The 57,671-nt window shown below is 43.8% G+C and carries 55 protein-coding genes (1 of these 55 running past the window's edge); 33 read left to right on the top strand and 22 right to left on the bottom strand.

Features of this window, described 5'->3' with window-relative positions:
• Positions 1-60, bottom strand: partial view of a site-specific tyrosine recombinase XerD gene (xerD, locus tag CEX98_RS09880; RefSeq protein ID WP_172439748.1) — the beginning only. Its footprint begins 834 nt before the window's first position; the window shows 60 of its 894 coding nt (coding positions 1-60); the start codon lies at positions 58-60; the stop codon falls past the left edge of the window.
• Between the two features lie 110 nt (positions 61-170).
• Between xerD and fldB the strand changes: the two genes are divergently transcribed.
• Positions 171-695, top strand: a complete 525-nt coding sequence (fldB, locus tag CEX98_RS09875) for a flavodoxin FldB (RefSeq protein WP_099641901.1) — start codon at positions 171-173, stop codon at positions 693-695.
• A 46-nt stretch (positions 696-741) separates the two neighbouring features.
• Here the strand turns inward: fldB and CEX98_RS09870 are convergent, their stop codons facing one another.
• Together CEX98_RS09870 and CEX98_RS09865 are read right to left on the bottom strand one after the other, a co-directional pair.
• Positions 742-2,340: a hybrid sensor histidine kinase/response regulator gene (locus CEX98_RS09870; protein WP_099641900.1), complete on the bottom strand. Its 1,599-nt coding sequence runs from the start codon at positions 2,338-2,340 to the stop codon at positions 742-744.
• Positions 2,341-2,468: 128 nt separating this feature from the next.
• Positions 2,469-3,170, bottom strand: coding sequence for a tRNA1(Val) (adenine(37)-N6)-methyltransferase (locus CEX98_RS09865; RefSeq protein ID WP_099641899.1), 702 nt, complete (start codon positions 3,168-3,170; stop codon positions 2,469-2,471).
• A gap of 67 nt (positions 3,171-3,237) precedes the next feature.
• Here CEX98_RS09865 and srmB point away from each other — a divergent pair, with 67 nt between their 5' ends.
• A complete protein-coding gene (gene srmB / locus CEX98_RS09860) occupies positions 3,238-4,464 on the top strand; it encodes an ATP-dependent RNA helicase SrmB (RefSeq protein ID WP_099641898.1) in 1,227 nt (408 codons plus the stop codon).
• 342 nt (positions 4,465-4,806) lie between these two features.
• Here srmB and CEX98_RS09855 read toward each other — a convergent pair whose 3' ends face one another.
• The 7 genes from CEX98_RS09855 to CEX98_RS09820 all read right to left on the bottom strand — a co-directional run bounded on the left by CEX98_RS09855 (position 4,807) and on the right by CEX98_RS09820 (position 11,118).
• Positions 4,807-5,169 (bottom strand): cupin domain-containing protein, encoded by a 363-nt coding sequence (locus CEX98_RS09855; RefSeq protein ID WP_242441674.1) that lies wholly within the window; start codon positions 5,167-5,169, stop codon positions 4,807-4,809.
• A gap of 59 nt (positions 5,170-5,228) precedes the next feature.
• Positions 5,229-5,573, bottom strand: a complete 345-nt coding sequence (locus CEX98_RS09850; RefSeq protein ID WP_099641897.1) for a hypothetical protein — start codon at positions 5,571-5,573, stop codon at positions 5,229-5,231.
• 96 nt (positions 5,574-5,669) lie between these two features.
• The gene (locus CEX98_RS09845; RefSeq protein WP_099641896.1) at positions 5,670-6,314 is read right to left on the bottom strand and encodes a DJ-1/PfpI family protein; all 645 of its coding nucleotides are present in this window, start codon (positions 6,312-6,314) and stop codon (positions 5,670-5,672) included.
• Positions 6,315-7,105: 791 nt separating this feature from the next.
• On the bottom strand, positions 7,106-8,134 hold the full coding sequence (locus CEX98_RS09835) for a S66 family peptidase (RefSeq protein ID WP_099641894.1): 1,029 nt from the start codon (positions 8,132-8,134) through the stop codon (positions 7,106-7,108).
• A 71-nt stretch (positions 8,135-8,205) separates the two neighbouring features.
• Positions 8,206-9,411, bottom strand: a complete 1,206-nt coding sequence (locus CEX98_RS09830; protein WP_099641893.1) for an NAD(P)/FAD-dependent oxidoreductase — start codon at positions 9,409-9,411, stop codon at positions 8,206-8,208.
• Positions 9,398-10,804, bottom strand: coding sequence for an NAD(P)/FAD-dependent oxidoreductase (locus CEX98_RS09825; protein WP_099641892.1), 1,407 nt, complete (start codon positions 10,802-10,804; stop codon positions 9,398-9,400). The genes CEX98_RS09830 and CEX98_RS09825 overlap by 14 nt, the downstream gene beginning before the upstream one ends.
• A 2-nt stretch (positions 10,805-10,806) precedes the next feature.
• Positions 10,807-11,118 carry a 2Fe-2S iron-sulfur cluster-binding protein gene (locus CEX98_RS09820; RefSeq protein WP_099641891.1) on the bottom strand — a complete coding sequence of 104 codons (312 nt, stop codon included), beginning with the start codon at positions 11,116-11,118 and terminating at the stop codon, positions 10,807-10,809.
• A 388-nt stretch (positions 11,119-11,506) separates the two neighbouring features.
• On the opposite strand from CEX98_RS09820, the gene CEX98_RS09815 reads away from it, so the two are divergent.
• A complete protein-coding gene (locus tag CEX98_RS09815; protein WP_099641890.1) occupies positions 11,507-11,734 on the top strand; it encodes a helix-turn-helix domain-containing protein in 228 nt (75 codons plus the stop codon).
• Positions 11,735-11,989: 255 nt separating this feature from the next.
• On the opposite strand, the gene CEX98_RS09805 is transcribed toward CEX98_RS09815, so the two are convergent.
• Together CEX98_RS09805 and CEX98_RS09800 are read right to left on the bottom strand one after the other, a co-directional pair.
• Positions 11,990-12,736: an SDR family oxidoreductase gene (locus CEX98_RS09805; RefSeq protein WP_099641889.1), complete on the bottom strand. Its 747-nt coding sequence runs from the start codon at positions 12,734-12,736 to the stop codon at positions 11,990-11,992.
• Between the two features lie 22 nt (positions 12,737-12,758).
• Entirely contained in the window at positions 12,759-13,247 is a 489-nt protein-coding gene (locus CEX98_RS09800) for a winged helix-turn-helix transcriptional regulator (RefSeq protein ID WP_099641888.1), read from the bottom strand.
• Positions 13,248-13,655: 408 nt separating this feature from the next.
• On the opposite strand from CEX98_RS09800, the gene putA reads away from it, so the two are divergent.
• Entirely contained in the window at positions 13,656-17,459 is a 3,804-nt protein-coding gene (putA, locus tag CEX98_RS09795; RefSeq protein ID WP_099641887.1) for a bifunctional proline dehydrogenase/L-glutamate gamma-semialdehyde dehydrogenase PutA, read from the top strand.
• Positions 17,460-17,543: 84 nt separating this feature from the next.
• On the opposite strand, the gene CEX98_RS09790 is transcribed toward putA, so the two are convergent.
• Entirely contained in the window at positions 17,544-17,798 is a 255-nt protein-coding gene (locus CEX98_RS09790; RefSeq protein ID WP_099641886.1) for a helix-turn-helix domain-containing protein, read from the bottom strand.
• Between the two features lie 228 nt (positions 17,799-18,026).
• On the opposite strand from CEX98_RS09790, the gene CEX98_RS09785 reads away from it, so the two are divergent.
• From CEX98_RS09785 to CEX98_RS09775, 3 genes are all read left to right on the top strand, one after another.
• Positions 18,027-18,710 carry an XRE family transcriptional regulator gene (locus tag CEX98_RS09785; protein WP_099641885.1) on the top strand — a complete coding sequence of 228 codons (684 nt, stop codon included), beginning with the start codon at positions 18,027-18,029 and terminating at the stop codon, positions 18,708-18,710.
• An 11-nt stretch (positions 18,711-18,721) separates the two neighbouring features.
• Entirely contained in the window at positions 18,722-19,357 is a 636-nt protein-coding gene (locus tag CEX98_RS09780; RefSeq protein ID WP_099641884.1) for a LysE family translocator, read from the top strand.
• 108 nt (positions 19,358-19,465) lie between these two features.
• Positions 19,466-19,924: a methylglyoxal synthase gene (locus CEX98_RS09775; protein WP_099641883.1), complete on the top strand. Its 459-nt coding sequence runs from the start codon at positions 19,466-19,468 to the stop codon at positions 19,922-19,924.
• Positions 19,925-20,107: 183 nt separating this feature from the next.
• On the opposite strand, the gene yegD is transcribed toward CEX98_RS09775, so the two are convergent.
• The gene (gene yegD, locus CEX98_RS09770) at positions 20,108-21,466 is read right to left on the bottom strand and encodes a molecular chaperone (protein ID WP_099641882.1); all 1,359 of its coding nucleotides are present in this window, start codon (positions 21,464-21,466) and stop codon (positions 20,108-20,110) included.
• A gap of 97 nt (positions 21,467-21,563) precedes the next feature.
• Complete coding sequence (locus CEX98_RS09765) at positions 21,564-22,523, bottom strand: sensor domain-containing diguanylate cyclase (protein ID WP_099641881.1); 960 nt, start codon at positions 22,521-22,523, stop codon at positions 21,564-21,566.
• A gap of 255 nt (positions 22,524-22,778) precedes the next feature.
• Here CEX98_RS09765 and CEX98_RS09760 point away from each other — a divergent pair, with 255 nt between their 5' ends.
• The 9 genes from CEX98_RS09760 to CEX98_RS09715 all read left to right on the top strand — a co-directional run bounded on the left by CEX98_RS09760 (position 22,779) and on the right by CEX98_RS09715 (position 31,437).
• On the top strand, positions 22,779-23,561 hold the full coding sequence (locus tag CEX98_RS09760; RefSeq protein WP_099641880.1) for a sporulation protein: 783 nt from the start codon (positions 22,779-22,781) through the stop codon (positions 23,559-23,561).
• Between the two features lie 369 nt (positions 23,562-23,930).
• A complete protein-coding gene (locus tag CEX98_RS09755) occupies positions 23,931-24,869 on the top strand; it encodes a hypothetical protein (protein ID WP_099641879.1) in 939 nt (312 codons plus the stop codon).
• Positions 24,870-24,892: 23 nt separating this feature from the next.
• On the top strand, positions 24,893-25,792 hold the full coding sequence (locus tag CEX98_RS09750) for a DUF350 domain-containing protein (RefSeq protein ID WP_099641878.1): 900 nt from the start codon (positions 24,893-24,895) through the stop codon (positions 25,790-25,792).
• 3 nt (positions 25,793-25,795) lie between these two features.
• A complete protein-coding gene (locus CEX98_RS09745; protein ID WP_099641877.1) occupies positions 25,796-27,532 on the top strand; it encodes a polyamine aminopropyltransferase in 1,737 nt (578 codons plus the stop codon).
• An 81-nt stretch (positions 27,533-27,613) separates the two neighbouring features.
• Positions 27,614-28,027, top strand: coding sequence for a DUF2170 family protein (locus tag CEX98_RS09740; RefSeq protein ID WP_099641876.1), 414 nt, complete (start codon positions 27,614-27,616; stop codon positions 28,025-28,027).
• A 15-nt stretch (positions 28,028-28,042) separates the two neighbouring features.
• On the top strand, positions 28,043-28,732 hold the full coding sequence (locus CEX98_RS09735) for a PspA/IM30 family protein (RefSeq protein ID WP_099641875.1): 690 nt from the start codon (positions 28,043-28,045) through the stop codon (positions 28,730-28,732).
• 83 nt (positions 28,733-28,815) lie between these two features.
• Positions 28,816-29,454, top strand: coding sequence for a DUF4178 domain-containing protein (locus tag CEX98_RS09730; protein WP_099641874.1), 639 nt, complete (start codon positions 28,816-28,818; stop codon positions 29,452-29,454).
• Entirely contained in the window at positions 29,451-29,777 is a 327-nt protein-coding gene (locus CEX98_RS09725; RefSeq protein WP_099641873.1) for a hypothetical protein, read from the top strand. The genes CEX98_RS09730 and CEX98_RS09725 overlap by 4 nt, the downstream gene beginning before the upstream one ends.
• Before the next feature lie 475 nt (positions 29,778-30,252).
• A complete protein-coding gene (locus CEX98_RS09715) occupies positions 30,253-31,437 on the top strand; it encodes a cellulase family glycosylhydrolase (RefSeq protein ID WP_099641871.1) in 1,185 nt (394 codons plus the stop codon).
• 86 nt (positions 31,438-31,523) lie between these two features.
• Here CEX98_RS09715 and CEX98_RS09710 read toward each other — a convergent pair whose 3' ends face one another.
• From CEX98_RS09710 to CEX98_RS09695, 4 genes are all read right to left on the bottom strand, one after another.
• On the bottom strand, positions 31,524-32,003 hold the full coding sequence (locus CEX98_RS09710; protein ID WP_099641870.1) for an FKBP-type peptidyl-prolyl cis-trans isomerase: 480 nt from the start codon (positions 32,001-32,003) through the stop codon (positions 31,524-31,526).
• Positions 31,990-34,416 carry a Lon protease family protein gene (locus tag CEX98_RS09705; protein ID WP_099641869.1) on the bottom strand — a complete coding sequence of 809 codons (2,427 nt, stop codon included), beginning with the start codon at positions 34,414-34,416 and terminating at the stop codon, positions 31,990-31,992. The genes CEX98_RS09710 and CEX98_RS09705 overlap by 14 nt, the downstream gene beginning before the upstream one ends.
• A 71-nt stretch (positions 34,417-34,487) precedes the next feature.
• The gene (locus tag CEX98_RS09700) at positions 34,488-34,946 is read right to left on the bottom strand and encodes a zinc ribbon-containing protein (RefSeq protein WP_099641868.1); all 459 of its coding nucleotides are present in this window, start codon (positions 34,944-34,946) and stop codon (positions 34,488-34,490) included.
• Between the two features lie 105 nt (positions 34,947-35,051).
• Complete coding sequence (locus tag CEX98_RS09695) at positions 35,052-37,187, bottom strand: TonB-dependent receptor (RefSeq protein WP_099641867.1); 2,136 nt, start codon at positions 37,185-37,187, stop codon at positions 35,052-35,054.
• Between the two features lie 261 nt (positions 37,188-37,448).
• On the opposite strand from CEX98_RS09695, the gene leuS reads away from it, so the two are divergent.
• The 14 genes from leuS to CEX98_RS09625 all read left to right on the top strand — a co-directional run bounded on the left by leuS (position 37,449) and on the right by CEX98_RS09625 (position 51,432).
• Positions 37,449-40,037: a leucine--tRNA ligase gene (gene leuS, locus CEX98_RS09690; RefSeq protein ID WP_099641866.1), complete on the top strand. Its 2,589-nt coding sequence runs from the start codon at positions 37,449-37,451 to the stop codon at positions 40,035-40,037.
• Entirely contained in the window at positions 40,021-40,533 is a 513-nt protein-coding gene (gene lptE, locus CEX98_RS09685) for an LPS assembly lipoprotein LptE (RefSeq protein ID WP_099641865.1), read from the top strand. The genes leuS and lptE overlap by 17 nt, the downstream gene beginning before the upstream one ends.
• Positions 40,533-41,576 (top strand): DNA polymerase III subunit delta, encoded by a 1,044-nt coding sequence (gene holA, locus CEX98_RS09680; RefSeq protein ID WP_099641864.1) that lies wholly within the window; start codon positions 40,533-40,535, stop codon positions 41,574-41,576. Before lptE ends, holA begins: the two co-directional genes overlap by 1 nt.
• Positions 41,573-42,208 (top strand): nicotinate-nucleotide adenylyltransferase, encoded by a 636-nt coding sequence (gene nadD, locus CEX98_RS09675; protein WP_099641863.1) that lies wholly within the window; start codon positions 41,573-41,575, stop codon positions 42,206-42,208. Before holA ends, nadD begins: the two co-directional genes overlap by 4 nt.
• A gap of 52 nt (positions 42,209-42,260) precedes the next feature.
• A complete protein-coding gene (rsfS, locus tag CEX98_RS09670) occupies positions 42,261-42,578 on the top strand; it encodes a ribosome silencing factor (RefSeq protein ID WP_099641926.1) in 318 nt (105 codons plus the stop codon).
• Position 42,579: 1 nt separating this feature from the next.
• On the top strand, positions 42,580-43,050 hold the full coding sequence (rlmH, locus tag CEX98_RS09665) for a 23S rRNA (pseudouridine(1915)-N(3))-methyltransferase RlmH (protein ID WP_010372039.1): 471 nt from the start codon (positions 42,580-42,582) through the stop codon (positions 43,048-43,050).
• 2 nt (positions 43,051-43,052) lie between these two features.
• Positions 43,053-44,921, top strand: coding sequence for a penicillin-binding protein 2 (gene mrdA / locus CEX98_RS09660; protein WP_099641862.1), 1,869 nt, complete (start codon positions 43,053-43,055; stop codon positions 44,919-44,921).
• On the top strand, positions 44,918-46,024 hold the full coding sequence (gene rodA / locus CEX98_RS09655; protein WP_099641861.1) for a rod shape-determining protein RodA: 1,107 nt from the start codon (positions 44,918-44,920) through the stop codon (positions 46,022-46,024). The genes mrdA and rodA overlap by 4 nt, the downstream gene beginning before the upstream one ends.
• Complete coding sequence (locus CEX98_RS09650; protein WP_099641860.1) at positions 46,024-46,797, top strand: septal ring lytic transglycosylase RlpA family protein; 774 nt, start codon at positions 46,024-46,026, stop codon at positions 46,795-46,797. Before rodA ends, CEX98_RS09650 begins: the two co-directional genes overlap by 1 nt.
• 41 nt (positions 46,798-46,838) lie before the next feature.
• A complete protein-coding gene (locus CEX98_RS09645) occupies positions 46,839-48,002 on the top strand; it encodes a serine hydrolase (protein ID WP_099641859.1) in 1,164 nt (387 codons plus the stop codon).
• A gap of 164 nt (positions 48,003-48,166) precedes the next feature.
• Positions 48,167-48,445 (top strand): DUF493 family protein YbeD, encoded by a 279-nt coding sequence (gene ybeD / locus CEX98_RS09640; RefSeq protein ID WP_099641858.1) that lies wholly within the window; start codon positions 48,167-48,169, stop codon positions 48,443-48,445.
• Between the two features lie 19 nt (positions 48,446-48,464).
• Complete coding sequence (gene lipB / locus CEX98_RS09635; RefSeq protein ID WP_099641857.1) at positions 48,465-49,118, top strand: lipoyl(octanoyl) transferase LipB; 654 nt, start codon at positions 48,465-48,467, stop codon at positions 49,116-49,118.
• Entirely contained in the window at positions 49,115-50,080 is a 966-nt protein-coding gene (lipA, locus tag CEX98_RS09630; RefSeq protein WP_010372064.1) for a lipoyl synthase, read from the top strand. The genes lipB and lipA overlap by 4 nt, the downstream gene beginning before the upstream one ends.
• A gap of 149 nt (positions 50,081-50,229) precedes the next feature.
• The gene (locus CEX98_RS09625) at positions 50,230-51,432 is read left to right on the top strand and encodes an aromatic amino acid transport family protein (RefSeq protein ID WP_172439746.1); all 1,203 of its coding nucleotides are present in this window, start codon (positions 50,230-50,232) and stop codon (positions 51,430-51,432) included.
• Positions 51,433-51,454: 22 nt separating this feature from the next.
• On the opposite strand, the gene CEX98_RS09620 is transcribed toward CEX98_RS09625, so the two are convergent.
• The 3 genes from CEX98_RS09620 to pomA all read right to left on the bottom strand — a co-directional run bounded on the left by CEX98_RS09620 (position 51,455) and on the right by pomA (position 53,838).
• Positions 51,455-51,943: a hypothetical protein gene (locus CEX98_RS09620; protein WP_242441672.1), complete on the bottom strand. Its 489-nt coding sequence runs from the start codon at positions 51,941-51,943 to the stop codon at positions 51,455-51,457.
• 195 nt (positions 51,944-52,138) lie between these two features.
• Complete coding sequence (locus CEX98_RS09615; RefSeq protein ID WP_099641855.1) at positions 52,139-53,068, bottom strand: flagellar motor protein MotB; 930 nt, start codon at positions 53,066-53,068, stop codon at positions 52,139-52,141.
• A gap of 2 nt (positions 53,069-53,070) precedes the next feature.
• The gene (pomA, locus tag CEX98_RS09610; RefSeq protein WP_099641854.1) at positions 53,071-53,838 is read right to left on the bottom strand and encodes a flagellar motor protein PomA; all 768 of its coding nucleotides are present in this window, start codon (positions 53,836-53,838) and stop codon (positions 53,071-53,073) included.
• Positions 53,839-54,072: 234 nt separating this feature from the next.
• On the opposite strand from pomA, the gene xseB reads away from it, so the two are divergent.
• The 3 genes from xseB (at position 54,073) to dxs (ending at position 57,237) form a co-directional block, all read left to right on the top strand.
• A complete protein-coding gene (xseB, locus tag CEX98_RS09605) occupies positions 54,073-54,312 on the top strand; it encodes an exodeoxyribonuclease VII small subunit (RefSeq protein WP_099641853.1) in 240 nt (79 codons plus the stop codon).
• The gene (ispA, locus tag CEX98_RS09600; protein WP_099641852.1) at positions 54,312-55,211 is read left to right on the top strand and encodes a (2E,6E)-farnesyl diphosphate synthase; all 900 of its coding nucleotides are present in this window, start codon (positions 54,312-54,314) and stop codon (positions 55,209-55,211) included. The genes xseB and ispA overlap by 1 nt, the downstream gene beginning before the upstream one ends.
• A 163-nt stretch (positions 55,212-55,374) precedes the next feature.
• Positions 55,375-57,237 carry a 1-deoxy-D-xylulose-5-phosphate synthase gene (gene dxs / locus CEX98_RS09595; protein WP_099641851.1) on the top strand — a complete coding sequence of 621 codons (1,863 nt, stop codon included), beginning with the start codon at positions 55,375-55,377 and terminating at the stop codon, positions 57,235-57,237.
• The last annotated feature ends 434 nt before the right edge of the window (positions 57,238-57,671 follow it).

Below are 57,671 nucleotides of genomic sequence, written 5' to 3'. Positions count from 1 at the left end.
CAGTCCTTGCTCTAAAAAGAGCGCATCTAAGAAAAACTCGATTAACTGCGCATCAGACATGTTATGTGTGGCTGGTTGGTATTCGCTCACAGGCTACCTGTATTAATTATTAACGTCATGATGTAGACTTGCCCCCTATAATACCAGTCAAATTGAAAGTGATAAATACAATGCAAATTGGGTTATTTTACGGCTCGACTACCTGCTACACAGAAATGGCCGCAGAAAAGATTCAAGAAATTATCGGCAAAGATACCGTAACTTTATTCAATATTAAGGACGAGCCGTTAAAAAAAGCAGAGCAGTTTGACTTCCTAATTTTTGGTATCTCGACTTGGGATTTTGGCGAACTACAAGAGGATTGGGAATCTCACTGGGACGACATTGAAGCGATTAACTTAAACGGTAAAGTGATCGCGCTGTTTGGTATGGGTGACCAACAGGGATATGGTGAGTGGTTTCAAGATGCATTAGGCATGCTACACGAGAAAGTTGCGCCACAAGATGTCACCTTCATTGGCTACTGGCCAAACTCTGATGACTATGAGTTTGAAGCATCAAAGGCACTCACTGACGACCAGTCTCATTTTGTGGGTCTGGCATTGGACGAAGACAGCCAATACGACAAAAGCGACGAGCGTATTGCCACTTGGATTGAGCAAATAATGACGGAATATGTAACATTAGAGCAGTAGCAGCGTGTGAGTTGACGCTCAGCAAGTGTTAACTCACATCGCAATCTTAACTGTAAAATTGACTCAATGCGGTCTCAATTTGAGACAGTTTGTAGGGTTTATGGATCACATTATCAAACACCTCATTCTGTGCTTGGGTCAAAAAGATATCAGCTGTGATCGCAAGTATAGGCAACCTTGCGTTTTCTTGTTTAATCAACTGCGCCGCTTCTGTGCCATTCATCCCCGGCAAATTAACATCCATAAAAATCATATCAAAATGCGTTTCTTTTGCCGCCTCAAAGTAATCTTCTGCCGACTCAAAAACATCGTAGCTACAATTAAGCTTATCAAGTATTGCTGTGATCAATAACTGATTAAGCGGGTTATCTTCAATGACGCCAATGTGATGATAGAAAATCGCAATGTGCTCAGTTTTAGGTGGAGGAGTAACTTTTGACTCGCCATCAATTACACATGGAATAATAAACACAACTTCAGTTCCTTCCCCCTCTTGACTCGAAACACTGATCCGTCCATTCATTATTTCTATCAATGACTTAGTCACACACAAACTTAAACCCGCACCGAAGTTACTGCGCTCCTCAAACATACTAAAACGGTCAAACAAATTCGTTTGCTCTGTTGCTGAAAGTCCCCGGCCACTGTCTTTAATAATAAATTGAACCTCACTGCCGATCACAAACGCGCGCAGCATAACTTCTTGACCAGATTCACTGCTCTTTAGTGCAATATCTAATAAAGTATCAAGCACTCTAGCCAGCTTATTTTTGTCTAGATGTAACACTTGGCCTTGATGTGCCCCCGTAATAGAAGAAGATATCTTTATATTGCGCTGTTTTGCGTCTGTGGCGAATTTGGCAGTCGATTGTTTGAGTATCTCAGGTAAAGAACAAGGCGTTGGTTCGAACTGTACTTTGTCTCCTTCAATTAATTCCAGCTCTAAAACGGAATCAATTACGGAAAGTAACTTGCTGCCTCCCGCTTCAATATTTTGTAAGTAGCTTACCGTCGCATCAGAAAACCCGGCAGCCTCTTTCGAGTTAAGCACCACATCATTAAAACCAATTACTGCATTTAACTGGGTGTGTAGCTCATGGCTGATATCAGAGAGAAAACTGTCTTTAGAGTCATTGAGCAGTTTTAGTACATTGACCTCTCTTCTAAGCTCAAGCTGACGGATCACTTGTCTCCCAAGCGTCACCAAGGTTTTTCTTTGTAGGTCTGTGAGCTTTTTAGGTTTGTCACTGATGGCACAAATGGTGCCTACTTTATATCCACCAGAGCTGATAAGGGGGGCACCAGCATAGTGTCGGATCTTAGGACCACCGGTCACCAATGGGTTATCAAAAAAACGCTCGTCTTCCAACGCATCCTGCACTTCAAAGATATCTTCTTGCAAAATTGCATGGGAGCAAAATGAAATATCTCTGTGCGTTTCATCCACATCTAATCCCACCTTAGATTTAAACCATTGGCGGTTTGAGTCAATCAAACTTATCAGAGCGATTGGGGTTTCACAGATCTCAGACACCAACTGCGTTATTTCATCAAGATTTGCCTCTGCAGTTGTATCTAATACTTTATACTCTCTCAATGCCCTGAGACGACCTTCCTCGTTATTTGGGATCTCTGCCTTTTTCATTAATATCCACACCAGCGCGATAGAACTTGGGGTTTAATAGTAATCAGTCTATGTTTTCTCAGATCTTATGTATGCTATTTCTCAATCAGAGTGTAGAAGATAAATTAAAAGATAAGCAAAAAATTGGCTTACATTTTTAGGTAAAATGCTTGGCACAAAGAAACAAAATCATCGGTATATTGGTTGTGCAAATCATAGATCACCAACTCTTGCTCTACACTTTTAGCTGGCGGACATTTGCCTATTAATATAAGTCGCCGAGACACCGCCTTTTTTGGCGTCGTTTTGATAGCGCAACTCGCCACCTGTGACAAACCACGCGTACTCGCCAATTGGCAAAATAAACGGCTCTCTTCAACGGGTAAAATTACCGCAAGTTGGCCGCGGTCTGTGGTCAGCTTTGCAAACGCATCCAGTAATTCGCCAAAACTTAAGCTGTCGGTATGCCTAGCACGATTTCTTGCCATATTTTGCCCTTTTAGACTGGCATTAAAATAGGGAGGATTTGACACCATTAAGTCAAACGGTTCAGTAGTTTCAAAGTCTTGGATAGCCATGTGATGTAACTTAATGTCAGGCCATGGACTATGTGCAATATTGTGCTTTGCATCAAGAAGCGCACTGTCGTCGAGTTCTACAGCATGCACTAGGCAGTTTGGATTACGTTGCTTACACATCAACGCTATCAAGCCTGTACCCGAGCCAACATCTATAACAGTGCGAGCTTGTGAGAGCGGCGCCCAAGCACCAAGTAAAATTCCATCGGTCGAAACCTTCATTGCCGCATGATGTTGAGTCACCGAAAACTGTTTAAATGCAAACTGAGACATCCTATACCTTTGAGAAAATGCAATAGCAACGTATAATTCCGCTATTGTCCTTTATTTGTGATGCAATATGCAATTTACTGAATTTGATTTAGACGGCAAGCTGATTAGTGCGATTAAGAAAATGGGCTTTGAAACGCCCACTAGCATTCAACAGATGGCTATTCCTGAAGCGTTGATTGGCCGAGATATTCTCGCCAGCGCACCAACCGGTACGGGTAAAACCGCTGCATTCTTGATCCCTGCGATTCAGTATTTGCTAGATTTTCCCCGTCGTGAGCCAGGCTTTGCCCGTGTGCTTATCATGACCCCAACCCGTGAGCTTGCTTACCAAATACACGAGCAGTGCGAGCTGCTTGCCGCGGGAGTTAACCTTAGAATTGGCGTGGTGACTGGCGGTATTAACTACGGCACCCACAAAGAAATCTTCGAAAAGAATAACGACATTCTTATCGCAACGCCTGGTCGTTTGATGGAATATCTTGAAACTGAAAACTTCCATGCTGAAAACGTAGAGCTGCTGATTTTAGATGAAGCCGACCGTATGCTCGACATGGGTTTTAGAAAAGAAATGCTGCGCATTTGCTCAGAGGCCGTAAACCGCCGTCAGTGTTTTTTATTTTCTGCTACATTGGAAGGTGAAAGTGTTGAGAAGTTTGCAGAGCGTATTTTGCAAGACCCCGCTCTCCTTGAAGCCACTCCTTCTCGCAAAGAAAAGGGGAAAATTCACCAATGGGTTCACCTAGCAGATAGCTATGAGCACAAAGTTAACTTATTAGCGCAATTGCTGGATGATGAAGAAGTGACTAAGGCAGTTGTGTTTGTTAAAACCCGTGAGAGGCTTGAAACCTTGGTGGGTGAGTTATTTGCTAAAGGTATTAAAACGACATGGCTTCGCGGTGAAATGCCGCAAGACAAGCGCATGGCAGCCATGGCAAGCTTCCACAGTGGTAAAACAAAGATTCTTGTGGCAACAGACGTTGCGGCCCGAGGGATTGATGTTGCGGATATAAGCCATGTAATTAACTTTGATATGCCACGTACCGCGGATATTTATGTACACCGTATTGGTCGTACAGGTCGTGCTGGTAAAAAAGGTACCGCAGTTTCTTTGGTTGAAGCGCACGATGCAGAAGTGCTCGGCAAAGTGGAACGCTATACAGACCAAAAGCTCAAACGCCGTGTTATTAAAGGCCTAGAGCCTAAACACAAAGAAGCCAAAGCTCCGAAAAAGAAAAAGGACCCGGCTAAAATCAAAGCGAAAAAGAAAGCAGCAAAAGCCAAAAAGAAAAAGTAACCAAAAAAACCAGCGTCAATACGCTGGTTTTTTCTGTTAATCTAAACAAGCACGCAATCAGAATAAGTCGTCGCTTGTGCTGTTAGATTTGGTTGAGAGAACTGAGTAAAGTCTAACCGTCGCAAATGTGTTAATTGCGGATATTCAACGCCGCTTTCAGGTGTGACGCACGCTTGCCATACTTTGAACCGACAAGCCTAAGAAATCACCGTTACATGCTTTATTATACCTTTTTTCCACCTTGCGGCTCATCAATATTAGTTATATCTACCAGGTTCCAAGGCATTCCTTTTTGTCTGTATATGCGTTTTTCTAAGTTCGTATAATCTGCAACATCATGGTCTAAACGTGGCCAACAACAATGCACCGTAAGGTAGTTTCACCGCTATTCACAAGCTTGTGAGATTTCCCCCCAGCTCTATAACCTATGAAATCACCCGCAGAAACAAGAAAGACATCATTGCCAATATGAGCCTCAGCCTGTCCGTCTAAAATATAAATACACTCGTCCTCATGGTAATGCATGTGAGTCTCTGTGGATTCAAAGTTTGGTTGAATTTCTATGATATGAAACCCGAAACCAGTAAGCCCTGTTAAATCACCCAATGACTTGTTAACCCGCTTTGCTTTAGAGTTCAAAAAGTGAGTTTTAGAGATACCTGAAAAGGCTTCAATTTCAGATTTAGTAACAATGTATCTATCCATAATATTCCTCCTTAGGCATAACGCCTTGCCGTAAACGACACAAAATAGCAGACTAAAAGCTATCTTCTAACAGCAACGCACAGCACCTTACCGAAAACAGCTGCCTTAATAAGCTCACATTTTTGGATGCCATTTTCAATTTTTATCGCGTCTCCGCAACCAGTATTACTGACGATAGGTTTACCATCGTTCGGTTCAACTTCAACCTCTCTTGCACCGCAAAGTTCCTTGGCTTTTTTTAACCAGCTGTCAAGTAACTCACTAGCATTATCAGTTTTACCTTTTGCAGTAATAAGAAACTCATTACCACTTTTATTGGCATTTATAGTGAATTCTACACTTTCATTTGAAAAGCAATTAAAACTGATAAAACAAGAAATTAAGAATACAAAGCTTGATTTCATATGGCTACATAACATCCTATTAAGTAGTGAGTAACGTCACCACGAAACTATAGATTACCACCTTAAACACAAATCCCAACGAGAGCGTTAAAAATGCTAAGCATTGGGGATCTGCCTTAAACACTTTTTATGCGAGTTTTCCAACTCGGCTGATTGAATAGTGGTAGCAATGAGCTCCTCAAAAAGTTCTAATTGCCCAGCTGGAATTAACTGATTTTGTATAATTTTTCGCTTATTCGAGTCGAACAGCCGCTCTGCCAGCCAACCAATGAGATACATTAGTGAAAGACAACCTCCAGCAGTGGCTATGTTACCCTCTACCACGAGAGGTAGGTCCTGCACATCTCCCCCCATACTTTGCAGAACATCCTTAGCATCAGGATTAGTCGTTAATGGCTTACCTTTTAGTAGACCTAGCTCATGAAGAATAAATGACCCCGCACAAATTGAACCAATTAGCTGATTATTTGGGTCAAGGTTCATTCGTGACATAAATTCAGTATCTTTAATCGCTGCTGGAATACCAAGTTTTCCACTCGTGATAAGAACTACATCTTGATCTGTTACTTCTGAAACATGTCCGTCTGTTTTAACTTTTATACCTAGGTGGGAGTTATGTTCAGGTTTAGTTCCCAATATGCTAACCGTCCAACTATCGGATGTTCGCCCCAGCAAGTCATACATAAGAAAAAAGTCTACATCTGTGAAAGCATCAAATATAACAACGCCAACTTTATACATAAATTTTTATCTCTTTCGTTGTTCTCATGATTCGCATAACGTTAAAGATGGTTATCCTTCTTTCTACTGTTATGCTTACTTAACCGAAGAAGGTTTATCTGTGTTAGTCGCCAATTACACCTATGGTTGATATATAAATCAAGAAGATGCCAAATATAAAAGAGCCGAAGCCAGCTGGTCTAAATATACGTTTAAATTTTCGAGCAGACCAAATAGCAAACGTTCTGTGCCTGACTGAGCCTGTAATAATAAGTCCAATTCCAACAGCAATAAGTAAACACCCAATTCCTAGAGTTAGCCGAGGGTACATTGTCGATTTACTAAAAAGGACAAACCCACATCCCGCAATTAGGCGAGTTATCACCTCAAACCAGTGGAAATATGGCTTTTTACTGAACTCTATTATTCCATTTGACCAATAATTTGGACTCACGATCATCATTGAGCTCAAACACATCATCAAAATTCCAAACGCAGCAATGAAATACATCGAAACCTCCCTAGCTATAATGCCCCGCTCTGGCCGGTTACTTGTCACCTTGGAGCGGTTGGTTAGACCTATGACACGACAGCGTCCATTTCAGTTTCTACCGGTCGATAAATCCTTTAACTTCAAAGAAACTACATGCAGGCCTAAACATTTGCAAATAATTCATAGTCACGGATTTCCCCCGTACAGTCGTTAATACCAAACTTCCCATTGGGATCACCAACGCCCCTCGTAGCCCCCAATCAGATGAAGTTCAAACCTGTTCATCTCATCTGCAAAAATCAACTATGAGCCGCTACAACTAATCAAATACCGGCTCTATCGCATCTAGACTGAAGCTATCAAGATCCAAGCGGTGCTGTATTCCTAACGGTAAAATCCACTGCGGATCGGTATGACCAAAGTCCAGCCGAGTTATTACGGGTAAACTCTCACAGCCAAACTCATCACGTACAACAGATAAAATCACCTCATCAAGCGCTGTCATTTCACTTTCACTGTAATCCCGTGCGCGGCCAATCATTAAACCGGAGATTTTCTCAAACACACCCATTACCCCATAGTTACGTAACCAAAAACGAACATAGTCTTGACTGGGTTTGTCCTCAGAGGTTTCTAGAAACAGCAGTTTATCCTGCCAAAAGGATGGCGATGGCCAATATTGTGTGCCTTTTAGCATCTCCATCACTTCAAAACAGCCACCAAATAGCCGTCCCTCCACTTGCCCCCTACCTTGCAGTACTTTTGGACCATTGGTTGCAATTATGGGATGCAACTTACCGACGTTTTCTGGTATCGCCCACTCTGGATACCCATGAGAATAGGCTTTGAATATTGGATAATGGACTTCACCTAGCAGCGCCTGCGCTAAATAGGCTTGGTACTCAGCACTAGTATTATGATATTGGGAGAAACCAGCCATGACCGATGGGCCGTTAAAGGTGACCATTCCCCATTGGTTTAATAATGTGGTAAGCGTGGAAAAATCAGAATAGCCCATCATAAACTTGGGGTTATTCAAGATAACGGATTTATCTAAATAAGGCAGGATCCGCGCGGAGTCTGAACCACCAATAGAAGAAATAATCCCAGCAATATTTGGATCGGCAAAGGCATCATTAATATCCTTTGCACGTAATTGTGGCTGAGAAAAGAGCACGTCTGGAGCGGTTCGAGTCGATGGCATTTCAACAATATTAAAACCAAGCACACGTAGGTTTGCTAACCCTTGCTCAAAGATAAGGGGAAATGTACCTGGGCCACCCCAGCTAGGTGATACAACCGCAAGGGTATCACCTCGGTTTAGTTTTTTAGGCTTGCGTAATTGCACCGTTTATTCTGCCTTAATGAAATACTCATAAACAATTAGATATATCCCATTAAGACAACAGAATCAAATACTTATTCGAACCTTTCAACGCGAAACGGAGCTAAATCAACAGAGGTAGGTTTACCTGTCATTAGTTCAGTAATCAGCGTGCCAGTAATGGCCGACATTAAAATACCTGTTCTAAAGTGTCCACAAGCATTAATGTAGCCCTCTACTCCATCAACAGGCCCTAAAATTGGCAACTCATCGGGAGTGCCAGGTCTAAGTCCTGCCCAACAGCGCTTAATGCTGGACTCTTTTAGCACCGGCAAACACTTCATAGCACCTTGTGACAACTCGGTGATTTTATCTAGACTATTGGTTGTATCAAAACCTTTTTCTTCTGTAGAAGAGCCTATCAAAATCTCCCCATTATCTTTTTGCGCTATATAGCAATCACTCGTACTGATACATCCGTTAAGTACTTTGGGCATGCGTTCAGATAAAACAATTTGGCCTTTAACTGGATACACAGGCATGTGTTTTCCTGTCGCTTGATGATAAATATCATCTGCCCATGCGCCTGAGGCATTGATCAAGGTATCACAGCGCAAAGTATCACTTTGGGTCTTAACGCCAACCACTTTGTTACCCTCACGAAGTACTTCTAATACTTCCGTATTTAGATATAGCGCTACGCCATTTTGACGTGCCCCTTCAGTATAAGCGTCAACAAGGCGATAAGGGTTTACTTGGTGATCACAGATAAAGTCTATCGCACCGATGGCATCAGGGGTGATATGTGGCTCTTCTTCACGCAGTTGTTGTTGGTCTAACCAGCGGATCTGCGATGACAAATTAGGAATACCAGACACGATACTGTCGGCATAAATTTCATCATCGCGGTTATACATGATGAATTTCAATCCCGTGCGCTCAAATTTAAAGTCCACACCATGTCGCGTGAGCATTTCTTCATAGAGATCTGGATATAAGTCATTCGACTTCAATGCCAACTCAAAAAAGCACTCCGGCAATTGGTGTGGGCGCAATGTTTCAGCAGCTTCAGTTTCCCCTTCGCTTTGTAATTTGGAGAGTGTTTTAAAGAAAATAACACCACACCCAAGTCCAACCGACTCGCCAATCGCCCATAAACCACCAGCGGATGCACGGGAAGCATTGCCCGGCTTTTTCAGATCAACTAGAGCGATTTTTAGGTCAGTATCGCGACTCAAAAAATATGCACAAGCAGCGCCGATTACGCCGCCTCCGGCAATAACTACATCATACTGCTTCATGATTGTTCTCCAACAAAGTAAATGGGATAGGGTCAAGTGGGAATCTAGGTCTAATAACCCCCAAAGTGTCAAGGTGCCCTGCCGCGTGCAGTCGGTCTAATGCGTAGCTCGAACACATTTTACCTTGGCAGTCTCCCATACCGATACGCGTTCTCATCTTGACGCTAGATAAATCTTTGGCACCTTGTTGCAGTGCAAGATCTAGTTGATGGCGTTTTACCTGTTCACAGCGACAAACAACGGTGTCGGGCTGTGTTAATGCCAATAAGCCTTCTCTTCTAGCCGAAAATCGATCAAATCCAGCTCTAAATTTTTGAGCTTGTTTACGTTTTGACTTGAGCTTGCGCATTCGCTTGTGAAAATCTGCCTCACTCAAGCAAGCTTGTTCATAGGCCAGCATTGTGGCTACCATCTTACCCTCTATAATGGCCGCTTCAGCCCCGAGTAAACCGTTGGTATCACCACATACAAAAATCTGGTTTAAGCTACTTCTTAAGTTATCATCCAGCATGGGCACGTAACCGTTTGTGGTAGTGTACTGATGCGATAACCCCAGCAACATGGCAAGCTGTGTACGGGCAACAAAGCCATAACCCACTCCAAGACTATCCACCTCAAGATGTTGAGCTTTAGATAAGTCGGCATGCCACTGCTCATCATAAGGCGCTACCGTCACGCTAGATAACTTGTCATGCCCTTCGGCTTTTACTATTCCATAGCCATACTTGAAAGGAATATTATGCTTTTTCAGATACGCCAACATGCTCAAACCCGAAAGCGTCAGCTTAGGTTTATTCATTAACGCAACGGTTTCTTTGGCAAGCTCGCTAAAGCGACTGGCTTCGAAGACGCCAACTACTTGTGCCCCCGATTTATGTAACTGACAAGCGACGAGTGGCAACAATGGTCCAGTTCCGACTAGAGCCACTTTTTTACCTGGGCGTACCAGCCCACTTTTCAGCTGAAGTTGCATTCCGCCCATCAACATAACACCGGGTAATTGCCATCCTTCAAACGGTACACTGCGCTCATGACAGCCTGTTGCCAGCACAAGTTTGGTATAGTCTAGTTGGGTGATCTGGTTTTGCGTCTGTAATAGCAAACCACTATTCCCTTCCGGTCCAAGTACCTTGGTTTGTGACTGCAAAGTAATATGTTGCTTTTGATGCTCATAGCGCACCTTGAGCGCGGCCATAGAGCGTTTGAGATTTTCATCTAAATGGGGAAGCTTTGTCGCTTGTCTGAGTGGACCACGATAGATCACCCCACCAATTTTTGGCGCTTCGTCTACTAAAGTACTCGGGATAGAGTATTTTCCAAGTTCGGCCGCACAGCTGACCCCCGCAGGACCGGCACCAACTATTACAATCTTTTCCTTCTGGCAAGTTGACATGCTTATGCTCCTGCTTGCTTAAAGCGATTCTGCTTTGTTTCAACTTGCATATTTGGTTGTACCAACGTCTGGCAAGCTTTTTGTTTATGTTGCTTATTGATTGTCACCTGACAGCAATGACAAACCCCCATACCACAATAGGCACCTGATACAGCCTGACGATCGTTTTCCATAATTTGCTTATAGTTTGCCGCCAATAGAACAGACAAAACCGTTTCGCCATCACACGCGTTAACCGTTTCTTCATTTACTCGAATTTGAAACTGTAACCCTTCTGGCTCTGTTATATCTTGTGTTCTTGATAATTCAGACATAAAAATGCTCCTTCAACTAAGTCGCACAAAGCCTACTATCCAAATATTAAAAATAAACAAAATATTTACTTTATTTACGTTAACTTGATCCAGGTTAACTTTTTGGCACACTCGGCTTAAATATGCTCAATTCGGTGCAACCACGGCGGGTTTCTCACTAAAGCTGTGCAATAGTGTCTGCTCCACAGTACAAAAACAATCTAACCAATTGAAATATATTAATTTATAAATTTGGCATAGTTCTTCCTTACCTCAATATGTATTAACGCAAAAGGAGCAATACTATGTATACCTTCTACCAAACAATGTATTTACTTTGGCATTTGGATATTAGCGTGTGGCCCATACACGAAACTAAAATAAAACCTGCAGAACAGGAGGAAGGCTAATGGCTATTTCAAAGCTAGAAACCGCGGTTCATGCCGTGCTAAATGACATGCTGACCCCTTCACAAGCCGCAAAAGCGTACCATGTACCACAAAGAAGGCTCTATGACGCCCTGCGTCAGTCAACCGCAAAGCAACAAACACGTTGGCAAAAATTAATGCAGGAAAAAGCAAAGTTAGAGCAAAGTTTGGCAAGGATAAATAAGGAGCTGCATGAACAGTTTATCTAATGATGCTTTGTTTGTGAGGACAATCAGCGCACCCAATATGAATACAATCTTTTGGATTGCCAACACTGGATCCAGCTTGTATCTATCAGGGTGCTTCTATTGGCTTTTTACCTTTCCCCTTTGAAAACAATACACAATCAGACTCAAATGCCGAGGCATTATACCAATATGTTGAGGTTTAAGGTTGTGGGGTAAGTTCCTCACTTTATCATCGACGAGCATGGTGACTATCACGCCACCACCGATTACTACAAGTTACTTGCCCCCCGCCAAGTCGATAAAACCGCCAGTAGTAAAGCTCGCCTCATCGCTCAGTAGCCAAGCGATAGCGTTGGCAACCTCCTGTGCAGTTCCACCTCGCTTTAGCGGTAAGGCACTGGCAAGACGGTCGACTCGATTCGGCTCTCCGCCATCAGCATGAATATCGGTATATATACACCCAGGCCGCACACAGTTAACGCGGACCTGTTCCTGTGCAAGCTCCAAGGATAACCCTTTAGTGAAACTATCTATGGCGCCCTTTGCCGCTGCATAGTCAACATATTCATTTGCGCCACCTAAATAAGAAGCAGCCGACGAGACATTTACAATCGCACACTGTGCTGGATTATCGCTCAAGCGTATATGTTTAATCGCTTCGCGGGCACAAATAAAATATGGCGTGACGTTACTCGTGAGCATTTGGTTTATGCGCTCAGCAGTCATTTCCTCAACGCGAGTTTGCGTACTTAATACCCCAGCGTTATTCACAAGATGTGTCACGGTGCCAATTTCAGTTTTGATTTTTTCAAACATAGCCACAACGGCTTGCTCATCGGTGATGTCTGTCTGAACAATGTGGGCCTTGCCACCATTATCAACGATTGTATTGGCTACGCTCTGTGCCGCATCCGCATTTTGCTTATAATTAATAACAACCGTATATCCTCGCTGTCCGAGCAAACAGGCTGTTGCAGCGCCAATACCACGACTCGCACCGGTGATAAGTACTACCTTTTGCATTCAACCACTCCTTTACCTGTAACTACTGATAATTCAGTACTTCCACACCCATATCTTCTTTAACGTGTTCAATTACCATATAGGTGTGATTAGTGCCTACACCCGGGATTTCAACAATTTGACCAAGAACCTCTCGATATTGGCGCATATCCTGAACTCGGATTTTTACTAAGTAATCAAATCCACCTGCCACCATGTCACAAGAAACAACATTTGGAATATCAACAATATGCTGCTTAAAGATATCAAATACCTCTTCCGTTGAACTTTTTAATGTAATTTCAACATGAGCCACTAAATGTTGCCCTAATTTCGCGGCATTGAGCCTTGCGGTATATCCTTCAATATAGCCTTCAGCCTCAAGTTTTTTTACTCTATCAAGGCAAGGGCTGGGGCTCAAATTGACCTCTTTCGCCAAATTCACATTTGAGATCCGAGCATTACGCTGCAGTGCGTCTAGAATAGCTAAATCAATGCGGTCTAATACTCGAGTTTTAATGGAAGTCGTCATATCAGCATAAAATTTTGTGAGGGTTTGAGATTACCCGCAAATTTACCGTATTAAGAAAAAATAAAACAGCATATTCTGCTGTCTTTTCGATAGAATGCCCACGAAATTAACGAGAAAGGGCAAAGTGGCTAATTTCATTCATAATACCGCTCTGTTCGAACATTTATATTGTGCATTCTGGCTAAAAGTTGAACACACTTGTTTGTGTGTTATGGTTAGCAATGTGACTGCATCATTTTGTCGTAATTGAGGCTCCCTGTTTAAAAAACTTAAGTATCAGTAATCATCACGGTTACTTGGTTTTGCATTAGTTTTAGATGCAGTTAAATGATCACTACATCAACGGTGTTATTTAATAAACAGGCGCGAATTACATGTATTTTTGACTCCAATTTTTGAGGGTTGCTTATGCTTTATAACGGCGATTTGACAACTAACTGTCCTATCCGACAAAAGATCCGTGATTTTTACCGCATCGACGAGAATGCCGTAATTGATCATATTTTACCTTTAGCTGAGGTAGGCGTTACAGCTCGAAGCCGAGCATGGGAACGTGCACGTCAAATGGTGTTGAACATTCGTAAAGACCAAGATGGTCAAAACGGTGTTGACGCGCTTTTAAACGAATTCTCTCTTTCGACTGAGGAAGGCGTAGTATTAATGTGTTTGGCCGAAGCCCTGCTTCGTGTACCAGATAAAAAAACGCAAGACAGTTTAATTCGAGACAAACTTGCCAATGGAGACTGGAGTTCTCACCTTGGTAGTAGCGACTCGCTATTCGTAAATGCGTCAAGCTGGGGACTACTGGTCACCGGTAAAATGGTCAACTATTCAGACAAGAATAAAGAAGAACAATTTGGCGTATTAAAGCGTACTATTGGTCGTCTTGGTGAACCTGTGATCCGTAAGTCTGTTAATTACGCGATGAAGATCATGGGTAAGCAGTTTGTGATGGGTGAAACCATCCAAGATGCAATCGATCGTGCTGCTGATAAAGAGCAAAAAGGATATGTGTATTCTTACGACATGCTAGGCGAGGCCGCACGCACAATGCGTGATGCCGAGCGTTATTATGACAGCTATTTAGAGGCCATTCACGCCATCGGTAAAGCGGCTCAAGGTCGTGGTCCGGTCAAGAGTCCTGGTATTTCAGTTAAGCTTTCAGCAATTCACCCTCGCTTTGAATTTACACACCGCGAGCGTGTAATGAATGAGCTTGTACCTAAGCTTAAGTCATTGGCGCTAGAGGCCAAAAAGTACGACATCGGTTTCACGGTTGACGCTGAAGAAGCAGATCGCTTAGACATCTCTTTAGACGTTATTGAAGCAGTATTTTCTGATGCTGAGTTAGACGGCTGGAACGGATTTGGTCTTGCAGTACAAGCTTATCAAAAGCGTGCGATTTTTGTTGTTGAATGGGTTGCAGAACTTGCTCGCCGCGTAGGCCGCAAACTCATGGTACGTCTAGTAAAAGGGGCTTACTGGGATACTGAAATCAAAACCACACAACAAGATGGTCTTGAACACTTCCCTGTATTTACACGTAAAGCAACTACCGACGTATCTTACAAAGCTTGTGCTATTAAGTTACTCGAAGCACGCGATGTACTATTCCCTCAATTTGCAACGCACAATGCATACACCGCTGCGACTATTTTAGAAGTTGCAAAAGGGGACAATAAAGGGTTCGAATTCCAGCGCTTACACGGTATGGGTGAATCACTTTTCGATCAAATCGTTGAGCGTGAAGGGATCCAGTGTCGCGTATATGCGCCAGTTGGCCAACACGAAGATCTACTCGCCTACCTAGTAAGACGTTTACTTGAAAACGGTGCAAACTCTTCATTCGTAAATGCCATTGTTGATACTACAAAACCGGTGGAAGCATTATTGCCAGACCCAGTAGAAACACTGCAAGGTTTACGTAACCGTTATAACACGCAGATCAAACTACCGATTGAGCTTTATGGCGATGAACGACCAAACTCAAAAGGTAAGGATCTTACAGATATCAATGATCTGACACCGTTTAAAGAAAACCTTGATAATTGGTTTGAAGAACACAGAATCGACGAAAGTAGCGTTCCTGAAGGCTATCTTGCCGTTCGCAACCCTGCTAACCACAAAGAAGTCGTTGGTGCGATTCCTCTTCATGATGAAGAGTATATGAAAAACGCTCTGAAGAACGCTGATGAGGCTTTTGCAGAGTGGTCGCAAACCCCTGTCGAAGAACGTGCAAATTTACTCCGCCGTGTGGCAGATATACTTGAGCGTCATCACGATGAACTGGTTGCTATCTGTATTAAAGAAGCAGGTAAAGTAACCCAAGACAGCATCGATGAAGTACGTGAAGCCGTTGATTTCTGTCGTTACTATGCTGCGCGCGCAGAAGAGCTATCAAAAGACGAGCGTTTTGAAGCCCGTGGCGTTATTTTATGTATTAGCCCGTGGAACTTCCCACTTGCGATCTTCTTAGGCCAAGTTGCAGCTGCAATCGTCACTGGTAATACCGTTATTGCAAAACCGGCTGAACAAACCAGTATGATTGCGTTACGTTGTATCGAGTTGATGCGCACCGTAGGCTTACCTGAGCACGTTGTACAACCTGTTATCGCGCGCGGTAGCGAAGTGGGTAAGCATGTGGTGCCAGATGAGCGTATTCAAGCTGTAATGTTCACCGGCTCAACTGAGACGGGCACACTGATTTCGCAAATTCTAGCTGGACGCAACGACATTCAAGTTCCGCTTATTGCTGAAACCGGCGGTCAAAACTGTATGATCGTTGACTCTACAGCACTCCCAGAACAAGTTGTTGATGATGTTATCTCTTCTGGTTTCCAAAGCGCAGGACAACGCTGTTCTGCATTGCGCGTGTTATTTGTACAAGACGATGTTGCTGATGGCATTATAGAAATGCTAACAGGTGCGTTAAAAGAGCTGCACGTGGGTGACCCTTCACAACTTTCAACTGATATTGGTCCTGTGATCGATGAAAAAGCGCTGAATACGCTGACAAACCATGTTGAGTTTATGAAGAGCAACGGCAAGTTATTGTTCGAAGCTAACATACCAGACAACAGCGAAAACGGTGCTTACTTCTTTGCACCACGTTTATACGAAATCTCTGATCTGTCTGTACTTAAACGTGAAGTATTCGGTCCTGTTGTGCATATTGTGCGCTTTAAAGCTGAAGACCTAGATAACGTTATCGATCAGATCAACGGTACTGGTTATGGTCTAACAATGGGTGTCCACTCGCGTATCGAAGAGCGCTGTGAATACCTAGCGAAGATGTCTCGTGCTGGTAACGTTTACGTAAACCGCAATATGATCGGTGCAATCGTAGGCGTGCAACCATTTGGTGGTCGCGGTCTGTCTGGTACTGGTCCAAAAGCAGGTGGTCCAAACTATCTCGTGCGTTTGGTGAAAGAAAAAGCCTCTCCAGACAACGTGCAAATGACAGATCTATCGCCTGATGAGTTGGAGATCCACCACTTCCCAGGCGCGGTTGAGCAAGTTGAGAAACTAATGCAAAACTCAATGCGTGATGAAAAGATCTGGCGTCGTACCGCATTGAATGATCGTGTTTCTGCGGTACGTCAGTTGCTTGCAAAGGTAGCAACGGTTGATATCATCGACGAACTAGCCGATGACCTTGCACTAACGCTTTCTGATGCCCGTGCACAGCTAAACCGTTTAGAAAAGCGTATGCGTACTTACACTACGCTTCCTGGGCCTACTGGTGAGTCGAATACACTTCACTTAGAACCACGTGGATGCGTTGTAGCATATGCCGATAAGAGTACTTCGTTCAATTTCTGGGCGATTTCAATTATTACCGCACTTGCTGCAGGTAATACGGTTATTACAGTAGCGTCAGACCTGTTCTATGAAGAAGCGTTAGCGTTTAGAGATAAGTTTATCTCTACCGGTGTTGCTGAAGGTGTATTCCAAGTTGCGAAGCAGAATCAGCTACAAGCGATCTTGGCACACCCTCACCTATCTGGTGCTGTGGTTGCAGCTCGCTCTTCACGCTTGGGTTACTTCTCACAGCAACTTGCACAGCGTAAAGGTGCAATCCTTCCTGTGATCAGTGCAGAGTACTATGACACCTTAATTAATCGTCTAATTACCGAGAAAACCATTAGTATTGATACTACCGCTTCTGGTGGTAATACATCACTGATGACCTTGGTTGAAGACGAAGAGTAATAGCGCGATTTACTATTGCATCTAATACCAATTGAATTAATTCAATTGGTATTATAAAAGCCAGCTTTTGCTGGCTTTTATTTTTTACGCAGCATTGGATGTTCTTAATCCTACGATCACGTTTACAATATCCATTAAATAAACATCTTCAACTAACGCGATAACGTCATTCCATTTAGGGTTATACTCGTTGTTTTCCCACCTTCTAAGCGTCCGCTCTTCAATACCATAGCTTGCGGCCGACTCAGCTTGTGTAAAACCTCGAGCTTGGCGCGCAAATCTTAATATTGCCGCACCTAATGGTGCACGTTCACAAATTAATGGTTGGCTCATTAACATCACACTCTTTCCTTAAAAAGTTGCGCAAATAAATGAAGTAAAGCCTAGTCATTTATTTACGCAAAAAACTGACTAAATGCATCAACTGCGTAATTTAATGAAGATGATAGATCTATTTTTTACGCATTTCAACGAAAAAATGGATCTTTTTTGCGTCGCAAATGATTTTACTTCGTAAAAAATAGTCCATATAATGACGCACACGTATCATTGTTTAAGAGGCAACGCATGGAACAAAGTCTCATGAGCCTAGCGGAACGCGTAGAATATGCGATCAAGCCAGACAGTATTAGAGCTTTTGCGTTAAAAATTGATGTATCAGAAGGAACACTGCGCAGAATATTAAAAGGTGAAGATCCTAAGCTTAGCGTTATTGAGCGTATTGCAAAACAAGCTAATGTCGACCTAATGTGGTTAGTAACCGGTGTGCCTATTGACTGTAATAGCCAATCACCCATTGTTCAGCAAAGCATTTCACTGGATGAGTTTAATGAGGACTTCATCGTTGTACCTGGTTACCATGTTTCTGTAAGTACTGGGTATGGCGCATTTAACCAAAATGCTGAAGTTGCTCGCTATCTTGCATTCAGAAAAAAATGGATTGAGTTTAAAAATCTAGATAAGTCACAACTTGTTGTGGTGTTTGCAAAAGGCGACTCGATGGAGCCTACCATACATAACAACAACACCATTTTGGTTGATCTATCCGACAAAAAACTCAGTGAAGGGCTGATCTATGTCGTTCGGCTTGGCGAAGAGCTTTATGCTAAGCGCTTGCAGCAGAACTTTGATGGTTCGGTACGATTAATAAGTGATAATAAAGAATACAAGGAACAAGTTGTTATGCCGAATGAATTAGAGCAATTGGAGATCCTCGGTAAAGTGGTATGGATTGGTAAAGACCTCATATAATAAGAACAGCGATGCTAAACCTTGAATACTTACTTTCATTTTTAATCGCCAGTACTGTGATAGCGGTGGCGCCTGGGCCTTCAAATGCCTTTTTAATGGCGCAAACCTTCACCAATGGTCGCGTTGCAGGTATGCAAAGTGCACTGGGATTTGCACTAGGTGGGGTTGTCCATACTTTGTTTGCCGTTATCGGTTTGTCGGCATTATTAAAAGCATCCGCAACAGCGTATGCCACAGTGCAGTATCTCGGCGCAGCTTATTTGGCCTACCTAGGTATCATGACCATCAAAGATACACTAGGCACGTCACAACTTGATTGTGAAGACAAACCACATGTCAGCACTAAAAAGCGCAAAAATGTGATGTTTCAGGCAATGATGACCGAAGTGTTAAACCCAAAGGTGGCGCTCTTCTTCATCGCTTTTATTCCTCAATTTGTGGACAGTAGCTTGGCAACCTCCACGACTGTGCAACTGGCAATGTTTGGTCTACTCTACCCAATTTTAGCCTTCCCCATTGACTGCCTGTATATTTACGGTGGCGATAAAATTGCGCGTTACTTTAGGCAGCATCCGGCGGCACCTATTTGGATCGATCGTATCTCTGGCATGATTTTTATTGCGCTGGCGGTTAATTTGCTACTTTAGCCAGAACTCAGAATAGAAAGTTAGGGCCTGTTTATCTTTCAAGTTTGTTTTTGCAGCAGTTTGGTTGATATAACTTGGGTCTAGATAACACTCATAGGAGTATTGTTGATGCAAAAACGTTCACAACCGCTGCCGGCTAAAAAGCATATTGCTTTAGTGGCACACGATGGAATGAAACCTGCGCTGCTTGATTGGTGTAAGACTCATTTAACCAGCCTTAAACAGCATAAGCTTTATGCCACTGGCACAACAGGTAATCTTATTGAAAAAAATACAGGGCTTACGGTAACTAAACTGTTTAGCGGCCCGATGGGTGGCGATCAACAGATTGGTGCAAAAATCGCTGAGCAAGATGTTCATGTGCTGATTTTCTTTTGGGACCCACTGGCATCTCAGCCTCACGATCCTGATGTGAAAGCACTGCTAAGACTGGCTGCGGTATGGAATATTCCCGTTGCGTGTAATGAAGCGACGGCAGATTTACTAATGGCCTGTGATAAAATGAACCAACCAATTGAAAGGCACTTGCCAGACTACGAGCAGTATCTTGCTAGCCGTTTGGATTGATACAATCGCACTAAGGAGAAGCGGCTTATTACCGCTTCTTTGATTATAAGTAAGGCTAGTTAACCTGAACGAGAGCAAGATGCACAAGCGGTGCTCCCCCCAAAGCGCTCTGGCTAGATCAGAAAATACTTTAAGGTGATTTTAAAAACGCTGAGTTGGCGCATTATTTACCCAAACCTCAGGTTAGTTAAATATCTTGTCCGCCCACTTAGTTAAGCCAGCGGTAACACTACCGAAGTTATCACCATTGACCATGTCGATATCTCCAATTTGCTGTGCCAATGTAGCCTTTAGCAAAGGAGACTGCGCACTACCACCAGTTAAATAAATCACATCAGGCTTAGCCCCTGCTTGGTTGATGGCTTCTTTGGCAAGCGCCCCCATTTGTTCTAGGTTCGACATCACGGAATCGGCAAAATCCTGCTGCGTAAACGTTTGTGCTAAGTGGGGCTCAATAAAACCCAGATCGGCATTAAACTGAGCCTGTTCAGACAACGCGATTTTGCCAAGCTCACCTTCACGCACCACTTGATGAGTCAATTTGTTTTGCTGAATACAGAGCAATCTCGCCAGTTTATCGGGCTCAGCCACATCCCGTAACATACTTTGTAATTCACGGGTTAGTTTGTCGCTGTAAAAGTCTAACTGAGATTGGATGTCGTTGATTTTACATGCCTGCCAATATAACTGGCTTGGCATTGGCAACCCTGAGCCCAGGGTGGAACCTAGGCCACACAACGGCATGAGTTGATGATATGCCAAGGCAATATCTAAGTCATTACCACCAACACGTTTGCCTGTATGCGCCAAGAAGTCTTGCTGTCGTTGACTGTTATTGCGAAAGCTCGGCCCCATACGTACAAACGAACAGTCGCTCGTACCACCGCCAATATCGACCACCAATACTAATTTATCTTGGGTAAGGCGGCTTTCGTATTCAATCCCAGCGGCCAATGGCTCAAATAGGAAGTCTACCTCCTTGAACCCGGCTCGCTTTGCAGCTGTAGTTAGAATACTGATAGCTTGCTGGTTACTTTCTTCACCGCCTACAGACTGGAAGTTAACCGGTCGGCCTATTACCGTATCTGTGATGGTTTGTTGTAGTTGCGACTCAGCCCGATGTTTTATTTCAATCATCATGGCCGCAGCGATGTCTTCAAAAAATGCGATTTGTTGGGGCTTAAGTCCAACCGCACCAAAGAAAGACTTTGGCGACTTTACGAAGAAGCCTTCTTCGGGGAACTCGATATATTCACTGATCGCCTGTTGGCCGAAAAATACCCCCGTTTCTTGTGGGGTAAGGTCTAAATCTCGTTTCGCCTGCTGAGCGACATTGAGTAAACCTTGACGAGATTGTGTGTAATCGACATCCGCGCCATTAAGGTGACGATTAACAAAAGTAGGGATCAACGCATTGTGCATCGCATACATAGTGGAGGGCAGATAAGCTTTATCTTGTTCAAGGCGCAGTAAGTCTACTTCCCCATTTTGCATGACACCCATCGCACAATTGGAACTTCCGTAATCAAACCCGACTTTCATTCTCTACCTCGAACTGCTGAAAAGTCGCGAAGTGTATCATGATTGGCGCTATTGTCAGATGAATTTCCACTGTGATGATAATAAACACGCCCTGTTATTAACTGACGTGAAACGCATACTTTTCGTGGTTTGATTGCTTTGCTTGATACATTGCCGCGTCTGCACATTGGACAACAGTTTCGATGCCAACATCGAGGTTGTTAAACAGGCAAGCACCGATACTGATTTTGCATGATACTTTTTGTTCCTCAAGCAAGTAAGGTTTATCTATTTTGTCTATTATTTGCTGACAAATCGTCGCAACTTGAAGCTCAGCGTCTTGCAGCTTGGGAGAAAGGTGAGTAATAATAATGATAAACTCATCGCCCCCCCAACGGATCACCGCATCATCTTGCCTTACTGAGGCGCTTAACCGCAATGAAACGGCCTTAAGCAGTAAGTCTCCCGTATGATGACCATAGGAATCATTGACCTGTTTAAAATCATCTAGATCTAAAAATAATACTGCGCTGTAGCAGCCTCTTTGTTGTTGAGTAAAAAGCTTATCCATCAAACCATGATGGAGAATATGTCGGTTAGGAAGTCCTGTCAGTTGGTCATGATAAGCAAGCTTTTCAGCTTCTAGATACTCTAATTTGCGCTCGTTAATATCACGAGAAAGCACAATAAAACGTGTCAACTCATGGGGTTCATCTGGGTTTACCACTTTACGTGCAATTGATATTTCAAACCAACGCTCACCTATGGCTGTGGGTAAATGAATATGACAGCCATGACAGTAACCGTTTTGTTTCGCGTCTTTAAGCGCTTGCATCACAGTGTTAGCCGCAGCCTCAGGCATCACCTCAGCAACGGTATGTCCAATGAGCTGTTCGGCCGGCGCAACAAGTAATTCGGGGCGTAGTATTCTGGCATCCCAATGACGGCCTTGTTCGTCCAACTCAAACATCAGATCCGGCATTGCGCTTAATGTTGATGCTAGCTCTTCATAGCTTGGCTGCACAGCGGACGCTGGATAGGAAGCACGGCGCTCCGGTATCATTAGGCCATGCAACATTTTGTTCCACCATCCTATAAGCTTGAATATAACTACTGGGTACATGCTAATGAACTAAGCTCGTTTAAGGCTATCTTTATAAAAAGAATATACCAATTTTTCGAATTATGATTAATAACTGAGTAAATCATAAAAAATTATTTTCAAAGCATTGCGCTTGTGTAAGGAAAGCCATTGACGAATCAATAATAATTCCTATAATCGACACGGCAACACTTTCCATGATGGAAGGTCACAACATAAATAAGGATGAATATGTCTTTTTTCAAAAAAGCCCTTGGCGCGGTTGGTATCGGTGCAGCAAAAGTAGATACCATTTTAGATCATCATCAAGCCTTCCCTGGCGAAGAAATTTCTGGAACGGTTATTATCAAAGGTGGAAAAGTTGCTCAAGAGATCAACAAGATAGATCTTAAGGTAATGTGTAACTACACCGTTGAAAAAGAAGACAGTGAAGGAGAGACGATCACCGTCACCAAAAACCATACCCTAGCTGCGTTTCATATCAATGAGCAGTTCACTATTGAACCTGGCGATGAAAAGCAAATTCCATTTGCACTGGAGCTAGCTGAAGAAACCCCTCTGACCGTGGGACAATCGAAAACTTGGATTGCCACTAATCTCGATATTGATATGGCGCTGGATAAATCAGATAGGGATTATTTGCACATCGTTCCTAATGCGCTACAACAGGCGGTTATCGACGCGATAGAAGCCCTTGGCTTTAAACTCTATGAATCTGATTGTGAAGGCATTGACGAGGTATCATTCTCACGTCTTCCATTTGTACAAGAATTAGAGTTTAAAACAATAGCAGGTGACTTTCATGGTCGCTTTGACGAAGTGGAAGTGGTGTTCTTTAATCGTGGTGAACAACTTGAGGTCATCTTTGAAATCGATCGTAAAGCTCGTGGCTTCAAAGGCTTCTTTGCAGAAGCGCTCGACCTTGATGAGTCAAAAGCCAGATTAGTGATTGACGAAGAAGACATCGAGGAATTAGCGGACGCTATCTATGACATCCTCGAGGCAAACTGCTAAGGTGTATAGGTGTATTATACCAATTGAATTAATTCTCTAATCAATTTAAAGGATGAAATAGTTCATTTACTTAATACATTTGGTATTAGCCTTGTAGCATCTATAGATTTATATTGATGCTGTGGTGATAGTTGCATTCATACGAGTGCAACTTCTATATGAATAAACTCTATTATTAGTCCAACCCACCTAACGTCTGTGGTTTATGCCAAAGCAAGTGTTAAGGTGAATGGGTAATAACTCTTTAGACTGATTTATTGTTACAATTTAAGCCTCTTTAACATGCCAAATATGGCACGTTTGAGTTGACTTAAGCTCAATAAAACAGCACATTTAACTGAATGGTCAAGGTAGATTAGGTGACAATGAATGTCCAACTTTAGAATTTGGAAACTGGTTAGCCTACTGTGTGTTTTGAGCCTAATGCTTGGGTGCGAATCGAAAGAAGAACGCATCCAGCAAACCATTACACATACACTTCAAGAAGCTTCAACAGCAATTAACACACTGGGGACAGCACTTGATAAAAAGCAGGTAAGAAATGCCAACCTTTTGACTGAGTATGGCAAAGTACTTAGTCAGCAAAAACCTCAACTCAGCGAAATTGCGCAAATTATTGCCCAAGACGCAACAAGTAGTGGCACCTTGTATCAGAGTTTATTAACTCGATATCAGTCCCTCAAGTCCCCCGCTCCTAACATGAATAGTAACGACATTATCAACCAAGCGATCTTGCTAAAAGAAGCAGCGTCAATCAGCTTGTTTAATGACGCGCTGACGGATCCCATCAATGTTTTAGCCGATATGTCGGATGGCAAACTGGCCCGAGTGGGTGCAGTCAGCCAACGGGCAGAGCAAACTGCTAACGGTGAAACCGGTGTCGGTAATCAACTGGTCGGCAATGCAAACTACGGTGAATGGCAAACGAACGCTAACGGCACTAGCTTTTGGATGTGGTACGGCATGTATCGCATGCTTGGCGATATTGTCGGGGATGTAGAATATGGCCGCTGGAGTAAGCACCGAAGATACAGTTACTACAGTGACTATGGTCGTCATAGATATACCAGCTATAAAAGCTACAAACGCCAGACCGACCTCGCCAAGCGTACGCGACAATCGTACCAGCGTCAGGGCAAGCAATTTACCAGCCCCTATGCTAAGAAAAAGTCTGTCGCTTCAGGGTTAAGCCGAAGTAGCTACACTCCATCTGCAGTAACCCGAAGCAGCTACTCTAGAACATCAAGCTACGGCTCAGTTCGCAATAGCTCAAGTAGAACCTCCCGTGGCGTAAGCCGGGGTAAATAGCGCATATATAGCGGAGTTAACACATGTACCAATTTAACGGATTAACAGCTTGGACTTTTCAAGCATTGCTAATAGATATGGCGGTGATCGTCGCGTTATTTGTTAGCTTAAAATACATCAAAGGTTGGGTATCCAACCTTCACGCAAACGATGAAATCACAGAAAAAGACAACTTTGCATTTGGCCTCAGTTTTGCTGGCGGCTTGGCAGGCTTAGCCATCGTGATTTCGGGTATTTCAAGTGGTGCTTTTGCCAGCTCTTTGGCTCAAGAAGCGCTACAAATGGCGGGCTATGGCATCGTAGGTATCGTCCTTATTAAACTTGGCCACTTCTTCCAAGACAAAGTCGCACTGCGCAAGGTGAACCTACATGACGAAATCATAAAAGGTAATGTTACCTCAGCGCTGATTGATTTTGGCCATGTGGTGAGTGTTGCCATTGTGATCCGCTCCGCTTTACTTTGGGTGCTAACTGAGGGCTGGTATGGTTTACCGATTGTAGTTGCAGCCTTTATTATTGGTAATATTTGTATGCTGCTTGTAAGCCAATACCGAGTGCAATTATTTAAGCGCACGAACAAAAGCGGCGACTGTTTACAGCAAGCAATCAAAGACAACAATATCGCAGTTGGGATCCGCTATGCGGGCTTTTTAATCGGCTCAGCACTGGCATTGACAGCAGCGTCGGGTTTAGCGCCTTATGTGGCTGACAATATCATCTCGAGTTTACTGTATTGGAGTATTGCTGCGCTTGGTAGCATTATTCTGTTCATCATCTTACACCTTGTAATGATAAAAATTATTCTGGCAGGTAAAGATATTTCTGATGAAGTGAACAGACAAAAGAATGTTGGTGTTGCCGCAATCTCGGCCGCCCTCTCTTTTGCGATTGGTACGACTATGGCAAGTTTGTTAGGTGCGTAACCCTTGAGCGTATCAGCACCACAAACTTCTGCAAGAGTGACCGGCAACTGGTCGTTGTTCGGTCACGACACCCTACTTATTGGCGTTATGGCCATTTTGGCCGGTTGTGGCCTAATCTACGAATATTTACTCTCCCACTATGCAGGACGCGTTTTGGGCTCGGTAGAGAGCGCAATTTACGCCATGATAGGCACGATGATCGTGGCCATGGGCATTGGCGCATTTTTAGCGCGTTGGTTTAAAGACCCCTTTACTGCTTTTGCATGGCTTGAGAGCTTAATTGCGCTGCTGGGTATGAGTAGTATTTTGGTAATAGCCAGTGTGATTGCCCTTACCTACACTTTGCCCCACACGCTTTCTAGCCTCTACAGTTTACCTCCTGATAGCGTATTAGATGGTATGCCCTTTGCGCAATTACAGGAATTTGCACGGTTTCTTCCTTATGTTTTCGGCCTTATTTTAGGTATTCTCATTGGCATGGAAATTCCGCTAATCGCGCGGATCCGCCAACAGGTATATGGACGCTTCCTTGAAAATAATGCGGGTACTATTTATGGTGCCGATTATATTGGTGCCGGTGTTGGCGCAGCTATCTGGGTCACAATTATGCTTGCGCTACCAATAATGCAAGCAGCGGCGTGGACTGCTCTATTTAATATTATTGCAGGACTTATCTTCCTGTGGCGCTATCACTCCCATGTCCGTTTAGCTAAGTTATTATTCGCCTGTCACTTTGTTCTATTGGGAATTTTTTTCGTTATCTTGAGTAATGGCTCTCTGTGGATGAAAGACCTAAGTAACGTGCTCTATAAAGACAAAGTGATCTACTCAGAATCAACCAAATATCAACATGTTGTGATCACCGAACGATTAAGCCGCACTCAGCCGATGCCAATCAACGATTTATTTTTAAATGGTCGATTACAGTTTTCATCCGTTGATGAACAGATCTATCACACCATGCTCGTCTACCCAGCAATGCTGGCATCTAACCGTAGAGAAAAGGTGTTGATAATTGGTGGCGGTGACGGTCTCGCCCTTAGAGATGTGCTTGAGTGGCCAGTGGAACATGCCACCTTAATTGATTTAGATGGGCAACTATTATCTCTGTTTGGGCTACAAGGACAACCCTACCCTGCTAGACCCAATATTACGAATAAACTAACCCAACTAAACAACGACGCCTTAAACGACCCCAGAGCAAGCGTCATTGTTGCAGATGCATTTCTAGAAGTAGAAAAAATGCTTGATCAGGGCCGACAATTTGACACGATTATTATCGACTTACCCGATCCTAATCACCCTGACTTAAACAAGCTGTATAGCGATTACTTTTACAATCATGTGCGTCAATTACTGGCGCCTGATGGTGCCTTAGCTATTCAGTCCACCTCCCCTTACCATGCCAAAAAGGCGTTTATTAGTATCGCAAAAACGGTAAAACATGCTGGATTCACCCATGTGGAGCAATACCAACAAAATATTCCGTCTTTTGGTCAGTGGGGATGGACAATCGCAACGAGAACTGGGCAACCTGCGAGCGCCCGAATCAAATCGGTAGAATCTTTACCCGTTCCAAGTAACTGGATAAATAAAGAATATTTACTCGCGACTTTCGCCTTCCCAAGCCGCTTTTTTGATGGAACAAAAGATATTGAAGTCAACCAGTTAGGAACAGGTAGGCTATATGATTATTACCGCCAAGCATGGCAAACGGAAGACGAGCTGTATAAAAATTAGCGCACGACCATTGACATATTATGTCTTACGTGCAACTCTTAACTCAGACATAATATGTCATAACAAAAAAGGTAAATGAAGATGGAATTAAATGAACTATCAATCAAATTAGCATCATTTGAAACTGAAGGTGCTAACTTCGAATCCTTCTTAATCACCAATGAAGGTGAGCAAGATGTATTGCAAGTGATTGTTGACGGAAATGACGAATTACCCATTTTTGTGACTCAAACTGAAGAGCAGCTGGTATGCATTAGTTACCTATTCAAAGAGAATGAGGTAAAACCAGAGTTGCTTAACGAGTTAAATGAAGCACTACTAAAACTGAATGTGCCGATCCCTTTGAGTGCGTTTGCTAAAATTGATGAGCAGTATGCGATATTTGGTGCCCTAGCCGTTTCCTCCTCAATTGATGAGATCACGCACGAACTGGTCACCTTAGCAGACAATGCAATTGAAGCATTAGATGCAGTGACAGTGTATTTGAACGATTAATATTGGAGTTGTGAAATGAGTATTTTAAAGAAATTATTTACCGCTGTTCGTGGTGGCGCTAGAGAAGTTGGTGAGTCAATTGTTGATGCCAATGGCATTCGTATTTTTGAACAAGAAATTGCCGACGCTAAAAACGCATTGGCAACAGCGAAAAAGAACTTAACTGAGGTGATGGCTAAAGAAATGCAGACTAAGCGTAAGCTTGCTGCACTTGAAGAAAGCATCATCGAACATGAAAACTATGCTGGTCAAGCACTAGAGAAAGGCAATGAAGCTCTAGCGGTAGAAATTGCTGAAAAAATCAGTGAATTCGAAGATGAGCGCGCAGAGCATCAACAAGTGTTAGACGGATTTAGTAAACATGTGATCTTGCTGAAGCAGCAGATTAAAGAAGCTGAGAAATCCATTAAAGAAAATCAGCGCCAACTAACCATGGTGAAAACAACCGATAGCGTGCAAAAAGCAACGATGGCGGTAAACAGCACCCTAAACACCAATGAGTCTTCTATGGTAAATGCGCGTCAGTCGCTTGAACGTATTAAACAGCGTCAGCAAGACAGACAGGACCAGTTGGCTGCTGCAAAAGAGTTAGAAGCGGCTGCAACCGGTGCAGATCTTAAAGCCAAAATGGCTGAGGCTGGGATCGGCTCAACACCAAAGAGCAATGATATTCTTGAGCGTATTAGAGCTAAACAAGGCAACTAATATTTGCTTGAATTGAAAAAGGAGGCTTAGCCTCCTTTTGACCGTTTTGATATTTATACCAATTGGTATTACGTAGGTGCACTATGTTTGGCTTTTTTAAATCTAAAAAGAAACCTGAGCGACAACTTTCTCACCCTAAAGATCTGAAAGCTGGTGATATGCTTACCATTATTGATTCGTTCGCTTATCCGAGTTGGCTCAAAGGGCAAACGCTCAAAGTTGTTGCTGTGCAAACATACCAATATGAACGCAGCGCCGAATATGAGTTTGTTCTTGAAAGTGAGTCAGGTAAAGTGACCTTTTTACAAATCGAGCAAAGCGACGGTGAAGAATACGCCAACTTCTCTATTAAAATCCAAAGGGATGACGTCGACGCCATTTTTACCCTAGATGAGTTTGCCCGTATTTTTGATGAGGAATCATTGACGCAACTAGACACCCATGCCACTCCAGAAGCATTTGAGCGATTTTTAGGGAAAAGCTATCAACAAAGCGAAGCCCCTTATGTTTGTTACTTTTACGACAGTGATTATCGCGGTCGCACTCTACCGCGCTATCAAGATGAAAGTGGTGAGATGTGTGAAGTCATTGAGCTATGCTCTGCCGACGGCAAGTTTGCTATCAATATCGAAATCTGGGACGGCGGTGAAACCGATGTATCGCTGACCATGTGTCGACCACTCAGCGATATTGTCGATCTATTTCCCGGAGCACACTCGTGACCGCCAGACAAGACAAGTGGAAACGCCAAGAAGTTGCGTTGAGGGCCACACAAATGGCCTTCGACTTAACCACTGAAGTGCAAAAAAGCATTAAAAAGCAGGCGATAGACGAAGAGCTAACGCCATCCGATATGATCCGAAAGATCCTTGATTTAGAAGTTAAATCGAAGAAAACTCGGCAACGCTTATCCTTCAATCTCACCGATGACGAAATCGCACTACTGGCGGAACGTTTTGGCGTTGACCCCAACGACAAACGAGCTGTAAAACAAGAAGTTGCTAGCATATTGCTGAGCCGCTATACAGAAAATAAAGAAAAGTGAGCAGTAATACCAATCCATTAATGCTCCAACTATTTTAAATGGTTAAAGCGACAACCTAAGAGGGAACGATGACAGAAGCAGAGATTAAGAAAAGTATTGATAAACATAGTGTGAAACCACTTATTTTCGTAGTCATCATGATGTTACTAATAGCATTATTGAATAACTATTTATTCGAAGATGATCCATTATCTCCAAACCTACTAATTTTCGGAGCATTAGCTGCTGGCATACACATCTTCAAAAATGTCCTCTGTGACGTCCTTGTTAGATAACCTGAACTGCAACAGCTCTTGCCTATAAAAACATACTTAATTAATTTCAATAAGTTAAGCTAATATCTAGACTAAAGTCTAGGGCACCTTTTTATTTTCTTCGTTAAATTAGAGTTTGCTGTCGAAACGCGTAGCAGTCATGTAATGGCTTCAAATAAGCGTTGTCAGCAAAACAACAATACACATGTAAAGGAAATAAAATGAAATTAATGAACTTAACAACGATGGCCATTGCCATCGGCCTTAGCATCAATCAGGCGCAAGCCGTCACTTGTGACAGTATCAATACTTACCCCGACTGGACACAAACCAACTGGCAAGGTGTTCCAAATCATGCCAGTACTGGCGACAAAATGCAGCATCAGAACAAGCTCTATCAAGCCAATTGGTGGACTCAAGCTGAGCCAGGAACCAGTTCGGCATGGCAATATCTAGGGCGCTGTGAAAACAATACTCGGTTAACACCATTCGAGCGTCATGGTCAGCTAGCTGTCTGTGGAACTGGACTATGTAACGAACGCCAGGAAAAAATCCAGTTACGTGGCATGAGTAGCCATGGCCTTCAGTGGTATGGATTGGATAAGTGTCTAACCGATCTGTCACTCGATACCCTTGCAATTGATTGGCAAGCAGACATTATTCGCTTAAGTATGTATGTGCAAGAAGGCGGTTATGCCTCTAATCCAGAAAAATTTACAAACGACATGAATCAATTGATCGATATGGCCAGCCAGCGAGGTTTGTATGTATTGGTTGATTGGCACCAACTAAATCCTGGCGATCCTAACTATAATCTAGCGTTTGCAAAACGTTTTTTCACCGATATCGTTACGGCGAACAAACACCGCAAAAATGTTATTTATGACATAGCCAACGAGCCCAATAACGTCTCTTGGGGCGAAATCCGTCATTATAGCGAGCAGATCATTCCGGTGATCCGAGCTATCCAGCCTGATGCGTTAGTGCTTATCGGCACGCATGGCTGGTCAACCTTTGGTGCATCTAGTGGTGACAGCTTTCAGGACGTGCTGAATGACCCTGTACCATTCGATAACATCATGTACACTTTTCACTTTTATGCGGCATCACACACGGACTTTCATCGCAATGTTTTAGACCGAGCATCAGACGTACTCCCCGTCTTTGTTAGTGAGTGGGGTACGCAAAATTACGATGGTGACGGTCCCAACGACCAAGAAAGTGCGCAACAATATATCACTCTCATGAAGCGTAAAAAGATAAGCTGGACCAATTGGAACTATTCCGATGATTTTCGCAGCGGTGCAGTGTGGAAAAAAGGCACTTGTACTAATCAAAATTTCGTGGATAGTCAGCTAAAAGAGGCGGGAGTCTGGCTTAAAAACTGGATAAGTGAAGGTAGGTAGGCAGTAAAGCCTTGTCTCACTAAACATACGCAGCTTGCTGCGTATGTTTATATTTTTGTGTCGCTAGAAGAGGGTTATCGCCGCAATCACTCTACCGCGAGCAACTCAACCTCAAATACGAGTAAAGAGCCTGGTTCGATTTTACCTGCAGCGCGGTCGCCATAACCTAAATCGGGACCAATCCAAAAGCGGTATTTATCCCCTTCAGTCATTAACTGCACTCCCTCGGTCCAGCCGGGGATCACTTGATTGAGCCCAAAACTAATTGGTTGGTCGCGCAGTACTGAACTATCGAATACAGAGCCGTCAAGTAAGGTGCCGTGATAATGCACTTTAACCTTGCTCGTTGCGCTTGGTTGTTTACCACCTTCAGTTTGCGTGATGACTTCGTACTGAAGACCTGAGTCGGTTTTATGTACTTCCGCACGCTTCTCATTTTCTTTCAAAAAGTCAGCGGCTTGAACTCGATTAAACTGTGCTAACTGTTTTTGCTTTTGTCCCCCTCGAAAGAACATTACGGCAATCACCAGTGCAACAATAACGAGGATAATATTAGTGGTCGTCATGGCTTTCTTCTCCTTTGTCATCATCGCCGTTTACTACTTTCGCAATACGCTCGAGTTTTGCCATTGCAACCGCGTTGATGCTGTTTTCAGGGTAACCTTCTTCGCTTAACACTCCAGCGGGTCGATCCATCAATAAACTAAGTGCTTCATCTACCGTAGCCACGGCATAGACGTGGAATAAACCTTTTTCAACCGCCGCAATCACTTCATCATCTAATACCAAGTTTACTTTGTTAGACTCTGGGATGATCACCCCTTGTTTACCCGTTAAGCCGCGCATTTTGCATAGTTTAAAGAAGCCTTCGATTTTCTCGTTTACGCCGCCAATGGCTTGCACTTCACCATGCTGGTTAATGGAGCCAGTTAACGCTAAAGATTGATCAACAGGTAGTTGTGTTACTGCAGATAGCAATGCACAAAGCTCTGCGAGTGAGGCGCTATCACCGTCGATAAATCCATAGTTTTGTTCAATGGCAATATTTGCGCTGAGCGTTAAGCTAAAGTCTTGTGCGTACTTATTGCCCAAGTAACCGGTAAGCAACATCACCCCTTTTGAGTGAATTGATTTACCTAAATCTACTTCACGTTCAACGTCAATTACCCCATCCGCACCAGCGTATACCGTGGAGGTGATCCGAGCAGGCGTACCAAACGCGGTATCACCAATATGTAGTACAGTCAGGCCGTTTACCTTACCAATTGCGGTGCCTTTGGTTGCGATCAGGGTATGCCCTTCTTGAATATCACTGAGCATGTTTTCACTTAACTGCCCTGTCCGATACTCTTTTCCGGCTATCGCCTCATCGATATGATTAGCGGCGATTTGATTTACGCCATCTTGCTTGGCATAAAAACTGGCTTCTGCCACCAGCTCCAACACATCAGCAAAGCGCGCCGAAAGCTTACTATGGTGCTCTGCTTGGCGGTAACTAAACTTAAGCATTCGCGCTAACGCTGACGAACTAAGCTCAATTTTCAAGGTATCATTACAGTATTCCATCACCTTAGTGATAAATTGGTACTGCATCTTATCTGAACTTGGTAAGTAATAATCAAAGTCAGCCAGCACTCGAAATAGCTCTGCAAACTCTTCATCGTACTCACCTATGGTGTAATAAAGGTCCCGTGAGCCAAGCAGAATAATTTTTACATCTAGCGGAATTAACTGTGGCTTTAAGGTAAAGCTGCTGCCCACTGAGTTGTCTTGATATGGTAAATCATTCTTAATTTGGTGGGTTTTTAATGAGAGCTTTAAGCCATCCCACACTTGGGCATTGGCCATGACTTTTTCCGCATCCATGATCAAATAGCCGCCATTGGCACGGTGTAAGGCTCCGGCTTGAATAGAGCGATAGCTGGTGATCAAGTTGCCTTGAGAGGTTGCATATTCCACCTTACCAAAAATATTGCCAAAAGTTGGATTTGGCTCATAAACCACTGGCGCCGGATCGTCTTCTTTAAACTCAACCAAAATATTAGGGGCAAAAAAGTCCGTTAACATGCCTTTTGAGTCAAAGTCATCTTTGTTCTCTTCGCTGCTACTATCATCATCTAGCCAGTCAAGTACCGCATCAACTATTTCAACCTTGAGATCTTTAAGATAACGCAACACACCAATGTGCGCGGCATACTTATGCTCAAGCGCTTTTAACAACGGCTTTGTCGCCATCTCAATAGTGGTTTTCTTAAGGTTACGCAAGCGTTCTGAAGATTCACGCTTCCATCTTGGCAACTCAATAAGAGACTCAATTAAGGCATCTTCTAATGTTTCAATAGCCGTTAAAAAATGAGCCTGAACATGTTCGTCAAGGGCTGAAAACTCCGTATCACTGAGCTGTTTACCATCTACCACAGGAGCAAAACCTACAGTGCCTGTGTCTTCAATTAGCGCAACGCTCATATTCATAGCCTGTTGTTCAACGGCAGTGATCGCAGCATCGTATTTTTGTTCAAATTCTTTATCTAGCGACTTTTTCTTGCGTTGATAACCTGGGTTGTCAAAGGCCGCAGGGAAGGTATCTAAAATTTCATCGATAAAAGCGTCTATATCGGCTTCAAGCTGCTTGCTTTCTCCTGCTTGCATAAATAGCGCGATAGGTTCACGGTGGTCGTCGTAATTATTAACGTACAACCATTCTTTCGGCGTTGGCTTAGTTTTACTATGCGCTTCGAGCTTATCTTTTACCATGGTAAAACGGCCTAATGCCGCCTCACCCATCACATAAACATTATAACCTGGTAATTCCATCCCCAAAGCAAAGTCTAATGCGGTTTGAGCACGTTGTTGGCCAATAAAAGGAAGTGCTTCTGGATATGGGTTTTGGATACAATTTTCTATGTGTGTTAATGAAACTGATGGTGCAAGCTGACTGGCCTGCAATGATTTTTCAGACGACAATTTGGATTTGGTCATTCTAACTTCTTTGTATTGTTCGCATACGTTAGCCTACTCAGCTCAGGGCTACCAAACTGAGCGCCCACTCTCTAGGGCGCTAATGCTTTTCTAGTATATTCCCCATGCCCGCACTCGCTGCAAGCTGGGATCTTGATGGCATAATAAACATCTAATTTATGACCACAATTCTTACACACTAATTGCCCCAAAGCTATCCATTCACCTTCTTTATAGATGCCTTGGTGTTCAAAATCTTTTAAAAGTGCTGACCATTCGAGTTGTGTTCTATCTTCCATTTGAGATATTTCGAATAAGATGTTGGCTTTGAGTTCACTCCAAGCCGCTTCGTCATAGAAGGTTTTGTTTTCAAGTAGATGCTCTAAGTCACGCTTGAGATAGTAACTGTAGTCATCATAGGTTTGTTTGGTGTAGTCTTTTAGTGCGCGTTGCGCTTCCCAAAATCGCTTAGATAAATCGTCAACTTCGTGCTCTTTAACATCTTTTAGCCAATCAGAGAATTGATCCAACCACTTTTGATAATCCGCCATTGCTACACTCCTGTTTTGCCTATAAGTTAAGTGTAGACCAGATATACCATTCATTGTATTAGGGTTTGCTGAACTTGATAGCCAGCAAACCCCACTTAAAGTAGCTTAGAAGCGGTATTTCACGCCAACGGTTGCCGTTGTCCCTAAGCCTTTAATGTTATAACCACCGTATGTATAGGCTTGTGCGCGAGCTGGGAAGTAATCCGAATTAAATAGATTTTCAATACCTACAAATGCTTGCCAGCTTTGATCGAATTGATATTGAGCGCTAAAATTAACCACATTGTAGCTATCAATTGGGCCCTGATCTCCCACATAGTTACCCTTATCATCTCGTTCAAAGCGCTTGCGGTCACCGACATGTAACCAACTAAACGTCATCGATAAAGCGTCATCAGGCTGCCAATTTAGGTTTGCCGTGAGTTTTGGTGGACTAATTTGTCGAGAACCAAGATACACGTCAGCTTTAGTATCTTTACCCTCGACGTAGCTGTAGGTTGCAATCAGTTTTAGCGTTTCGTTGATCTTGTAATCAACCAGCGCTTCATATCCCCAGATTTTTTGCGGCGCACGCACCGGCTCATAAACCCCTGTCACTTCATTGAATTTATTGGTTGTGCCAAATTCCGAAGTACTTCTATATGCCGCAAATTCAAAACGTAACCCCTCAAATTGAGCGTTAAACCCTATCTCATAGTTATCAACAATAGAGGCTTCTGTTTGAATTTGGCCTATATCTTCTACCGTTGCACTACGTAGTAGACGGCCAATATCAGAGATATCGGAGCCCTGCGAGTAACTGGCAAATGGGCTGAACTTTTCATTCGCATTATACTTAATGCCAACATTGTAAGTCGTGGCGTCATAGTCAATGGTGTCACCTTTCACATTCAAAGGCACTGAGCATTGATCCGCTGAGCGGCAAAGCTTAAGTGTTTGATAGTCCGCTACGGCAAGATCAATACTCTCTTGTCTTACTCCCGCCTTCAATACCAGATCGTCAGCTACAATCCACTTGGTCTGTAAGTAACCTGCGATACTTTCCATATCCATTTCTGGCACCCAAACACGGCCGTCAACAAGCGGCTGTGACGTTACGTCGTTCAGCGCATCAACACCATAGATGAAAGTCGCTTGGACATTGTCAAAATCAACCAAGGTGTTAAATGTCGCACGCGCGCCCTTTTTTTCAGAGCGAATGATAGATTGCCCGCCTGAATAGCCTTCATCAGGATTTGCCAAATTTGGTGAAAAGAAGAACACATTTTCGATGTCTTGCAGGTAGGCATCAAGCGTCATTTGCGTATTCGCAAAAACTTCAATGTCCGTGTATTTCAAAGTAATGTTTTCATTACCTTCCGGTCCTTGCGGCTTACCTTGTTTTTGCTGAGCTGGTGGTACATGAACCGCGTAAGATTTTTCACCTAAATTAATGTTGCCAAACACATCACCTAAGTCAGTTTTTTGCTGTGAGCTGTAGAAGTTGTAGCTAAACTGTAATTGCTTGTCTGCATCAAAATCATAGCCCAGCTTGGTAAAGTAGTTTTCTGTTACCGTATCGGATAAACCATACTGTAAGCCTAAAATATCGCCTTCAGCATCACGCTGCACGCCATTTTCTTCATAACTTGCCGTTACTAAATAACTAAATTGGTCAATGCGACCATTAACAGCGCCTGCAATACGTGCGCCAGCACTCTCGGCAAGTTTTACTGCGCTAAAACGACTTGATAGGCTAATTTCACCTTCAGGTTTGCCGTCGCTTCTAGCCTGCTTGGTGATGTAGTTAATGATCCCACCTGAAGCGCCATTACCATAGATTGAAGTAGCCCCTTTTATCACTTCAATACGCGCGATAGCACTTGGGTCTAGCGTTTTCACACCTAATGAACCATTACGCAATGGCGTTGACTGCGGTACGCCATCAATCATCACCAATGGCGCTCGACCACGCAATGACTGCCCCGTGTTGCTTGAGCTTCCCGTATCTGGAGCAAGACCCGGCACTATCTGTGATAGCAAACTTTGGAGCTCTGGATTTACCTTTAAATGATCTTCGATTTGTTTTTGATTGATAATGGTAATTGAGGCAGGCACTTCATCAATGCTTTCAAACACACGACTTCCAGAAACAACGATGTGTTCCATATCGGCAGCTTGAAGCTTATTAACATTGGTATCGTCTGCAATAGCTGCTGTGCTAACAGCCAATGCTATCGTACTGAGCGTAGATTTTAACATGGTTACCCTTGCTGGATTTAGAATAATGATGATGTAAAAAGCGGCAATATAGTATTGATAAAGCACAGGAAATACAAGGTAAATGTTAATTATTTACATTTGTAATTGTATAAAGGGCATTTATCGATGCCTATTTTTGCAATGCTCCTCTGCTTATTTCGAGCTAAAATAATTACGCCTTAGGTGCTGTGATTGCTGGTCAATTTCGGGTATGCTATCGAGCAATTTTCTACTAATTTTGCCAGATGTTTGGAAACCTAGATGCAAGAGCAATATAAACCGCAAGATATTGAAGCCAAAGTACAGTCGTACTGGGAAGAAAACAAAACCTTCAAAGTAGTCGAAGACGAGAGTAAAGAGAAGTACTACTGCCTCTCGATGTTCCCATATCCAAGTGGTCGCCTTCACATGGGTCACGTACGTAACTACACCATTGGTGATGTGGTTTCTCGTTTCCAACGCCTGCAAGGCAAAAACGTCATGCAGCCAATGGGTTGGGATGCCTTTGGTCTACCAGCTGAGAACGCAGCGATTAAAAATAATACCGCGCCGGCTAAGTGGACTTACGAAAATATTGACTATATGCGCAACCAGCTAAAACAACTTGGCTTTGGTTACGATTGGGATCGTGAAATCGCCACTTGTCACCCTGAATACTACAAGTGGGAACAATGGTTCTTCACTAAGCTTTATGAAAAAGGCTTAGTTTACAAAAAAATGTCAACGGTAAACTGGGATCCAGTCGACCAAACGGTACTTGCCAATGAGCAGGTAATTGATGGCCGTGGTTGGCGCTCGGGTGCCATTGTAGAGCAAAAAGAAATTCCACAATGGTTTATCAAGATCACCGATTATGCCCAAGAATTACTTGATGATTTAGACAAGCTTGAGCACTGGCCTGAGCAAGTAAAGACCATGCAACGTAACTGGATTGGTCGCTCAGAAGGCGTTGAAATTGACTTTAAACGTGCCGACAACGACGAAAGCTTCACGGTATATACAACCCGCCCAGATACCTTCATGGGTGTAACTTATGTTGCGGTTGCAGCAGGTCATCCAATCGCGCAGGAAGCTGCGAAAAACAGTGAAGCTGTTTCTCGCTTCGTTGAAGAGTGCAAAAACACCAAAGTTGCTGAAGCTGACATGGCAACAATGGAGAAAAAAGGCATTGCGACGGGCTTTACCGCTATTCACCCACTAACTGGACAAGAAGTACCAATTTGGGTCGCGAACTTTGTACTGATGGATTACGGTTCAGGTGCCGTGATGGCAGTACCGGGTCATGATCAGCGTGACTACGAGTTTGCGACTGCTTATGGCCTTGAAATTAAGCAAGTTATTCAACCATTAGCAGACGCTGAAACTGACGCTAATCTTGCTGAAGCCGCATTTACTGAAAAAGGCACACTGATCAACTCAGGTGAGTTTGATGGTTTAGACTTTGAAGCCGCATTTGATGCTATTGCTACTAAGCTAGAATCAATGGGTGTTGGTGCACGTAAAGTCAACTTCCGCCTTCGTGACTGGGGCGTAAGCCGTCAGCGTTATTGGGGCTCTCCAATCCCGATGTTAAACAAAGAAGATGGTTCTGAGCTTGCCGCTACAGAAGATATGCTACCTGTTCGCTTACCAGAAGACGTAGTGATGGATGGCGTTACCTCTCCTATCAAAGCTGACCCTGAGTGGGCAAAAGCGACCGTTAATGGCGAGACGGTATTCCACGAAACCGACACCTTTGACACCTTTATGGAGTCGTCTTGGTACTACGCACGTTATTGTAGCCCACGCTACGATGAAGGCATGCTTGAGCCGGGTGCAGCAAACTACTGGCTACCAGTAAACCAATACATAGGTGGTATTGAGCATGCTATTTTGCACTTATTATATGCACGCTTTTTCCACAAACTTCTACGTGACTTCGGGTTAGTAAACTCAGATGAGCCGTTCGAACGCCTGCTATGCCAAGGCATGGTACTTGCTGATACTTACTACCGTAAAGATGAAAAAGGCGGTGACGTATGGATTTCACCGACTGACGTATTGACTGAAACCGACGACAAAGGCCGTATCACCAAAGCGTGGCATAAAGAGGACGGCGAACCAGTATTCTCAGCAGGCATGAGCAAAATGTCTAAATCGAAGAATAATGGTATCGATCCGCAAACAGTTATTAAGCAATACGGCGCCGACACCGTGCGCTTGTTCATGATGTTTACGGCACCACCAGAGCAAACTCTGGAATGGTCAGACTCAGGCGTTGAAGGCGCACACCGCTTCCTTCGTCGTATTTGGAAATATGCCGTTGACGTGAAACAAGCCGGAACTGCAGAGCTTGACTTAAGCAAGCTAAACGGTGCCCAAAAAACGCTTCGCCGCGATATCCACAAAGCCATTGCAAAAGTGACCGACGATATTGAACGTCGCCAAACTTTCAACACAGCGATTGCCGCGGTTATGGAGCTTTCAAACAAACTGATTAAAGCGCCGCTTAGCGATGAGCAAGATATTGCTCTGGCCAATGAAGCATTAGAAGCTATGGTGATCATGCTGGCACCAATCACTCCGCACATGTGTCATGAGCTGTGGAATGAACTTGGCAAGTCTGGCGATATTCTCGATGCTGCTTGGCCAACTGTGGATCAAAGCGCTTTGGTCGAAGACGAAAAACTTATCGTTGTACAAGTAAACGGTAAGCTTCGCTCTAAAATCACGGTGGCAGCAGACGCAACACAAGAGCAAGTTGAAGCCATTGCATTTAGCGAAGAAAACGTCACTAAGTTTACTGACGGTAAGACCATCCGTAAGGTGATCTACGTACCTGGTAAACTACTTAATGTGGTTGCAAACTAAGATGCGTAGCCTATTTTGGCAAGCCAGCAAGCTAGCAGTTTTGCTAGCTTGCTTCTTTGTGGCCAGCTGCGGCTTCCACCTCAAGCAAGCTTCCTATTTGCCTGATGACCTTAGACAGATCACCTTAAGTGGAGATGATAAACGCTCGGCGTTATTTGAACAGCTACAAGTGGACCTTCAGCGTGCACAGGTGTCTTTAAAGCCAGAGAATACCAAAAAAGCTGCCGAGTTATATTTATATAATGATTCGCTAGAGCGTCAAACGTTGAGTTTGTTCAAAAATGGTCAGGTCGCCCAGCATGAACTCGCTTATCGCGTGTCGTACCGATTAACTCGTCCGGGGCAAGAGCCTGTTGAACAAATGTTTGAACTATATCGCAACTATCAGGATGACCCTGATAATGCCCTAGCGAAGGCAAAAGAGCTGGAGCTGATCGTAACCGAGATGCGCCGTCTTGCTAGCCAACGTATCATCAGAGAGTTGTCGCAGCTGTAATGCGTTGTTATGCAAATCAACTGCCCAACTATCTAAATAAAGGGCTTGCCTCGTTTTACTTGGTGTTTGGTGAGGAACCATTTCAGCAAGGTGAGTGCGTACTTGCCATACGAAATGCCGCAAAACAACAAGGGTTTGATGAAGTCATCAAGTTTGCGCTATTGCCTGGCTTTGACTGGCAAGAGCTCAGTGCACAATATAACAGCATGTCGCTCTTCAGTGCCCGCACTTTAATCGAGTTTGACTTCAATGAGCAAAAGGTCCCAACACAAGGGGTTGCTGTACTCAAATCGCTCGCCGAGCAAGTAAACCCCGATGTCGTGGTTATTTTTAAAGGTCTAGGTGCAGGTCAAGATGTGCAGCGCACCGCTTGGTTTAAAGCGCTGGAACCCAAAGGCTTGTTTGTACCCTGCTATGCGTTAACCGGACGTCACTTAGAGCGTTGGTTTGATGATGAGTGCAAACGCCTCAAACTAGCTATTTCACCACAAGCCAAACGCGCATTGCTAATTGCCACTGAAGGCAATTTACTCGCCACCCACCAAGAGCTAGAAAAGCTCTCACTGCTATTTGGCAAGCAACCCGTTGATGAACAACAGCTACTTGTTGGTCTATTAAACCAATCCAAATTTGATATTTTTGACTTAAATACCGGTCTCTTAACGGGTAACCCTAAGCAAATCATCAAGGTATTAAATAAGCTTGCAAGCGATAACGTTGAGCCCGCTAGCATTCTATGGACGCTGCAAAATCAGGCTCGCACCTTACTCGGCGTCAAGACTCTGTGGCAAACTGGCACGTCTTTACCTGATGCGTTCAAAAAGCATAATGTGTGGAAGAATCAACAGGCCATCACCCAACAAGCATTAGATAGATTAACGCTAGAGCAGATCAAACAATTGCTGGTCATGATGGCAGATTTTGATAGCGCCTACAAAGAAGCAAGGATCACCGCGCCGTATCAAGCGCTTGCTCACATCGCTTTGGCCTTTGCGACCCCCATCACTATGCCACTGCCGATCAATCAAAGTGAGCACGTATGATAGCGCTATTTGGTGGCACCTTTGATCCTCCTCATTTAGGCCATTTAAACATGGCTGTTCGCTGCGTTGATGAGCTCGACCTTGCACAGTTAAAGCTATTGCCTTGCGCTATTCCCGTGCATAAACAACGCCCAAGTGTCAGCGATAAGCACCGCCTTGCTATGCTTACAGCTCTGATATCTGGCCAAGAAAAAATGCAGATCGATAAGCGTGAGTTATTGCGCCAAGGGCCTTCGTATACCTTGCTAACACTGCAAGAACTGCGTCAAGAACATCCCACAGAAGCCATTTTGTTTTTGATGGGAATGGACTCCTTTAATAGCCTACATACTTGGTTTGAATGGCGTGAAATTACCACACTATGTCACCTTGTGGTCTACCAGCGCCCTGGCGAAACATGTACACCGAGCCACGAAGTCGCGGCTTACTTAACACGAGCAAAGACCTCCGATAAGCATAAGCTACGAACTGCGCTTGCAGGACATTGCTATTTTCTCTCTGGTGCGCAAAAAGATATTGCCTCAAGCGCTATCAGAACTGCAATTTCACAGCAAAACAACGAATATTTGGAACAATGGCTGCCAACTTCTGTCATAGATTACATAAATAGCCATGGCTTGTATGCTGATTAAGCCCATAAAGCATGTTAAAATTGTCGATTATTTGAAATACAGAGATAGAAACTTGGATTCACAACAATTATTAGACTTCGCGCTGGATAAAGTAGACGATATGAAAGCGCGTGATATTGTTAAACTTGATGTTCGCGACACTTCTTCAATCACCGACTATCTTGTGATCTGTACTGGCACTTCAAAGCGTCATGTACAATCGATTGCTGATCACGTAGCAAAAGAAGCCCGCCATGTAGGTGAAACACCACTAGGTCAGGAAGGTCAAGACATAGGAGAATGGGTGCTGGTTGACTTAGGCGACGTGGTTGTCCACGTAATGCAAGACCAGACTCGCGATTTCTACGACTTAGAAAAACTGTGGGGCTAATGTGAAAATCCAGCTCATTGCAGTAGGTACAAAAATGCCGAAGTGGGTTGAGACTGGCTTCACTGAATATCAAAGACGTTTTCCCAAAGATATGCCGCTTGAGCTGATTGAAATCAGCGCTGGCAAACGAGGTAAAAACGCTGATATTAAACGCATTTTACAACAAGAAGGCGAAAAGACCTTAGCCGCTATTCCAAAAGGCAATAGAATCGTGACTCTCGAAGTCACAGGTAAGCCTTGGGACACCCATCAGCTTGCGAGCAATATGGAAAAATGGCAATTAGACGGACGCGATGTAAGTTTGCTCATTGGCGGCCCTGAAGGACTTGCACCAGAATGTATTGCTGCAGCCGAACAAAAGTGGTCATTATCAAACTTAACCCTACCCCACCCTTTGGTGCGCATTGTAGTTGCTGAAAGTTTGTATCGCGGCTGGAGTTTAAATAACAACCACCCTTATCACAGAGAATAATAATGTTAAAAAAACGGCCGACGATTAGGGATCATTCTGCCGAGGCAAATCTCTTTGCGAGAAGAGCCTTTGTCGGCTTTGTTTTTGTTGTCATTATCATCGGGGTGTTATTTCACAATGTATATAACCTGCAAGTCACTGAGCACGAAACTTATCGAACTCGCTCTAATGATAATCGCATAAAAGTGATACCAGTTGCCCCAAATCGTGGCCTTATTTACGACCGCAACGGTGTGCTGCTCGCTGAAAACCGCCCAGTTTATAACCTCGAAGTCATTCCCGAAGACGTTGAAGATCTTGAAGCATCGCTTGCTGCGGTACGACAACTCATTGATATTTCAGACCAGCAAATTGAAGACTTTAAACAAGAAATTAGACATAACCGCCGCTTTAAGAGCCAAGTGCTCAAAGGTCGACTCAACGAAGAAGAAGTGGCGATATTGTCGGTCAATCAGCATCGCCTTCCAGGCTTTAGTGTAGAAGCGCGTTTATCTCGCTATTATCCTTATGGTGACACCCTCACCCACGCTCTTGGCTATGTAGCAAAGCTCAATAAAGAAGAACTTTATGAACTGGAGCTAGAAGGCAAAGATACCAACTACCGAGCGACCCATGATATTGGCAAGCTTGGAATAGAAAAGTTTTACGAAGAGCAGTTACACGGTATCGTTGGCTCACGCCGTGTTGAAGTGAACAACCGCGGTCGGATCATTCGTACGCTAAGTATGGAAACGCCACAACCAGGTAAAGACTTGGTGCTGACACTAGACATAGGGTTACAACAAATTGTCCAGCACGTACTAAAAGACACCCGAGGCGCGATCATCGTTATGGATCCACGCGATGGTGGAATTTTAGCGCTCTATTCTAACCCAAGTTACGACCCGAATCTGTTCGTTCACGGGATCAGCGGCAAAGACTACCGAGCCTTGCTCAACCCAGACAGACCACTTATCAACCGTGCAACTCAAGGCCGTTATGCACCTGCCTCCACAGTGAAACCCCATCTCGCTGTGCTTGCGCTGGAAGAAGGTGTTGTCACCGAAACAAGCAAAATTTGGGATCCCGGCTTTTTTCAAATTCCCAATGTAAAACATAAATGGCGTGACTGGCGTCCTTGGGGTCATGAGCACGTTGATGTGTACAAGGCTATTGAGCAGTCTTGTGATACCTATTTTTACGAAACCGCATATAAACTCGGCATAACCAAAATTAGCGACTTTATGAACCAGTTTGGCTTTGGTGAGCTTTCGGGTATAGATATTCATGAAGAAACCTCCGCCATTTTGCCATCCGTTGAATGGAAAAGAGAACGTTTTAAAGAGTCGTGGTACCCAGGTGATACGATTTCTGTTGGGATAGGACAAGGCTACTGGACTGCCACTCCAATGCAAATTGCGAACTCACTGAGCATTTTGGTCAATAAAGGCATACACCGCCAGCCGCACTTAGTACAAATTTCTAAGCAAGACACTGAAGTAGAACAATTATTTACGGAAGAAAAACCACCTGTTGTGTTGAAAAATCCTTATCACTGGGATATCGCATTAAAAGCCATGCACAACACAGTAAAAATAGGTACAGCAAAAAGCGCATTTAAGGGCGTGACCTATGATCACGCTGGTAAAACAGGTACCGCACAAGTTGTCAGCATTGCTCAGGGCGAAAAATACGATGCCAAAAAGCTAAAAGAAAAACACAGAGACAATGGTATCTACGTGGGTTTTGCACCTTTTGATGACCCTCAAATTGTTATCACTGTGGTCGTAGAAAACCAAGGTGGTGGTAGTGCAATTGCAGCCCCTATGGCTAGACAGGTAATGGATTATTATTTCTCCGCCTACCCACTTGAGCAGGAGCAACCGCAATGAGTCCGCTGAATAAACCACGCTCACTTTTTGAAAAAGTCCACATCGACTTACCTTTGTTTGCGGCACTGCTCACGATGATGATGGGCAGCTTAGCCATAGTATACAGTGCCAGTGGGCAAGATATGGGTATGATGATGCGCCATGCCACTCGCATGTTTGGAGCGTTAATTGCCATGCTATTTATGGCTCAGTTTTCTCCAAACACACTAAAGCGCGTCGCTATTCCCGTATACTTATTGGGCCTTGGTATGCTCGTCGCGGTGCTTTTTTTTGGTGTCAGTAGTAAAGGCGCTCAACGCTGGTTAGACCTCGGCGTGACCCGCTTTCAGCCTTCTGAAATTATGAAGCTGGCGGTGCCAATGACTGTGGCTTGGTTTATTGGTCGCTCCCACCTGCCCCCCAGCATCTTTAATCTCACTATCGGCTTTGCCATCGTCTTAGTACCCACGATTTTGATAAAGGAGCAACCGGATTTAGGCACCTCAATTCTTATTGCAAGCTCTGGTATTTTTGTGCTCTTTTTAGCAGGCTTAAGTTGGCGCCTCATTGGCTCTGGGTTGTTGCTCGCAGTACCTGGCGGTTATGCATTTTGGCACTATGGTATGCATGCATATCAAAAACAAAGGGTGCTAACTTTCCTCGACCCCGAAAGCGACCCCCTTGGCTCAGGCTACCATATTATCCAATCTAAAATCGCAATTGGTTCTGGTGGTGTTGAAGGCAAAGGTTGGTTACATGGGACACAATCTCAGCTCGAGTTTTTGCCAGAACGACATACCGATTTTATTTTCTCCGTATTAAGCGAAGAGTTTGGTCTGCTTGGAGTTACCATTTTACTCAGCCTGTATTTGTTTATAATTGGCCGCGGACTGTATATAGCAGTACAAGCGCAGGATGCCTTTAGTAAGCTGCTTGCAGGTGCATTGACTTTAACATTCTTCGTTTATGTCTTTGTGAATATAGGGATGGTTTCAGGTTTGCTACCTGTGGTTGGTGTACCATTACCACTGATTAGTTATGGTGGCACATCGATGGTGACGTTAATGGCAGGTTTTGGCATTATTATGGCGATCGCAACAGATAAGAGGATGCTGTTAAAATAATGACTGCTCAAATGACCTTTATTTCTAAAACCGTTTTGATGCTAGCATTGCTCAGTGTTTTGAGTGCATGTGGTAGCCGATATCATATCCGCCACGATAAGGCCCCTTTACGTGAGCCAACTGAACTAGAAATGCAAGACGCCGTTGTGACCAACGAGAAAAAAAGCGTGAGTGCTAATCGCCCCTATACCGTGCTTGGCAAGCGCTATACTCCGATCTCTGACGAACGCGGTTATCAACAAGAAGGTATTGCTTCTTGGTATGGCCGTAAATTCCATGGTTACCACACATCAAACGGTGAAATATTTAACATGTTTGATATGACAGCCGCACATAAAACCTTGCCATTGCCGAGCTTTGCCAAAGTCACTAACTTAGACAACGGGCGCTCTGCTATTGTAAGGGTAAATGACCGTGGCCCTTTTCACGATGATAGACTCATCGACTTATCTTACGCTGCGGCCTATAAACTAGGCTATCACCTCAAAGGTACAGCGCGGGTTAAGGTCGAGGCTATTACTCTGACGCGCGAGTCTCCAAGGCTAACCTATGTGCAAGTTGCAGCGGGCAGCAAACTTGAAAATATCCAGTTACTAGCAGGTCAGCTAAAACAAGAATTGGGACTAGGTACTCCCATTACCTTTGAAGATGATCTATATAAACTGAGAGTCGGACCAATAACCGATGATAATCACGCACAATCTTTGCTAAAAACCTTACAACAAGGTCAATTTAGTCGTGCTTTCTTGCTTTACAGTGAGCAGGAACTTTAGAATAACCGTATTGAATGCCGATAAACTAAAAAGCGAGCATAATGACTTCTATTAAACCAAAAATCGTTAAAAAAGTCCTTGGACTGGTGTGCACCTTCTCAATCATGAGTGCAAGTGCACAAATTATTCCTTCAGCACCACAAATTAATGCAAAAGGCTATTTCCTTGTAGATTTTACCACTGGAAAAGTCATCGTTGAGGGTAATCCTGATACCAAGCTAGCGCCAGCCAGCTTAACCAAAATGATGACCAGTTATGTGATTGGTACAGAAATCGCGGCAGGAAATATTAATCCTTCAGATCAAGTAACGATTAGCGAAAATGCTTGGGCAAAGAATTTCCCAGAGTCTTCTAAGATGTTTATCGAAGTGGGTAAGCAAGTTAGCGTAGAAGACCTGAACCGAGGCATTATTATTCAATCTGGTAATGATGCTTGTGTAGCGATGGCCGAACATATCGCAGGCAGTGAGAGCGCCTTTGCTGATCTGATGAATGCGCACGCTGAAAAGCTTGGTATGACTAATAGCCACTTTATCAACAGTCACGGTTTAGATACCAATGAACACTTCACTACACCGCGTGACATGGCGACATTAGGCGCAGCGTTGATCCGTGATGTTCCAGACGAGTATGCGATATATAAAGAAAAGTCATTTACTTACAATGGTATCAAGCAATATAACCGTAACTCACTACTGTGGGATGCCAGCCTTGACGTGGATGGTATCAAAACTGGTCACACTTCAGAGGCAGGTTATAGCCTAGTGACATCAGCAGTCAAAGATGACATGCGCTTGATAGCGGTTGTTATGGGGACGCAAAGCGAACGTGCTCGAAAGGTTGAAAGTAAAAAGCTCCTTAACTATGGCTTCCGTTTTTTCGAAACTATCACTCCTTATCAAGCTGGTGATGCATTTGTCGACCAACGCGTATGGATGGGCAACAAAGAAACCGTATCACTTGGCATTATGGAAGACACGCCAATCACTATCCCACGCGGTCAAAGCAAAAACTTAAAGGCTAACTTTGAGCTGGATAAAACCTTAGAAGCGCCGCTGGCAAAAGGAACGAAAGTGGGCACGCTGTTCTTGCAGCTTGAAGGTGAAGACGTAGCACAATACCCATTAGTGACACTTGAAGAGATCCAAGAAGGCGGATTCTTTAGCAAGATCTACGACTACCTACGTTTACAGATCTCGCAATAACCCTAGTTTATGTAAGTGAACGCCTCGTGATGAGGCGTTTTTTTTTGCGTCAAAAATGATAGAATGCGGCCATAAAATGGTGTCTCGAAAAATTTCGAGCTTGAAAACTCAAGCGACAAATCTAATAGAGGCGCTAGCAAGTAGTTCGTTGTGAGGATACCGTCGTGGTAAAACCAGTTAAAAATACTAAGTTTGATGAATACTTAGAATTTCCTTGCCCATTTACCTTCAAGATTATGGGCCTAGCTAATGTCAATTTGACGGATCAAATCCTAGCTAAACTGCAAGTTATTGCACCTGGCGATTATGCACCAAAGGTGAAGCCTAGTAGCAAAGGTAATTATGAAGCAGTTTCTATAGTTGCTACCGTTACTAGCAAAGAACATATTGAGCAGATTTATACCGAGATCGGTGGTATCGAAGACGTCCGTTACATACTGTAGGCAGTAAGGATCCCCATTTATGGAAGCTCGTAAGCTAATCGTACGTCAATTGGGTCTTCGCAGTTACGAACCAATTTGGCATCAAATGCAATCCTTTACCGACGAGCGCGATGACAGCACCGCCGATGAACTTTGGCTGGTGGAGCATCAACCTGTTTTTACGCAAGGTCAGGCCGGTAAAGAGGAGCATCTGTTGGCACCAGGAGACATTCCTGTCGTTAAGGTTGACCGTGGTGGTCAAGTGACTTATCACGGGCCTGGGCAACAAATGCTTTATGTACTATTAAACTTACGCCGATTAAAAATTGGGGTACGTGAGCTTGTCACTTGGCTGGAAGAAAGCATCATTGATTCGCTCAAAGAGTACGGGGTAGAGGCTTATGCCAAAGCCGATGCGCCAGGCGTATACGTCAATGACAGCAAGATAGCATCACTAGGACTTAGAGTCCGTCGAGGCTGCTCATTTCATGGACTAGCATTGAATGTCAACATGGACTTAAATCCGTTTTTACGGATTAACCCCTGTGGCTATGCAGGCATGAATATGGTGCAAAGTAGCGAAATTAATGGACCTCAAACCGTCGCAGATGCGGGGGCCGGTCTGGTAAAACACATGCTTAAGCGAATTAACGCTGAACATGTTGAATACACTGAAGGGTTTGAAAACGAATGAGTAAACCAGTCAAAATGGAGCCAGGGGTAAAGCTCCGCGATGCTGAAAAGATGGCATTGATCCCAGTAAAAGTCATGCCAACAGAGCGCGAAGAAATGCTGAGAAAGCCTGAATGGTTAAAGATCCGTTTACCTAAGTCAAGTGAGCGTATCGATGGCATTAAACAAGCGATGCGAAAGCATGGCCTGCATTCAGTGTGTGAAGAAGCGTCTTGTCCAAACCTCTCTGAGTGCTTTAACCATGGCACAGCCACTTTTATGATCTTAGGTGCAATTTGTACCCGTCGCTGCCCATTTTGTGACGTTGCACATGGCCGTCCACTAAAGCCTGACGCGCAAGAGCCTGAGAAGCTAGCACTTACCATCAAAGACATGAAGCTTAGCTACGTCGTGATCACTTCAGTTGACCGTGACGATCTTCGAGATGGTGGTGCGCAGCACTTTGCTGACTGTATTCGTGAGATCCGCAAACACAACCCAGGTATTACTATCGAAATTCTTGTACCGGACTTCCGTGGTCGTATGGACAGAGCTTTAGAGATCTTAAGTGAAACTCCACCTGATGTATTTAACCACAACCTCGAGACTGCACCAAGGCTGTACAAACTAGCGCGTCCAGGTGCCGATTATAAGTGGTCGCTGGAATTGCTACGCCGCTTTAAAGAAATGCACCCAGAGGTAAGAACAAAGTCAGGACTAATGGTTGGACTAGGCGAAGAAATCTCTGAAATTGAAGAAGTCTTAAGAGACTTGCGCGAGCATAACGTAGATATGCTTACCGTAGGCCAGTATCTGCAACCTTCAAAGCATCACTTGCCGGTCAAGCGCTACGTGCCACCGGTGGAGTTTGATGGGCTTAAAGAATATGCCGACGAAATAGGCTTTAGCCACGCAGCTTGCGGACCATTTGTACGCTCAAGCTATCATGCTGACCAACAAGCCGCTGGTAAAGAAGTAAAGTAAACTCTTTACAATTTAATTTTGCATAATAGCCGTATCCTGATGCGGCTTTTTTGTGTCTGCAATACGATGCGATTAACAGCAAAACTATTTCATTTCCTCGCCATTCGTTATATCTTGCCTCACCAGATAATAATAATCAGGGGCTAAACGTGCTTAAGAATAAAACTTTGGGCAGCATGCTGATTGTAGCAGGTACTACAATCGGCGCAGGTATGCTCGCCCTCCCCATTGCATCGGCAGGACTTGGCTTTTCCACCGCCATCGCTTTATTGACCGTTACATGGCTACTAATGACGTACACGGCATTACTAATGCTGGAGATCCATCAATATGCTGACCAAGACGCCACATTAAACACGCTCGCAAAGAACCTACTTGGAAAAAGCGGGCAATATATTGCAAACTTTTCGATGGTATTTTTGTTTTATGCATTATGTGCAGCCTATATCGCAGGTGGTGGCGCACAACTGCAAGCCAAGCTTGTTAATGTACTAGGTGAAGGTATTACGCCTCAGCTAGGATCTGTGCTGCTCGCTGTGATAATTGCAACCATAGTCACATTAGGCACCAGCACTGTAGATAAGCTTAATCAGTTGCTATTCACCATTAAGGTCATTGTACTGGCGAGTCTGTTTTTTATTCTAACGCCCTATGTACATGGCCAACACCTTGTTGATATGCCCGTTGAGCAAGGCCTAGTCATTGCGGCAATCCCAGTAATTTTTACGTCGTTTGGTTTTCACGGCTCAATCCCATCAATCGTTAAGTACGTTGGCGTAGATATTCGTCAATTACGTAAAGTGATGATGTTTGGCGCCTCACTACCACTGATTATTTATGTGTTTTGGCAATTACTAAGCCAAGGCGTTATGGGGCAAGAGAGCTTAATGGCAAGTGAGGGGCTGCCGGGCTTTGTAACCAGTATTTCTTCAATTGCACATAATGATAACGTACAAGTGTTTGTTACTGTCTTTGCTGACCTTGCGCTTGCCACTTCATTTTTAGGTGTAAGCCTTGGGCTATTTGACTTTTTTGCTGACGCCTTTAAAAAACAAGATACCAAAAAAGACCGCGTCAAAACGGCATTAATCACTTTTTTACCGCCACTCGGTTTTGCCCTTTTCTATCCTAAAGGCTTTATTATGGCGCTGGGGTATGCAGCAATTGCATTGGTAGTATTAGCGGTATTCTTGCCCGTAGCCATGGTATGGAAGCAAAGAAAAATAAGAGATGAAGCTGGTTATCAAGTTAAAGGTGGCACCCTAGGTCTTGGCCTTGCTGCGATGTTTGGTGTGATGATTATTGCCTCTCAGCTGATGCAGATGGCGGGACTTATTCCTAGTTTGGGTTAGCCTTAAGCGAGCTAGTTGGAAACTACCGGCTAGCTTCTACTTTATCTAAAGCTTTGCCAGGCTCCTTTCGCTCAGTTTTCAGTTTCCAAAGCAAAAAAACCGGTACAAACGCTAAACAGAGTGTAGCAACATTAACAATTGGAATAATGGTAATATACAACTGAGTAGAAAAGCTTAAATCCATTAAGTGACGGTCAACTAAACGAAAAAGTTGCATAATAGGGGCAGGGACAATGATTAACTGAGCCAGAATGCTTTGCCACATGTACATTTTATCTTTCAATGCCCAATATGCGACAATCCCCATAAAAATGATGTCATTTAGAGCCCAAAATATATAACGATAGATACGGACATCATCTATAGCCCTTATATAGTCACTGGTAAAAGTCCCCAGAATATAAAAAACAGCTACTAAGAGAGCATATCTGAGGGACTTTTTATCGCCTAATAAATAACATATAACAACTGCACACAAGGAAATCCAAACACTGTGTTCGGCGAAAAACATTTGTATTGGCTTCCAAGTGTCCAACATCATTATTTTTTATCTGGCGTGCTTTCTTGTTCTTCGTCTACCCCATCACCATTACCGCCCGGCAGTCTATAATTTTGAGGTTTTTTTATTGAAATCATTCTATTTCTCCTTTAAGTAGAACCGCCAGAAACAATAGCGAATTCCCTGTAATTTAGCAATAAACTGTAATTAATTTTCTCGCACCCCGATGGGGTCAGACTCTTTCGGTTTACCCTGTAAAATAGAAATTTCAACGCGTCGATTTCGTCGTCTGTCGGCGTTACTCTCGTTAGGAACCAGCGGCCTTGTATCTGCGTGACCTACAACGACCATTCTGTTTTTATCAAATCCGCGTACTCGCTCCATTACCGTGGCAACGGCCACAGCTCTGGTTGCTGATAAGTCCCAGTTGTTGGAATAGAGCTCGTTGGTGACTCTAAAGTCATCGGTATGTCCAGATACCGTTATCTCTCCAGGGACATCTTTTAGCAGCTCGGCTATTTCTTCAATTACAGGTTCAAATTTAGGCTGTAAGAACGCACTTCCGGCTGGGAACGAGCCATTTTCTTGGATACGAATAATGATTTGTTGCCCAAGAGACTCAAGTTCAATCGCACCGTCCATTATCTGCTTCTCTAGCTGCTGAGCAATCTTTTTAACAAGCTCATTCACTTGTTCTTGCTCTGCTGAGGAAATAGCTTGGGTTGATGCCATTTCTTGTGCAGTGCTTGCAGACTCACCACCGCGCTTGTTACCACGTTGCTCTTGCCTTCCCCCTGCTGACGACTCATCCCCAGCCTGAAACTCAAGCATCTGCTGTGTCATCTCTACCGTCTGTTGTTGAATGGTTTCTATGGGGGTTGGTTCAGGCTTACCCGGCGTGAACTCCATCGCTATGACACTGGTGCCTTTAGGAATGTCTTTGACCTCAATTTTGTTTTGAACACCAAAAGCAAACTTCATTGACCCCGCTATTTGCTTAAATTTAAGCACATCCATTTCCGAAAAAGCCAATAGCAGTACAAAGAAACACATCAATAACGACATCAGATCGGCAAACGTCCCCATCCAAGCCGGTAAGCCTGGGGGTGGACATTTACATTCTTTCTCGTCTGACATGCTTACTCCTCAGCCTCAACGCCACGTTTAGACTCAGGCAGGTAGTTTTTCAAAATGCCTTCGATCACTTTCGGGTTTTGACCATCTTGGATCCCCAAAATGGCATCTAAGATTAAGCGCTGATTACGTTCTTCTTCGTCCTTACGTAGTTCTAGCTTAGTTTGAATCGGAATGGCTACTACGTTTGCTAAGAACGCACCGTAGAGCGTTGTCAAAAGCGCAACGGCCATGGCTGGGCCTATCGCTTTTGGATCATCCATGTTAGATAGCATCGCAACTAAGCCTATTAGGGTTCCTATCATTCCCATCGCAGGGGCAATGTCGGCTAACGACTTAAATAGTCCAGCCCCCATTTCATGTCGTGAAGACGTCAGTGCAATATCTTTTTGCAAAGTGGCTCGTACCACATCGGCGTCGTGGCCATCCACAAGCATATCGACGCCTTTACGCATAAATGGATTGGGAATGTCAGCTTCTTCCAGTGCTAAAAACCCACCTTTACGTGCTGAATCAGCCAGTTCAACCGCTTTTTCTATCAGCTCTTCTGGCGTTTCTATCTTGAACATAAAGGCCTTTCCGGCCACTTTTCCAATCCCGAAAAACTGCCCAAGGGTGAAGTTGGATAGTACGATGAAAATTGAGCCACCAAATACGATAACGACGGAAGGCGTGTTATAGAACATCGCGACCTGGCCATCACTACTTAGTACCATAGACATTACAATCAGACCTATGGCACCCAGGATCCCTATTACCGTTGCTAAATCCACATGTCCTCCGGGGGAAGTTATTTGTGATAAATCACGCAGTTATTATTGTTTGGGTTATCGGCAAGTTTCTCTACAACTTAACACTATTATATTAAAAAGTGTTTAAAATGCGAGTTTATAGCAGATCTTGTAAGGCGGATACGCTGTGGGATCAAAAAGTCACTGGTTTTTTTGACCTTGGCGCCCAATCCCCCTAAAATTGCCACACTTTTACTTTATGGGTCAGCGTGACATATGGCGGTAAAAAAACCAGATAATTTGAGCTTTGAAGAGGCCATGCAAGAGCTCGAGCATATAGTTGCAGAAATGGAAAACGGTAGCTTACCTCTAGATCAAGCACTTAAGCAGTTTGAGCGCGGTATAAAACTCGCAAAAGCCTCAAATCAAAAACTTCAGCAAGCTGAGCAACAGGTCGCTATTTTAATGGGCGAAGATGAGCAAGCACAATTACAGCCATTTGATAACGAAGCCTAATGTCAGAAAAGTTAATAGAAAAGCTGCAGTATGCTAAGACACGTGTAGAAAATACCGTTTTACATTATTTTGATAATATCCTTGATACTGAAGAGAACATTAAAGCCGCAACCCGTTATGGCATCGAAAACGGGGGAAAACGGCTAAGGCCATTTCTGGTCTATTGTACTGGTGAGCTGTTTGGCGCAGCCCTTGCTGATCTTGATAAAGCTGCAGCAGCAATTGAATGCGTTCATAGCTATTCTTTGGTGCATGATGATCTACCTGCAATGGATGATGATGAGCTAAGGCGAGGCCGCCCTACCTGCCATATTCAATTTGATGAAGCCACTGCAATTCTGGCCGGTGATGCATTACAAACACTTGCCTTTGAGTTATTAAGTGCTGAACAATTTACCGTGAGCCATCTTGCGCAGCTAAAAATGGTCAATACCTTGGCTAAAGCCTCTGGACTTCAAGGAATGGTCGGCGGTCAAGCTCTCGATATTGCGGCCACGGATCGTTCGGTTACACTGGTCGAACTGGAACGTATTCATAAGCTAAAAACAGGTGCATTACTATGTAGCGCCATTGAACTAGGAATGCTCTGCGGCAATCCAGAACTCGTTACCGAACAAGCTCGCAAAGCCATGCGAATTTACGGCCACGCCATTGGACTTGCATTTCAAGTCAGAGATGACATCCTTGATGTAGAAGGCGACACACAAATATTGGGTAAACCGCAAGGTTCAGATCTCGAGCATAACAAATCGACCTATCCTGCTTTACTAGGACTTGAGCAGTCAAAAGCCAAAGCGGAGCAACTAGTAGATGAAGCGCTCGATGCATTAAAGGTAATTGATGGTGACACCGCAATACTTGCAGATTTAGCAAAATACATCATAGATCGAGAATATTAAGCTAACGTATAAAATAACGACGGCAAACTAAGAAAATATTCACAAGTACTTTGTAAATGCTGGCTAACATAATATTATGACCAGTTGGTGAAGAATTTTAATAATTATGAAGTGAGCTGCGCGGTAATACCGCAAAGATTCACTTAGGACTCTGATAAATACCATGAAACTTGATAGTAGCAAGTATCCTTTACTGGCGTTAATTGATGATCCAAGTCAACTTCGTCAATTGCCACAACATAAGTTATCGGCGTTAAGTGATGAATTACGAGAGTATCTGCTAAACTCGGTCTCTCAAAGTAGCGGTCACTTAGCCTCAGGCCTTGGCACGGTAGAATTAACCGTCGCCTTGCATTATGTCTACAATACCCCTCAAGATAGGGTTGTATGGGACGTAGGGCATCAAGCCTACCCACACAAAATTTTAACTGGTCGTCGCGACCAGATGCATAGCATCCGCCAAAAAGATGGTCTACACCCTTTCCCCTACCGAGAAGAAAGTGAGTACGACACATTCAGTGTTGGTCATTCAAGCACCTCAATTTCTGCTGCCCTTGCCATGGCAATTGCAGCAGAGAAAGAAGCCATAGGACGTAAAACGGTTGCCGTAATTGGTGATGGCGCGATGACAGCTGGCATGGCATTTGAAGCAATGAATCATGCCGGGGATGTAAACCCAGACATGCTAGTGATCCTTAACGACAACGAAATGTCGATTTCGGAAAATGTGGGTGCACTAAACAACCATTTCGCTAAGATCTTGTCTGGTAGCTTCTATACCAACATCCGTGAAGGCAGTAAGAAACTGCTTTCGGGCGTGCCTCCAGTTAAAGAACTGGCTGGCAGAATGGAAGAACATCTAAAAGGGATGATCATTCCGGGCACCTTCTTCGAGGAGCTGGGTTTTAATTACATTGGCCCTATCGATGGACATGATGTTGGCACCTTAGTAGATACGCTGCGCAATATGCGAAATCTCAAAGGCCCTCAATTACTTCATGTGAAGACGCAAAAAGGTAAAGGGTATAAGCCAGCTGAAGCAGATCCGATTGGCTATCATGGCGTGCCAAAATTTGACCCAACGGTACACAGCCTGCCAAAATCTAAGCCAAGCGCTCCTACCTTCTCAAAGGTCTTTGGTGATTGGTTATGCGATATGGCAGCGCAAGACAATAAGCTAATGGCAATCACACCTGCAATGCGTGAAGGCTCAGGCATGGTGCGCTTTTCTAAAGAGTATCCAGCTCAGTATTTTGACGTTGCGATTGCCGAGCAACATGCTGTAACACTCGCAGCAGGTTTTGCTTGTGAGAATTTGAACCCAGTTGTCGCTATCTACTCAAGCTTTTTACAGCGCGCTTATGATCAACTCATTCATGACGTGGCATTACAAAACCTGCCGGTGCTATTTGCCATCGACCGAGCCGGTGTTGTTGGCGCAGATGGTGAGACACACCAAGGCGCCTATGATTTAAGCTTCTTGCGTTGTATTCCGAATATGGTGATCATGGCACCGAGTGACCTTAATGAGTGTCGCCAAATGCTTTACACGGGTCATCGTTTAAATCAACCAGCAGCAGTAAGATACCCTCGAGGCAGTGCCGGAAGTGCTGATATAGCCTCTGAAATGAGCGAGTTGGAAATCGGAAAAGGCAAAGTAGTAAGAAAAGGCGAAAAGCTGGCAATCTTAAACTTTGGTACGCTCCTTGAAAATGCCTACGATGCTGCCGAAGAGCTCAATGCAACTTTGGTTGATATGCGTTTTGTAAAACCATTAGACACCGCACTTATCGAAGAGTTAGCTAGTACTCATGAACGCTTCGTTACACTTGAAGATAATGCCATTGCCGGTGGCGCAGGCTCCGCGGTTAGCGAGTATTTAGCAGCTCAAGGGCTGTTAATGCCAATAAAATTACTAGGCCTACCAGATGCGTTTATTAAACATGGATCTCAAACTGAGATCCACGCGGAACTGGGCTTAAGCAGTGAAGGAATAAGCCAGCAAATAAAAGCTTGGCTCAATTAATCTTGCACAACACTGCAAATAAAATAAGGCTTCCAAATGGAAGCCTTATTTTATTAAACTGAATAAGTATTAACTTGACCTGCCAAACTCGAATTTTAGAGTTGAATCTTACAGTGAATAGCCGATTTGTACCAAAAGCAACCGTTTCAGTATAAATTATTTATGCTCCACAATGAGTTAATATAAATACTCTAAGAGTGGCTTTGAGCCATTAGCGGACGTTCATCCTTCCACCAAAATTACTGTTTATATATCCATAATCTTTGAGTTTCTTCCATAGTCAGGAAAATGACCCTATGGGTCGTTTTTATCGTGTCCACAATTAGAGTAATGTAACGTAACTTCAATGCTGGTAATTACTTCCTATATTTGCTATCAATGGCCTAAGGAAAAAAACGAGACAGGTTGCGGCAGAAAAACGACCCAATCGCTCG

Origin of the sequence: Pseudoalteromonas piscicida (assembly GCF_002744175.1) — a bacterium.
GTDB classification, from domain to species: domain Bacteria; phylum Pseudomonadota; class Gammaproteobacteria; order Enterobacterales; family Alteromonadaceae; genus Pseudoalteromonas; species Pseudoalteromonas piscicida_B.
The sequence above is the reverse complement of the archived record's forward strand: the minus strand, read 5'-3'. Positions and strand labels throughout refer to the sequence as shown.

Coding starts and splice junctions, on each gene's coding strand:
- CEX98_RS09650 (WP_099641860.1), top strand. CDS start 46,024: ATGACTGCTCAAATGACCTTTATTTCTAAAACCGTTTTGATGCTAGCA.
- fldB (WP_099641901.1), top strand. CDS start 171: ATGCAAATTGGGTTATTTTACGGCTCGACTACCTGCTACACAGAAATG.
- CEX98_RS09760 (WP_099641880.1), top strand. CDS start 22,779: ATGTCTTTTTTCAAAAAAGCCCTTGGCGCGGTTGGTATCGGTGCAGCA.
- lipA (WP_010372064.1), top strand. CDS start 49,115: ATGAGTAAACCAGTCAAAATGGAGCCAGGGGTAAAGCTCCGCGATGCT.
- CEX98_RS09805 (WP_099641889.1), bottom strand. CDS start 12,736: ATGCAAAAGGTAGTACTTATCACCGGTGCGAGTCGTGGTATTGGCGCT.
- lptE (WP_099641865.1), top strand. CDS start 40,021: ATGTGGTTGCAAACTAAGATGCGTAGCCTATTTTGGCAAGCCAGCAAG.
- CEX98_RS09705 (WP_099641869.1), bottom strand. CDS start 34,416: ATGACCAAATCCAAATTGTCGTCTGAAAAATCATTGCAGGCCAGTCAG.
- CEX98_RS09780 (WP_099641884.1), top strand. CDS start 18,722: ATGCTAAACCTTGAATACTTACTTTCATTTTTAATCGCCAGTACTGTG.
- CEX98_RS09750 (WP_099641878.1), top strand. CDS start 24,893: ATGTACCAATTTAACGGATTAACAGCTTGGACTTTTCAAGCATTGCTA.
- CEX98_RS09815 (WP_099641890.1), top strand. CDS start 11,507: ATGGCTATTTCAAAGCTAGAAACCGCGGTTCATGCCGTGCTAAATGAC.
- CEX98_RS09765 (WP_099641881.1), bottom strand. CDS start 22,523: ATGTTGCATGGCCTAATGATACCGGAGCGCCGTGCTTCCTATCCAGCG.
- CEX98_RS09620 (WP_242441672.1), bottom strand. CDS start 51,943: ATGTTTTTCGCCGAACACAGTGTTTGGATTTCCTTGTGTGCAGTTGTT.
- CEX98_RS09615 (WP_099641855.1), bottom strand. CDS start 53,068: ATGTCAGACGAGAAAGAATGTAAATGTCCACCCCCAGGCTTACCGGCT.
- CEX98_RS09825 (WP_099641892.1), bottom strand. CDS start 10,804: ATGTCAACTTGCCAGAAGGAAAAGATTGTAATAGTTGGTGCCGGTCCT.
- xseB (WP_099641853.1), top strand. CDS start 54,073: ATGGCGGTAAAAAAACCAGATAATTTGAGCTTTGAAGAGGCCATGCAA.
- holA (WP_099641864.1), top strand. CDS start 40,533: ATGCGTTGTTATGCAAATCAACTGCCCAACTATCTAAATAAAGGGCTT.
- leuS (WP_099641866.1), top strand. CDS start 37,449: ATGCAAGAGCAATATAAACCGCAAGATATTGAAGCCAAAGTACAGTCG.
- CEX98_RS09695 (WP_099641867.1), bottom strand. CDS start 37,187: ATGTTAAAATCTACGCTCAGTACGATAGCATTGGCTGTTAGCACAGCA.
- CEX98_RS09845 (WP_099641896.1), bottom strand. CDS start 6,314: ATGTATAAAGTTGGCGTTGTTATATTTGATGCTTTCACAGATGTAGAC.
- CEX98_RS09645 (WP_099641859.1), top strand. CDS start 46,839: ATGACTTCTATTAAACCAAAAATCGTTAAAAAAGTCCTTGGACTGGTG.
- CEX98_RS09830 (WP_099641893.1), bottom strand. CDS start 9,411: ATGAAGCAGTATGATGTAGTTATTGCCGGAGGCGGCGTAATCGGCGCT.
- CEX98_RS09755 (WP_099641879.1), top strand. CDS start 23,931: ATGTCCAACTTTAGAATTTGGAAACTGGTTAGCCTACTGTGTGTTTTG.
- CEX98_RS09800 (WP_099641888.1), bottom strand. CDS start 13,247: ATGACGACTTCCATTAAAACTCGAGTATTAGACCGCATTGATTTAGCT.
- nadD (WP_099641863.1), top strand. CDS start 41,573: ATGATAGCGCTATTTGGTGGCACCTTTGATCCTCCTCATTTAGGCCAT.
- CEX98_RS09865 (WP_099641899.1), bottom strand. CDS start 3,170: ATGTCTCAGTTTGCATTTAAACAGTTTTCGGTGACTCAACATCATGCG.
- CEX98_RS09700 (WP_099641868.1), bottom strand. CDS start 34,946: ATGGCGGATTATCAAAAGTGGTTGGATCAATTCTCTGATTGGCTAAAA.
- srmB (WP_099641898.1), top strand. CDS start 3,238: ATGCAATTTACTGAATTTGATTTAGACGGCAAGCTGATTAGTGCGATT.
- CEX98_RS09740 (WP_099641876.1), top strand. CDS start 27,614: ATGGAATTAAATGAACTATCAATCAAATTAGCATCATTTGAAACTGAA.
- rodA (WP_099641861.1), top strand. CDS start 44,918: ATGAGTCCGCTGAATAAACCACGCTCACTTTTTGAAAAAGTCCACATC.
- CEX98_RS09850 (WP_099641897.1), bottom strand. CDS start 5,573: ATGAAATCAAGCTTTGTATTCTTAATTTCTTGTTTTATCAGTTTTAAT.
- mrdA (WP_099641862.1), top strand. CDS start 43,053: ATGTTAAAAAAACGGCCGACGATTAGGGATCATTCTGCCGAGGCAAAT.
- lipB (WP_099641857.1), top strand. CDS start 48,465: ATGGAAGCTCGTAAGCTAATCGTACGTCAATTGGGTCTTCGCAGTTAC.
- CEX98_RS09820 (WP_099641891.1), bottom strand. CDS start 11,118: ATGTCTGAATTATCAAGAACACAAGATATAACAGAGCCAGAAGGGTTA.
- yegD (WP_099641882.1), bottom strand. CDS start 21,466: ATGAAAGTCGGGTTTGATTACGGAAGTTCCAATTGTGCGATGGGTGTC.
- CEX98_RS09855 (WP_242441674.1), bottom strand. CDS start 5,169: ATGGATAGATACATTGTTACTAAATCTGAAATTGAAGCCTTTTCAGGT.
- CEX98_RS09775 (WP_099641883.1), top strand. CDS start 19,466: ATGCAAAAACGTTCACAACCGCTGCCGGCTAAAAAGCATATTGCTTTA.
- CEX98_RS09715 (WP_099641871.1), top strand. CDS start 30,253: ATGAAATTAATGAACTTAACAACGATGGCCATTGCCATCGGCCTTAGC.
- CEX98_RS09735 (WP_099641875.1), top strand. CDS start 28,043: ATGAGTATTTTAAAGAAATTATTTACCGCTGTTCGTGGTGGCGCTAGA.
- CEX98_RS09730 (WP_099641874.1), top strand. CDS start 28,816: ATGTTTGGCTTTTTTAAATCTAAAAAGAAACCTGAGCGACAACTTTCT.
- CEX98_RS09710 (WP_099641870.1), bottom strand. CDS start 32,003: ATGACGACCACTAATATTATCCTCGTTATTGTTGCACTGGTGATTGCC.
- dxs (WP_099641851.1), top strand. CDS start 55,375: ATGAAACTTGATAGTAGCAAGTATCCTTTACTGGCGTTAATTGATGAT.
- CEX98_RS09785 (WP_099641885.1), top strand. CDS start 18,027: ATGGAACAAAGTCTCATGAGCCTAGCGGAACGCGTAGAATATGCGATC.
- putA (WP_099641887.1), top strand. CDS start 13,656: ATGCTTTATAACGGCGATTTGACAACTAACTGTCCTATCCGACAAAAG.
- ispA (WP_099641852.1), top strand. CDS start 54,312: ATGTCAGAAAAGTTAATAGAAAAGCTGCAGTATGCTAAGACACGTGTA.
- CEX98_RS09870 (WP_099641900.1), bottom strand. CDS start 2,340: ATGAAAAAGGCAGAGATCCCAAATAACGAGGAAGGTCGTCTCAGGGCA.
- CEX98_RS09790 (WP_099641886.1), bottom strand. CDS start 17,798: ATGTTAATGAGCCAACCATTAATTTGTGAACGTGCACCATTAGGTGCG.